Origin of the sequence: Streptacidiphilus sp. ASG 303, from assembly GCF_020991365.1 — a bacterium.
Classification (GTDB): Bacteria; Actinomycetota; Actinomycetes; order Streptomycetales; family Streptomycetaceae; genus Peterkaempfera.
Map to the genome: position 1 here is coordinate 1 of NZ_JAJLRA010000002.1, position 57,671 is coordinate 57,671.

Sequence of the window (57,671 nt, forward strand, 5' to 3'; positions counted from 1 at the left end):
CCCACTTCGATCGTTAAACACCCGATTCGCACGAAAACAGAGGTTTATCCGGGCCGTGGACGGGGCGCGGGGGTCTCCTACCGGGCGTCGTAATCCCCCACGGGCGTGTGAGCCTCTTCACGCGAAAGCCCCCTCCCGTGGATCGCAAAGAAACGTTTGCAAAGAACTCTTGGCGGTTGTACGGTCGTCGCATGGACGACCGCCGCGGGCCGGACCCCGCCACCGACGTCGTACTGGACGCCCGCGGACTGCGGGCCCTGGCGCACCCCGTCCGGGTGCAGCTCCTGGGCCTGCTGCGCCGGCACGGGCCCTCGACCGCCACCCGGCTGGCCGACCGGACCGGGCTCACCTCGGGAGCCACCAGCTACCACCTGCGCCAGCTCGCCGCCGCGGGCTTCGTCGAGGAGGACACCGGCCGCGGCAACGCCCGGGACCGCTGGTGGCGCTCCGTGCACCGGGTCACCCGGTTCGACGACCTCGACCTGGCCGCGCAGGAGCCCGAGGCCACCCTGGCGTACCTCCAGTCGGTCGCCGCCGCGCACACCCTGAGCCTGCAGCGGACGCTGAACGAACTCCCGACCGCGCCGCGCGCCTGGCAGGAGGCCTTCGACATGAGCGACTGGGCCCTGCGGCTGACGCCGGAGGAGGCCTGCGCCCTGCAGGAGGAGCTGGCGTCGGTGGTGGCCCGCTACCGCCAGGACACGCCCGGGGCGGCGGCGTCCGCACCGCCCGGGGCGCAGCGGGTCTCGGTGGTCTCCCACCTGCTGCCCGAGCTGGACGCGGACGGGGCGGACGCGGACGGGGCGGACACGGACGAGGCGGACACGGACGAGGCGGGCGCGGACGCGGAGGAGGAGTCGTGAGCGCACCGGCCACGGAGGCGCCCGCTGCGGAGGACCCCGCCGGGCGGCGCGAGCTGCGGCCGCTGGCGGCGGTCCTCACGGCGACGGCGGTGTCGCTGACCGGCACCCGGATCTCCGCCGTCGCGCTCCCCTGGTTCGTCCTCGCCACCAGCGGCAGCGCCACCCGGACCGGCCTGGTCGCCTTCTGCGAGATGGCGCCCTACGTGCTGGTCAAGGCGCTCACCGGACCGCTGCTGGACCGGGTCGGCCCGCGGCGGGCCTCCTGGACGGCCGACGCCGCCAGCGCCGTCGCGGCGGCGCTCGTCCCCCTGCTGCACGCCCTGGGGCTGCTGCACTTCGGGACGCTGCTGGCCCTGGTCGCCGCCGTCGGCGCGGTGCGCGGCCCCGGCGACCTGGCCAAGCACGTCATGGTGCCCGAGGCGGCCGAGCGCAGCCGGGTCCCGCTGGAGCGGGCGGCCGGCCTGGCCGGGGTGACCGAGCGGCTGGCCTCCACGGTCGGTCCGGCGGCGGGCGGCGCGCTGGTCGCGCTCGTCGGCCCGCTCGCCGGCGTGGCCGTGAACGCGGCCTGCTTCGCGCTCGGCGCCGTGGTGGTCGGCCTCGGCCTGCCGCGCGGCGCCGGCCGGTCCGCCGCCTCCCCGCAGGACGCGGAGGGCGGTGCCGGGCAGGGCTACTGGCAGCGGTTCGGGGAGGGGCTGCGCTTCCTGCGCGGCGACCGGCTGCTGCTCACCGTCAGTGTGATGGTCGCCGTCACCAACCTGCTGGACGCGGGGTTCACGACGGTGCTGGTCCCGGTGTGGGCGAAGGAGTCCGGGGGCGGGCCCGCCGCCATCGGGCTCACCGGGAGCGCCTGGGGCGTCGCGGCGGTCTGCGGGAGCCTGGTGGCGGCGGCGGTCGCGCACCGGATGCGGCGGCGGACCGTCTTCTTCGCGGGCTTCCTGGTGGCCGGTGCCCCCAAGTTCCTGGTCCTGGCCCTGGGCGCGCCGACGGGGGCGGTCCTGGCGGTCTTCGCCGCGGGCGGCTTCGGCGCGGGGTTCCTCAACCCGATCCTGGGGGCGGTCGCCTTCGAACGGGTGCCGCGCCGTCTGCTCGGACGCGTCGGCGCCATCGGGGACTCGCTGGCCTGGGCCGGCATCCCCCTGGGCGGCCTCCTCGGCGGCGCGGCCGTGGCCGCCGCCGGCCTGGCGCCGGTCCTGCTGGCGGCCGGCGGCGCGTACCTCCTCACCACGACCCTCACCGGGCTGCGGCCGGAGTGGCGCGGGATGGACCGGCGGCGCGGGCGGGGCGCGGGGGCGGCAGCCGTCCCCTCCCCCGCAGGCCCGCGGGAGCCCGCAGTTCCGCAGGAGCCCGCAGGGCTGCCGGACCCCGCCGGGGCCGCCGACGGCGGGCGGTCCGTGGCCGACGCCGTCGGCACGCCGGGCTGAGGGGCGGCCGGGCTGAGGGGCGGGGGTGCCGGAGCCTCCTCCGGCCAGCGGGCGGGCGGCCCCGCAGGCCGGGAGGGGGCCTCCGGCCGGCTGGCGCACCGGTAGGGTCGTCCGCCATGGGCGGAGCGGCGGACGGGCTGAGGGCAGGCGGACTGACGGCGGGTCGGATCGGGGAGTGGTTCGGCGCCGACGGGGTGGGACGGGCCCGGACGGCGCCGCCGGCGGCCCTGGCGCACGGGCCGAGCCGCCGCTTCCTGGCGGAGGTGGGCCTGCCCCTGCGGGCCGCGGACCTGGAGCTGGCCCCGGACCTCGGCGCCGGCCGGGCCGCCCCCTCCCCCGGTGCTCCGCCCCGGCAGGGCCCGCCCGGGGAGGAGGGGCTGCTCGGGCTGGGCAGGCCCGCCTACGGCCTGGACCGGGTGGTGCTGGACGGCGCCACCGGGCGCGTCCACCTCGCCCGGCGACCCGGGACCGCGGCAGGGCCGGGACGGGACCTGCTCGCGTCGGACCTCTCGACGCTGGTGGCACTGGCGCGGGAGGTCGAGCTGGTGTGGCGGACCGCGTCCGACCCGGCGGCCCTCGGCGGCAGGCGCGGACCGGCCGTGGCCGACGAGGTCGCCGCGGCGGCCCTGGGGAGGATGCGGGAGATCGACCCGGAGGTGTTCGCGGGGGACGCCCCGCCCGCGCACTGGGCGCACGCCGTCCTGGCGCGGAGCCTGCGGTGGGGCGCGCGGCCCGGAGGTCCGGGCGGTCCGGCGTACGAGATCACGCCGGACCTGGTCGCCGAGCTCGGCGAACCGTACCGCTATGCGGAGGCGGACCTGCCGGAGCGGCTCGTGCACGGGCCGACGCGCCGCCTGCTGGCCGAGGTGGGCGTGCCGCTGGGGGACGGCCTGTTCCAGGAGCCGGAGGAGCGGCTCGTCCCGTTCGGCGAGGCCTGGCCGGAGTGCTTCGAGGACGTGGAGCCCGGCGACCCGGACGCCCGGTGGCACCAGCGGGACTTCCTGCTGCTCGCGGGCTGGGTCGACGACCTGCCCGTGGTGCTGGACGGCGCCACGGGCCGGCTGGAGGTGCCCGTCGGCGGGGACGAGGGCCGGCCGGACGCCTACCTCAACCGGGACCTCTCGGCCCTGCTCCACGTCTGCTGGGCCGTGCGGAGGGTCCGGACCGAGAACAGCCGCTGGAGGCGCGGACCAGCACCCCTGCCCTGGCGGGCCTACGCCCCGGACGCCCTGCTGGGGATGTGGGCGGAGCGCCTGGTCGAGCACCTCGACCCGGAGGCCTTCGCGGAGCCGTCGCGGCCGTGGCGGTCCCTGGCCGAGGACGGCCCCATGGGAGGTCTGGCCGGATGACGGACGGCCGCGCGGCGGACGGACGGGCTGCGGACGGACGGGCTGCGGACGGAGGGAAGGAGACCCCGGGAGCGGCGGGGCGGGACGGCCGGGTGCGGTGGGCGGCGGCGGCCGCGGCGGCGGCGGTGCTCGCCGCCGGGCTCGTGCTCCGGGCGGCGGGCGGCGCGGCCGCCGCGTACAGCGGGGCCGCCCTGTACACGGCGCTGGTGTACGCGCTGGCGGTGCTGGCCGCCCCCCGGACGGCTCCGCGGGCGGCCGCGGCCGCCGCGCTGGGGTGGAGCTGGGCGGTGGAGTGCCTCCAGCTCACCGGGCTGCCCGCGCGGCTGTCGCAGCACAGCACCGCGGCCCGGCTGGTCCTCGGCTCCACCTTCGACGCCCGCGACCTGGCCCTGTACGCGGTGGGCGCGCTCTGCTGCGGGCTCCTGCACACGGCGGCCCGGGCGGGCCGGCCGGCCGCACGGTGACCCGCCCGGGCCGGCCGGCCGCACGGACGCGGCAGGCCGCGGGCGGCGCTCAGCCGGCGACGCGGCGGGCGTCGCGCGGCCCGGGGCAGTCGCCGACGGGCGGCTCGGGGTCGGAGGAGCGCACCTCCGGCGCGATGCCCTCGGTGGGCGCGGTGCGGCGGCGGCCGACGTCCGTACGCCAGGCCTCGAAGGCGGCGGTGGTGGCGGCGACCACGGCGAGGCCCAGCAGCCAGCCGCCGACCACGTCGCTCAGCCAGTGCACGCCGAGCGCCACCCGGGTGTAGCCGACGCCGACCACGGAGACGACCGCCAGGGCCCACGGCAGCGGGCGCCACCGGCGGGGCACCATCGGCAGCAGGACCAGCAGCAGCACCGGGCAGCAGGTGGCCGCGGTCATGGCGTGGCCGGAGGGGAACGAGAAGCCGGGCGCGTGGGCGACCGGGTCGGGCAGCGAGGGGCGGGTGCGGGCGACGACCGTCTTGACCAGCAGGCCGACCAGGCCGCTCGCGGCGACGGTGACCGCCGCCCAGGCGGCGAGCCGCCAGGCGCGGCGGAACAGCAGCCAGACGACGAGGAGGACGGTGAGCAGCCGCATGGTCACCGGGTCCCAGACCATGTCGGTGAGGACCCGCAGGACGGAGACCAGGGCGGGGTGGGCCAGCGCCTGCTGGTGCAGGTCCTCGGCGGTGTCGCGGTCGAGGCGGAGCGCGGGCGGCCAGTGGGCCTCGACCAGCAGCAGCACCAGGCCGAACGGCACGGCCGCCACCGCGAAGGCGGCGACCGCGAGCAGCATCCGCATGCCCAGCCGCCGGTCGGGGCCGTAGCGGCCCGGGTCCAGGAATCCCACCATGTCACGTACACCCATGGATGCCGCCCTACCCTCTCTCGAACGTTTCAGTGCCCGGCGCGCTCAGGCGCCCGGGTCCTCGGTGATCGGCTCGCGGACGCCCGCCCGCCTCGCCTCCAACTGGGCGGCGAAGGCCAGGCCCAGGAAGAGGGCGAGCGAGGTCAGGTAGCACCAGAGCAGCAGCGAGACGAACGCGCTGAGGGGCCCGTAGACGGACTTGAAGGAGCCCTCGGCGCCGACGTACAGGGCGAGCCCCCAGGTCGCCAGCGTCCACAGCAGGAGGTGGACGGCGGCTCCGAAGGCCAGCCAGGTGTAGCCGGGCTGGACGCGGCGCGGCGAGCGGCGGAAGACGACGCTGCCGGCGATGAGCGCGAGCAGGACGCCGACCGGCCAGCGCAGCACGTTCCAGGCGTCCACCGTGGCCGGGTCCAGGTGGTAGACCTGCGTGAGGGAGGCCGCGATGTCGGCCCCGGCCACCATCAGGACGAAGCCCACGCCCATGGGCAGGCCGGTGGCGACGGCCATGATCAGGCCCCGGGTGTACTTCAGGTGGAAGGGCCGGTCGCGCTCCACGCCGTAGATCCGGTTGGCGCCGCGCTCGATCTGGCACATGGCGGTGGCGACGTTGACGACCGAGAAGAGCAGGCCGAACCAGAGGGCGGCCTGGCTGCCGTCGCCCGCCTGCCGCCGGCTGCGGGACAGGGCGTCCTCCACGACCTGCTGGCTGGGTCCCGCGGTGATGCGGCGGATGGTCAGCTCGACGACCCGGCCGATGCCCTCGGTGTGCACGACGCTGGAGAGCCCGATCACCGCGATCGCGAACGGGACGAGCGAGAGCGCGGTCTGCAGGGCCAGGGCCCGGGAGTGGCTGAAGCCGTCGGCGTAGCGGAAGCGCAGGAAGGAGTCGCGCAGCAGCTTCCAGCCGCCGTAGCGCCGCAGGGCGGTCCAGGCGTCGTCGGCGGAGAGCTCCTCCCCCTGCATGTCGCGGGTCTGCGGGACGCGCGTGGCGGTACCCATCGGTCTTCCTCTGTCTCCTTCGGTGGGGCGGTGCGGACGGTGGCGGCGGGGTGCGGGCGGGCGGCGGTGCGGACGGTGCGGGGACAGCGGCCGCCGGCCGCCCCGAGGGCGGCCGGCGGGCGGGGTGCCGGGGCCGGCCGGACGCCGGCGGCCGGGCACCTGCGGCCGGGCACCTGCGGTCAGGTGCCCGCGGTCAGCGGACCGGCCTCGCGGGCCGCGGGGGCGCGGTCCGCCGTCCCGCTCCCCGCCGCCCGGTCCCGGCCGGCGGCGCGGTCGGCGGGCAGCCGGACCAGAAGCGCCCCGGGCCGGACCTCGACCACGAGGGTACGGCCGTCGGCGACGGCGTCGCCGTCGAGCTCACGGGGCTGGGGGCCGCCGAGGTCGAGTTCGACCCTGGCGGCGGTGAAGTACTCCAGGGCGCCGCGGGCGGCCCGCCGGGTGGGGGCGGCCTGCTCGGGGGTCCGGTCCCGGCCGGGCAGCATGCGGGCGCCCAGGTGCCCGGCGGCGGCGATCCAGCCGGCGGGTCCGCGGGGGTCGAGGAGCAGCACGTCCATGCGTCCGCTGTCGTGGCGGGCGTCCGGGAGCAGCGGGAGGCCGCCCTGGAGGGAGCCGACGTTGCCGACGACGGCCATCCGGGCGCGGCGGTGCAGCACGGGGCCGCCGTCGAGCCGGAGGGTGATCCGCATCCGGGGATCGCGCAGGTGGCGGGCGGCGGAGAGGAGGTACGCGACCCAGCCGAGGCGGGCCTTGAGCCGGTCGGAGGCGTCCCGGACCATGGCGGCGTCGAAGCCGGCGCCCGCCATGACCGTGAAGCAGGTGGGCTCGAGGCCGTCGCCGCTCGCCACGCCGAGGTCGACCGGGGCGGGCTCGCCGCCGAGGGCGTCGTCGAGGGCGGCCACCGGGTCGAGGGGCAGGCCGAGGTTGCGGGCGAGGAGGTTGCCGGTGCCGCAGGGCACGACGGCCATGGGCGTGCCGGTGCCGCACAGGCCGCCGGCGCAGGCCATCACGGTGCCGTCGCCGCCGCAGACGACGACGAGGTCGGCGCCGGAGGCGGCGGCGGCTGCGGCGGGGCCGCCGCCGGGGTCGTCGACGGTCGTCTCCGTCCACGCCTGGTCGGTGTAGCCGTGGCGGTCGAGGACGGCGCGGAGGCGGGCGCGCAGGTCGTCGGAGGTGACCGTGGGGTTGTGGACCACGGCGGCGCGCAGGCCCGCGGCGCGGGGGCGCGGGGCGGCCACGGGCGCGGTGGACGCGGACGCGGTGGACGCGGCGGCGGACGCGGACGCGGCGGCCGGGGCGGGGCGGCCGGGCACCCAGGGGGACCGGCGGGCGAGGAGGGTGCGGCCCATGACGAGGAGCGCGCAGGTGCCGTTGACAAGGCCGCCGAGGACGTCGGTGGGGTGGTGCATGCCGCGGTAGAGGCGGGAGACGGCGACGGCGGGCGGGACGAGGAACAGGACCGCGGCCGCGACGTACCGCCAGGGGCCGCGCAGGCGGGAGAGCGCGAGGACGGCCAGTCCGCCGTAGAGGGCGGTGGAGGCACCGGTGTGCCCCGAGGGGAAGCTGGAGGTGGGCGGCGCCCCGTCGAGGTGGTGCACCTCGGGCCGCGGCCGCTCCACGCACAGGGTGACCAGCAGGAAGACGGCGGACTGGACGGCGACCGCGCCGCCGAGGAAAACGGCCTCGCGCCAGCGGGGCAGCCGCGGCAGCAGGAGCAGCGCCGCGATGCAGACCGCGGTGCCCGTCACGACGGCGGGCGTGTTGGCGATCGTGGAGAACCACGAGGTCACCGTGTTCCCGGTCGGGGTGCGGTGGGCGGCGAGGAAGCGGTTGACATTGTCCTCGGCGCTCACCGGGAGGTGGTGGGCCATCACCAGGGTGAGCAGGAGCCCCAGGCCCACCATGAGTGCCGCCTGCCCCAGCAGCAGCACACCGATCCGTCTCGCGGCAGGGCCGCTCTCCTTCAGCATGGTCGGCTTCTTGCCCGCGCCGGGCAGGAGATTCCTGCCGGGTTCCGGAAAGGGCGTCAGACCCGCTCCTTCGTCGGCCGCCGACCCCGCCCGGCCGTGCGGGCGGCGGCCGGACGGGGCGGCCCGCGGACGGGGCCGGGCGGCAGGGGTCGGGGCCGGGTCCTCGGGGCCGGCCGGGTGCCGGGTGCCGGGTGCCGGGTGCCGGGGGTCAGACGCCGGGGGTCAGACGCCGGGGGTCAGACGCCGGGGGTCAGACGCCGGGGGTCAGGTGCCGGGGGTCAGGTGCCGGGGGCGAACTCGGCGCGCAGCGCGTCGGTGTGCTCGCCCAGCGCGGGGACGGGGCGCATCGGCGCCTCGCGGCCGTGGACGCTCACGGGCGGCAGCAGTCCGCGCAGCGGCCCCGCCGGGGAGTCGAAGGTGCGCCAGCGGTCGCGGGCCGCCAGCTGCGGGTGGTCGGCGAGCTCGGCGACGGTGCGCAGCCGGGCGTTGGCGATGCCCGCGGCGTCCAGTTCGGCGGCCAGGCCGTCGGCGGTGCGGTCCGCGAGGCACTCCTCGATGACGGCGGTGAGCTCGTCGTCGTGGGCGCGGCGCAGCGGGTTGTCGGCGAAGCGCGGGTCGCGGACGAGGCCGGGCCGGCCGAGGACGCGCTCGCAGAGCAGCACCCACTCGCGGTCGTTCTGGACGCTGAGGAAGACCTGCGCGCCGTCGCCGGTGCGGTAGTGGCCGTAGGGGGAGATCGACGGGTGGCGGGCGCCGCTGGGGACGACGGGGGTCCCGCCGTACGCCTGGGCGTAGTAGGGGTGGCCCATCCACTCGGCGAGGGCGTCGAGGAGGGAGACCTCGAGCGCGGTGCCCTCGCCGGTGCGTTCGCGCTCGTAGAGGGCGGTGAGGATGCCGGTGTGGACGTACATGCCGCCGGCGATGTCGGCGACGGAGATGCCGGGGCGGGCGGGGTGCCCGGGGGTGCCGGTGACGGAGAGCAGGCCGGCCTCGCACTGGACGAGCAGGTCGTAGGCCTTCTTGTCGCGGTAGGGGCCGTCGGTGCCGTAGCCGGTGAGGGAGCAGGTGATCAGGCGGGGGTGGCGGGCGCGCAGGCCGGCGGCGGCGAGGCCGAGGCGGTCGGCGGCGCCGGGGGCGAGGTTCTGGACGAAGACGTCGGCGCGGGCCAGCATCCGGTCGAGCAGGGCGCGGTCGGCGTCGTCGCGGAGGTCGAGGACGGCGCTCTCCTTGCCGCGGTTGATCCAGACGAAGTAGGCGGACAGCCCGCGGACCTCGCGGTCGTAGGCGCGGGCGAAGTCGCCGCCGCCGGGGCGTTCGACCTTGATGACGCGGGCGCCGAGGTCGGCGAGCTGCCGGGTGGCGAAGGGGACGGCGACGGCCTGTTCGAGGGCGACGACGGTGATGCCGCGGAGGGGCTGCACGGGCGGCTCGCTTCCGGGGAGGCCGGCCGGTGTCGGGCACGGCGGGGACGGCGGGGACGGGGAGGTGGAGCGGCGGACGCGGGAGGGCGGACGGGGGGCGGGACGGCGGGTGGGACGGCGGGTGGGGGGCTGAAGGACGGGCGGGGTGGAGGACGGGGGCGCGCGGGTGCGGCAGGGGGCGCGGTCACGCTACCGGGGGCGCGTACGGAGCGGGATGACGCCGAGCGCGGCTTGCGGCAGACTCCGGGAGGCCCGCGGCCGTCCGGGCCGCCCTCCCGTGGAGGAGATCCATGCCCCACTCCCTGTCAGGTGCGCTGCGGCGCACGGTTCCTGCGGCGCTCGCCCTCGCGCTGTTGCCGATGGCGGCGCCCTCGGCGGCCGAGGCGGCGACCTCACCGGTGGCGTGCGGCTCGACCGGCCGCCCCGCACTGGCGACCCAGCTCTCCCGGGACATCGGCGCGGCGGTGGCGGGCCGGGCCGGGACGGTCTCGGTGGGCCTGTGGGACCGCGCCACGGGCACGTGGTGCGGGATGCACTACACCTGGCACTACGACTCGGCGAGCGTGGTGAAGGCGATCGTGATGCAGGCCGTGCTGCGCCGGGCCATGGAGTCGCACCGGAAGCTGTCCTCGCAGGAGGACGCGCTCATCACCGCGATGATCACGAGGTCCGACAACGACGCCACCACGACGCTCTGGCGCAGCCTGGGCCGCGCCCGGGTGCAGCGGTACCTGCAGCTGGCGGGCCTGACCCACACCACGCTGGACGCCGGGGGCGCCTGGGGCCTGACCCGGATCACGGCGCAGGACGAGCTGCGCGTCCTGGCCCTGCTGGACAGTGCGAACACGGTGCTGTCCGACGCCTCGCGGGCCTACGGCCTGCGGCAGATGGCGAACGTGGTGAGCTCCCAGCGGTGGGGCACGCCCGCGGGCGCCCCGGCCGGGATCGGCGTGCACGTGAAGAACGGCTGGCTCCCGCGGGCCACCCACGGCTGGCGGGTGCACAGCATAGGCGCCTTCACCCGGACCACGGGCCCGGGCTACCGGCTGGTGGTGCTGACGCAGGACAACGGGACGATGGGCTACGGGGTCACCACGATCGAGCGGATAGCCCGGGTGGTCCACCACGACCTGAACCCGGGCGCGGCGGCCGCCACGACGAGCGGCAGGACCAGCGGGTACCCGGGCGCGGGGACGCCGGCCCGGGTGTCGGAGCAGTCGGACGGTTCGGACCACGGCTCGTTCAAGTAGTGAACACATCGGGTTTGTTTCTGAGGGGTTAACTACGTAAGTTGAAGCCGCGGCGGGGTCCACCCCCCGCCGCGGTGTTCAGTGTGGAACCCCGGCAGGAGCAAGAACGTGAGCGTCACCAAGCCCCCGGCCCCCGGCCGGACAGCCGCGTCGGCGGCAGGAACCGAGCACCTCGCCCATGTGGTGTTCATCACCGCTGCGGCCGCGCTGGGAGGATTCCTCTTCGGCTACGACAGCTCCGTGATCAACGGCGCCGTCTCCGGGATCAAGGACCGGTTCGGCGTCGGCGACAACGTCAGCTGGATCGTCGCGTCCGCCCTGCTGGGCTCCGCGGTCGGCGCGGCCCTCGCCGGCCGCTTCGCGGACCGGTGGGGCCGCATTCGGGTCATGAAGATAGCCGCCGCCCTCTTCGCGGTGAGCTCGGTGGGCTCGGCGCTCCCCTTCTCGGCCTGGGACCTCACCTTCTGGCGGGTCCTCGGCGGCGCGGCGATCGGCATCGCGTCCGTGATCGCCCCCGCGTACATCGCCGAGGTCGCCCCGTCCGCCTACCGCGGCCGGCTGGCCTCCTTCCAGCAGCTGGCGATCGTGCTCGGCATCGCCGTCTCGCAGCTGGTGAACTGGGCGATCGACAAGGCCGCGGGCAGCGACGTCCGCGGCGAGCTGGCCGGGCTGGAGGCCTGGCAGTGGATGCTCGGCGCCTGCCTGGTGCCCGCGGTGGTGTACTTCGTGCTGGCCTCGGTGATCCCCGAGTCGCCGCGCTTCCTCGTCTCCGCCGGGCGCACCGAGGAGGCCCGCGCGGTGCTGCGGGAGGTCGAGGGCGGGTCCGCGGACACCGACGCCCGCATCGCCGAGATCCGCGAGCTGATCGCCACCGACCACAAGCCGCGCCTGAAGGACCTGCTCGGCGGCCGCTTCGGCCTGCTGCCGATCGTCTGGACCGGCGTGCTGCTCTCGGTCTTCCAGCAGCTGGTCGGCATCAACGTGATCTTCTACTACTCGTCGATCCTCTGGCAGTCGGTGGGCATCGACCAGAGCAGCTCGCTGCTGATCAGCTTCTCGAGCTCGATCATCAACATCGTCGGCACCCTGATCGCCATCGCCTGCGTCGACCGCATCGGCCGCAAGCCGCTCGCGCTCATCGGCTCCGTCGGCATGGCGCTCTCGCTGGGCACCGCCGCCTGGGCGTTCAGCTACGCCAGCGGCAGCGGCGACGCGGTCTCCATCCCCGACCTGCAGGGCACGGTCGCCCTGGTCGCGGCCAACGCCTTCGTGCTCTTCTTCGCCATGTCGTGGGGCGTCGTGGTGTGGGTGATGCTCGGCGAGATGTTCCCCAACCGGCTGCGCGCGGCCGCGCTGTCGCTGGCCGCCTCGGCGCAGTGGATCGCCAACTGGGTGATCACCGTGTCGTTCCCCCGCATGTCGACCTGGAACCTCTCGGCGACCTACGTGGTCTACGCGGTGTTCGCCGCGCTGTCGGTCCCCTTCGTGGCGCGCTTCGTCCGCGAGACCAAGGGACGCCGCCTGGAGGAGATGGGCTGAGCCGCGGCCGGGCCGCCGCACGGCCCCGGACGTGGTGCCGCGGGCACCGGGCGTGCGGCTCGCCCGGTGCCCGCGGTGTCGGTGCCGCCGGGCCCTCCCGCCCCGGGTGCGGGGCGGGAGGACGCCGCGGGGTCCTGCGGGGCGTTCCGTCAGTAGACGCTGACGCCGTAGTAGTTGAGCGCCTCGGTGACCGGCTGGAAGTAGGTCGTGCCGCCGGAGGAGCAGTTGCCGCTGCCGCCGGAGGTGAGGCCGTAGGCGGTGGTGCCCGCGTACAGGGAGCCGCCGCTGTCGCCGCCCTCGGCGCAGACCGTGGTCTTGATCAGGCCGGAGACGGTGCCCTCGGCGTAGTTGACGGTGGAGTTGAGGGCCGTCACCGTGCCGCTGTGGACGCCGGTGGTGGAGCCGCTGCGGTAGACGGTCTGGCCGACCGACGGGGTGCCCGCCGAGGTGATGTCCTGGTAGGACCCGTTGTAGAGGTAGACGTTGCCCGCCGGGGTGCCGGTGGTGGTGTAGCGGACGATGGCGAAGTCGTTGCCGGGGAAGCTGGAGCCGGCCGTGGTGCCGATCTGGCTCGTCTGCGAGGAGTTGGAGTACCACGTCGAGGTGAGGTTGCCGCAGTGGCCCGCCGTCAGGAAGTAGTACGTGGAGCCGCTCCGGACGTTGAAGCCGAGCGAGCAGCGGTAGCCGCCGCCGTAGATGGCCTGGCCGCCGCTGAGGCGCAGGCTGAACCTGCCGTTGACGCGCTCCAGGCGGGCGGCCGCGCCGAGGCCCTTGGCGGCCTTCTGGATGCGGGCGAGCCTCGCGCCGGTGACGGAGGAGTCGGCGGAGACGACGACCTGGTTGCTGACCGGGTCCACCGACCAGGCGGTGCCGGGGATGCGGGCGGTGCGGTCGAGGGTGGCGGTGGCGGCCTTGAGCTGGGCGCCGCTGCGGGCGACCATCCTCGCGACGGCCCCCTGGGCGCGGACCTTCGCGGCCGAGGCGGAGTCGGTGACGGTGACCACGAGGCGGCCGCCGTCGACGTACGATCCGGCGGTGTGCGCGTCGCCCAGCTGGTGCTGGACGGCGGCGGAGAGGGCGGACGCCTGCTGCGGGCTGAGGGCCTTCGCCTCGGCCGCCTGCGCCTGGGGCAGGGCGAGGGCGGTTCCGGTGAGCAGGGCGGCGGCGGTGGCGAGCAGGGCGGTCCGGCGGCCGGGGGTACGACTGATCCTCACGCGGGTCTCCTGGAGACTTGAGGACGGACACGGGGGCGTGCCCGGGCCCGCCGGTCCGGCGGGCGCGGTGTGGCCCGGTACGCGGCGTCCGCGGGTGAGCGGGTTCCGAGCCGCGTACATGTCAAGCCGTCAGTCAGTGTTCCCGCGTGCCGGCGGGGGCCGCAAGCCCCGCCCTCTGGCGACTTGTGGCCAGTGGCGGCCCCCGGCCACCGGCGGCCGCCCGGGGCGGGAGCCTTGCGGGGCAAGGGTGCTGCGGACACGAAACAGCGGCCCCGCCCGGTTCGGGCGGGGCCGCTGGGGCCGTGCGGAGGAGGTCAGGCGTGGCGCAGCAGCGCCGCGATGCCGTCGACCGGGCGGGGCCCCTCACCGCCCTCCAGCACCACCAGGTCGGCGGCGGTGGCCGCCAGGGCGCGCGCCATCGCGGCGTCCGCCCGGTCGTGCTCGGGCGTGTCCACGCCCATCAGCCGGGCGTCCTCGCTGAAGAGGGCCAGCTGGCCCGGCTCGGGGCCGATCCACAGCTGCGTGTCCGACTCCGGGTGGTCCTCCAGCAGCACCGTGAGCACCTTGCCCTCGGAGAGGGCGTTGACGACCGGGCCCACGCCCTGCACGGCCAGCGCGCGGCGGCCCAGCTCCTGGCTGAGGCGGTCGGCGGAGGCCCTGCGGCGGCGGGCCGCGTACTCGGCGAGGGCCGCCCGGCGGGCGGCGTCCAGGTGCTCGGGGCTGATCCCCACGGCCCGGCCGCCGGTCTCCAGGTCGACCAGCGGCTCCTGCCAGCGCTGGGGCAGGTGCTCCTGGAGCAGCCTGCGGGCGCGGACGTCGCCGGCGGTCATGATCAGCTCGACCCCGAACCGGTCCGCGACCTCGGCGACCTCGGCGGCGACCGCACGGGCGTTGCGGTCCCAGGTGTTCTCGGCGCGCCGCTGGAAGCGGGCTTGCGACCAGCCGCCGGGGCCGCCGGGGTGGACCTTGGTGATGGGGTCGGTGCTGCCCTCGACCTCGCGGCCGCCCGCCAGGACCTCGTGCCCCTCCGGGTCCGCGGTCCACACGGAGATGTCGGCGCCGGCGCGGTCGACGGCGACCACCATGTGCGGGATCCGCGCCCCGCGCTGCACCAGCAGCGGCATCACGTGCGGCAGCGGCGCCCAGTCGGCCGTGGTGTCCGTGGGGCCCTCGGGCAGCAGCTCGCTGTGGACGACCTCGCCGCCCGCGGCGAAGACCGCGAGGCCGCGGCGGCCGGGGGGGCTCGGGCGGTCGATGATGAAGTCGTGCACGGCCTGCGCGGTGCGGGCGTCGGCGCCCTGCTCCAGGAGCTGCTCGCGGGCGGACCGGGCGCGCAGCTGGATGGCGGCCCGCACGTCCTCCACGTCGCCCCCGATGTCGGCGTACACGCTGGCCCAGGGGCCGGGCCGCTCGTACAGGGGGCGAAGGTCGGTGAGTCTCACAGCAGGTTCCTCCTGACCTCGGGGTTTCTGCCGGACCGCCGGGCGTGGCCCGCGGCTGCCCTGCGGGTTCCCGGTCAGCAGGGGGCGAAACCGCCCTTACCGCCGTTTTCCGGGCGCCCGCCGGTGCCGTCCCGGTCCTCCCGGACGTCCGGATCCCCACCGGGCCCCCCGCTCCGCGCGTCCTCCGGCGCCCCGGGCCCCGCCGGGCGCGCCGGACCGGCGGCCGGGTGGCGCAGGGCGAGGCCGTCGAGGAGGGCCTCCAGCCCGGTCTCGAAGGCCCCCTCGTCGATCTCGCGGCGCCGCTCGGCCAGCAGGTGGGCCTGGTCCAGGTGCGGGTACCGGTCGGCGTAGACCGCGGCGTCGTCGGGGAAGCCGCGGGCGAAGGAGCCGAGGGCGGACCCGGTGACGAAGTAGCGCATCAGGGCGCCGATCCGGGTCGCCTGGGCGCGCGGCCAGCCGGCGCTGACCAGGGCGCCGAAGACGGCGTCGGCCAGGCGCAGGGCGTTCGGGCGGCGGCCGGGCCCCTGGGCGAGGACGGGCACGACGTGGGGGTGGGCGGCCAGCGCGGCGCGGTAGGAGCGGGCCCAGGCGCGCAGCGCGCCGGACCAGTCGGCGGCCGGTCCGCCCGCGCCGGGCGGGGCGGGGGCGGGCCCCGGGACGGCGGGCGGGGCGGGGGCGGGCCCCGGGACGGCGGGCGGGGCGGCGGCGAGCGGGCCCGGGTCGGGGAGGCCCGGGTCGGGCGGGCCGAACATGGAGAGGTCCACCTCGCCGACGACCGCGTCCGCCACCGCGTCCAGCAGGTCGTCCTTCGTGGCGAAGTGGTTGTACAGGGACGGCCCGCTGACGCCGAGTTCGGCGGCGAGCCGCCGGGTGGACAGCGCCTCCAGCCCCTCGGCGTCGACCAGGCGGAGGGCGGCGGCCACGATCCGGTCGTGGCTGAGGAGCGGCCGGCGCGGTCGGGCCACAGCACCTCCTGGGTCGTCGCCGGCGGCGGGCGGGGCGGGGGCTTCATTGTGGCAGCGGCCCCGGCGGGCGCAGCCCCTCTCCCCCGGCCCCCTCCCCCGACCCCCTTTCCAGGCGGCCGGTCCAGGGCTAGAGTCCGTAAAACTTGCACCGCTAGTTTACGGGACGAGGAGCACGATGGACCTGGCACTCTCCGACGAGCAGGCCGCCGTACAACGGCTGGCGGCGGAGTTCGCCGACCGCGAGATCGTCCCGTTCGCCCGGGAGTGGGACCGGGCCGAGCAGGTGGACCGGTCGATCGTCGGCAGGCTAGGCGAGCTCGGCTTCCTGGGCATGACCATCCCCGAGGAGTACGGGGGCTCCGGCGGCGACCACCTGGCCTACTGCCTGGCCACCGAGGAGCTGGGCCGCGGCGACTCCGCGGTGCGCGGCATCGTCTCCGTCTCGCTCGGCCTGGTCGCCAAGTCGGTCGCCGCCCACGGCACCGAGGAGCAGAAGCGGGAGTGGCTGCCCGAACTGACCTCCGGGCGGGCGCTCGGCTGCTTCGCGCTGACCGAGCCCGGCACCGGCTCGGACGCCGCCAACCTCACCACCCGGGCGGTGCGCGACGGCGGCGACTGGCTGCTCACCGGCTCCAAGATGTTCATCACCAACGGCACCTGGGCCGACGTGGCGCTGGTCTTCGCCCGCACCGGGGAGGCCGGGCACCGCGGGGTGACCGCGTTCCTGGTCCCCACCGGGCTGCCGGGCTTCGGCCGCCGCGAGGTGCACGGCAAGCTCGGCCTGCGCGGCCAGGCCACCGCCGAGCTCTCCCTCGACGACGTGCGGGTGCCCGACTCCGCCCGGCTGGGCGCCGAGGGCCGGGGCTTCTCCGTGGCCATGTCGGCGCTGGCAAAGGGCCGCATGTCGGTCGCGGCGGGCTGTGTGGGCATCATCCGGGCGTGCCTGGACGCGGCGGTGCGGTACGCGGGCGAGCGCGAGCAGTTCGGCCGGCCGATCGCCTCCCACCAGCTGGTGCAGGAGCTGATCGCCGACGTCTCGGTCGACCTGGACGCCTCCCGCATGCTGGTGTGGCGGGTCGCCGACCTGGTCGACCGGGGCCTCCCCTTCGCCGTGGAGTCCTCCACCGCCAAGCTCTTCGCGAGCGAGGCGGCCGTCCGGGCGGCCAACAGCGCCCTGCAGGTGTTCGGCGGGTACGGCTACATCGACGAGTACCCGGTCGGCAAGTACCTGCGCGACGCCCGCGTCATGACCCTGTACGAGGGCACCAGCCAGATCCACAAGCTGCTCATCGGGCGCGCCCTCACCGGCGTCAGCGCCTTCTGAACCACCCGCACAGCCCGCCCCCGCCCCCGCCTCCGCCACCCGCACAGCCCGCCCCCGCCACCCGCACAGCCCGCCCCCGCCACCCGCACAGCCCGTCCCCGCCACCCGCCCCGACTGTCCCCACCGCCCGCCCGGCCGCTTCCCTGCGACCGGCTCGACGAGGAGCCCGCGTTGCGTCCCGTCTACTTCGCCGCCGCCCGCCGCACCCCCGTCGGGCGGCTGCGCGGCGCCCTGTCCGCCGTCCGCCCCGACGACCTGGCCGCCGGCGTCCTCGCCGGCCTGCTGGCCGACGTCCCCGCCCTCGACCCGGCCCGCATCGACGACGTGTACTGGGGCGCCGCCAACCAGGCCGGCGAGGACAACCGCAACGTCGCCCGGATGGCCGTGCTCCTCGCCGGCCTGCCCGACAGCGTGCCCGGCGCGACCGTCAACCGGCTCTGCGCCTCCGGCATGGAGGCCGTCACCAGCGCCGCCCGCGCGATCGCCGCGGGTGAGGCGGAGGTCGCGGTGGCGGGCGGCTCGGAGTCGATGAGCCGGGCGCCGTTCGTGCTGGCCCGGCCCGACGAGGCGCTGCCGCACCGCATGGACACCTTCGACACCCGGCTCGGCTGGCGGCTGACCAACCCCCGGATGGCGGAGCTGCACGGCGTGCTCTCCATGGGTGAGACCGCCGAGGAGGTCGCGGAGCGGTACGGGATCGGGCGGGAGCGGCAGGACGCCTTCGCGCTGCGCAGCCACCGCAACGCGGCCGCCGCCCGCAAGGACGGGCACTTCGACGCCGAGATCCTGCCGGTGGTGCGGCCCGACGGCGTCGCGGTCACCGCCGACGAGTGCATCCGCGAGGACACCTCCGCCGAGCGGCTGGCGGCGCTGAAGCCGGTCTTCCGCAAGGGCGGCACCGTCACCGCGGGGAACTCCTCGCCGATGAACGACGGCGCGGCCGCCCTGCTGCTGGTGAGCGGGGAGGCGCTGCGCGACCTGGGCCTGGAACCGCTGGGCCGGTACGCCGCCGGGGCGTCGGCCGGCGTCCACCCGGACACCATGGGCATCGGCCCGGTGCCCGCCACCCGCAAGGCGCTCGCCCGGCTCGGCTGGGCGGTCGGCGACGTGGAGGAGGCCGAGTTCAACGAGGCCTTCGCCGCCCAGGCGCTGGCCTGCACCGACGCCCTGGGCATCGACCCGGGGCTGGTCAACCCCAGCGGCGGCGCCATCGCGCTCGGCCACCCGCTGGGCTGCTCCGGCGCCCGCATCCTCACCACGCTGCTGCACCGGATGCGCCGCACCGGCGCCCGGCGCGGCCTGGCCACCATGTGCGTCGGCGTCGGCCAGGGCAGCGCCGTCCTCGTCGAGCGCGACTGACGCACCGCCACCTCCCCCTCCCCCTCTGCAGAGGAGCACGTCCGTGAGCAGGTTCACCGGCAGGGTCGCCGTCGTCACCGGCGCCGCACAGGGCATCGGCGCGGCCACCGCGCTGCGGCTGGCCGAGGAGGGCGCGGCGGTCGCCGTCGTCGACCTCACCGCCGAGCGGGCGCAGGGGACCGCCGACGCGATCGCCGCCAAGGGCGGCACCGCGCGCGCCTACGGCTGCGACGTGGCCGACCACGAGGCCGTGGCGGCCGTCTTCGCCGAGGTCGTCCGGGACCTCGGCGGCCTCCACGTCCTGGTCAACAACGCGGGCATCACCCGGGACAACCTCTTCTTCCGGATGCCCCGGAGCGACTGGGACGCCGTCCTGACCGTCAACCTCACCAGCGCCTTCAACTGCGCGCAGGCCGCCCAGGCGTACATGGTGGAGCAGCGGTACGGGCGGATCGTCTCGCTCAGCAGCCGCTCGGCGCTGGGCAACCGGGGCCAGGCCAACTACGCCGCCGCCAAGGCCGGCATCCAGGGCCTGACCGCGACCCTCGCCATCGAGCTCGGCCCGTACGGGATCACCGCCAACGCCGTCGCCCCCGGCTACATCGCCACCGCCATGACCGCCGCCACCGCGGAGCGGGTCGGCTCCACCGCGGAGGAGCATCAGCGGCTGGCGGCCGAGCGCACCCCGCTGCGGCGGGTCGGGCAGCCGGAGGAGGTCGCCGCCGTGGTCGCCTTCCTCGCCAGCGACGACGCCTCCTACGTCTCCGGCCAGACCCTCTACGTCAACGGCGGCGCCCGCTGACGTGCCCGGGACTCCCGGCCCGGCGGCGGGCCCGGGGGTCCCCTCCGCCCGCGTTCCGGGTGCGGCGCCGCGGCGGGGGTGCCACGGTGGACACGGCACCGGCACGGGCGAGGAGAGGACACCCCAGTGGCACTGCACAAGGGCCGGGACGACGACCGGCGGCTGTCGGTCAACCCCTTCCTCGGCGAGGCGGACCCGCTCGGTCCCATGGAGGTCGCCCCGCCGGTGCACCGGCTGCCGGACGGCCCGATGCCGCCGTCCACCGCCTACCGGCTCATCCACGACGAGCTGCTGCTCGACGGCAACGCCAAGCTCAACCTGGCGACCTTCGTCACCACCTGGATGGAGCCGCAGGCGTCGGTGCTGATGGCCGAGTGCGTCGACAAGAACATGGTCGACAAGGACGAGTACCCGCAGACGGCCGAGCTGGAGCGGCGCTGCGTCGCCATGCTCGCCGACCTGTGGCACGCCCCCGACCCCGGCGCAGCCGTGGGATGCTCCACCACCGGCTCCAGCGAGGCGTGCATGCTCGCGGGCATGGCGCTCAAGCGCCGCTGGATGCACCGCAACGCCGACCGGTACGCCGCCGGGGCGCGGCCCAACCTGGTGATGGGCGTCAACGTGCAGGTCTGCTGGGAGAAGTTCTGCACCTACTGGGAGGTCGAGCCGCGGACCGCGCCCATGGAGGGCGAGCGGTTCCACCTGGACGCCGAGCGGGCCGCGGCCCTGTGCGACGAGGACACCATCGGCGTGGTCGCCGTGCTGGGCTCTACCTTCGACGGCAGCTACGAGCCGGTGTGGGACATCTGCGCCGCCCTCGACGGACTCCAGGAGCGCACCGGCCTCGACGTGCCCGTGCACGTCGACGGCGCCTCCGGGGCCATGGTGGCGCCCTTCCTCGACGAGGAGCTGGTGTGGGACTTCCGCCAGCCGCGGGTGGCCTCCATCAACACCTCGGGGCACAAGTACGGACTGGTGTACCCGGGCGTGGGCTGGGCGCTGTGGCGGGACAAGGAGGCGCTCCCCGAGGAGCTGGTCTTCCGGGTCAACTACCTCGGCGGCGACATGCCGACCTTCGCGCTCAACTTCTCCCGCCCCGGCTCCGAGGTCGTCGCCCAGTACTACACCTTCCTGCGGCTCGGCCGGGACGGCTACCGGGCCGTGCAGCAGGCGTCCCGGGACGTCGCCGGGCGGCTGGCGCGCGGGATCGAGCAGCTGGGCTGCTTCCGGCTGCTGACCCGCGGCGACCAGCTGCCGGTCTTCGCCTTCACCACCGCCGACGACGTCACCTCCTTCGACGTCTTCGACGTGTCGCGGCGGCTGCGCGAGCGCGGCTGGCTGGTCCCCGCCTACACCTTCCCGGAGAACCGCACCGACCTGTCGGTGCTGCGCGTGGTCTGCCGCAACGGCTTCTCGGAGGACCTCGCCGACCTGCTGCTCGCCGACCTCGGCCGGCTGGTCGGGGAGCTCCGCCGGCAGCCCGCCCCGCTGCGGGAGATGGGCGTCGAGGCCCGCTCGGCGTTCCACCACTGACGGCGCGTGGCGTACCGTCGTCCCCCGCCCGTACCGTCACGCCGCTCCCGGAGGACCCATGGCCGAGCAGGCCCCCGCCCCCGCACCCTTCACCCGCGAGGACCACGCCGCCCGGATGGACCGCGCCGCCCGCGACGCGGCCGCGGCGGGCCTGGCCGGACTGGTCGTCATGCCCGGGCCCGACCTGGCGTGGCTGACCGGCTACCTGCCGACCGCCACCACCGAGCGGCTCACCGCGCTGGTCCTGTCGGCCGGCGAGGAGCCGCGGATGCTGGTCCCCGCCCTGGAGCGCGGCGACGCCGAGGCGGCCCCGGGGGCGGGCGCGTTCGCCGTCTCCGACTGGCGCGACGGCCAGGACCCGTACGCCGCCGCGGCCGGCCTGCTGCGGCCCGACGGCCGGTACGGGATCTCCGACTCCTCCTGGGCGATGCACCTGCTGGGCCTGCAGCGGACCCTGCCGGGGACCTCGTACGCGGCGCTGAGCGAGGCGCTGCCGATGCTGCGGGCCGTCAAGGACGCGGCGGAGCTGGAGCGGCTGGCCGCCGCGGGCGCGGCCGCGGACGCCGCGTACCGGGACGTGCTGGGCGTGCGGTTCGCCGGGCGCCGGGAGTCGGAGGTGGCCGCCGACCTGGCCACGCTGCTGCTGGAGCACGGGCACAGCCAGGTGGACTTCACCGTCGTCGGCTCCGGCCCCAACGGGGCGAACCCGCACCACGAGGCGGGCGCACGGGTGATCGGGGACGGCGACACGGTGGTGCTCGACTTCGGCGGGCTCAGGCACGGGTACGGCTCGGACACCAGCCGCACGGTGCACGTCGGCGAGCCCACCGCCGAGGAGCGGCGGGTGCACGACGTGGTGCGGGAGGCGCAGCAGGCCGCCTTCGAGGCGGTGCGGCCCGGGATCGCGTGCCAGGAGGTCGACCGGGTCGCGCGGGCGGTGATCACCGGGGCCGGGTACGGCGAGTACTTCATCCACCGGACCGGGCACGGCATCGGGGTCACCACGCACGAGCCGCCCTACATGGTGGAGGGCGAGGAGCTGCCGCTGGTGCCGGGGATGTGCTTCTCGATCGAGCCGGGGATCTACCTGCCGGGGCGGTTCGGGGTGCGGATCGAGGACATCGTGGTCTGCACGGAGGACGGCGGGCGGCGGCTGAACACCACCTCGCGCGAGATGGCGGTGGTGGCGTAGCACGCAGCCCGGCCCGGGGCCGGACCGGCGGCGGGCGGGTGTGCTCCTGGCCGGCGCGCCGGCCTGGAGCACGTCCGGGCCGGCCCCCGCGCGAGGCTCGCGCCGGGGTCAGGCGTCGGGCCGCATCTCGCCGAGCTGGGCGAGGTAGCGCTCGGCGGCGCGCAGCTTGCGGCCGTCCGGGCCCGGCACCCGGCCGCGCAGGGCGATCATGGCGGGGGCGATCCGGCGGGCCTCGGCGACGTCGTGGACGGCGCGCCAGCAGGCGTCGGCGTTGGAGGCGGCCTGGAGGGTCTCGGGGTGCTCGGGGCCCCGCACGGCGAGCAGCTTGAGCGCGACGTCGCGGTAGAGGTCGGCGGCGAGCGCCTGCCTGCCCGCCAGGCGGGAGACGTGGGCCCGCACCTGGCGGACGTGGAGCGCGGCGGGGGCGGCGTCGCCGTGCATGGCGACGGCCTGGCGCTCCAGGGTGGCCGCCAGGTCGGCGGCCGTGGCGTGCTCCCCCGCGTCGGCGGCGCGGACGATGCGGCCGATGGGCTCCCGGTACTCGGCCAGCGCGGCGGCGGGGTCCTCGGCGGGGGCGGGGGCGGTCTGCGGGACGGCCGCGGGCGGCGGTCCCGCGGGGGCTGCGGGGGCGGCCGCCTTGCCGAGGCGGACCGCGGGCGGCCGGGCCGGGGGCGGGGGTCCGGGCTTGTCCAGCGTGACCGGGGCGGCCGTGGCCGGACGCGACGCCGGGGCTCCGGGTGCCACCGGGTGGGACGCGGCCACCGGGTGGGGCACGGCAGCCGGGTGGGGCACGGCAGCCGGGTGGGACGCCCCGGGCTTGTCGAGGAGGACGGCCGTCCGCGGCCCGGCCGGAGGGCCGGGGACGGCGGCCGGGACGGCGGCGGTGCCCGACACGGTGGTGGTCGCGGCCCGGGGGGCGGGGGCCGGTACGGGGGCGGCCGCGGCACCCGCCGGGACCGGCGCGGCCGCGGCGGCCCCGTCGTGCGGCGCCTGCGGGGCGGGCTCCGTGCGGCGCGCGGTGTTGCGGAAGACCGGCCGGCCGGGCCCGTGCGAGGCCACGACCAGCACGTCGGGCCGCAGCACCGACTGCACCTGGTGCTGGAGCTGCTCCGGGCTCAGCGCGGCCCCGGCGCCCGGCTGCCCGCTGTGCAGGGCCTCCACCAGGGCGCGGGTGAAGGTGCCGACCTGCTGAGGGTCCGGGTTGACCGCCGCCCACAGCGGCAGCCCCTCGGCCAGCGGCGAGGGGACGGTGTGGAGCATCGGCCAGACCGCCTCGTCGGCGCTCAGGTCCGCGATCACCAGGGCGCCCCACTCCGCGGGGCGCGTCCGCAGCTCGGCGGCGATCCACTGCCAGGGCAGGCCGTCGTGCCGCACGGTCGCGGGCCGGGTGTCGCGCAGGGCCAGGTGGAGGCGGCCGCCGCGGCGGTCGGCGAGGACGTGTCCGGCCAGGTGGACCAGGACCGGTCCGGGGTGGCGGGCGGCGGACCGCAGGTGGGCGAGGACGGTCTGCGGGTCGGTGGCCGACGGCAGGTGGACGGCGTCCACGGCGTCGGCCGCCAGCAGCACCTGGGGCGAGACCGCGGCGAGCACGGCGGACAGCGCCGGCGCCCCGGCGGACACCGCCTGGCGGGACCACGGCCACCTGCCTGACGCGGCGAAGCCGCCCTCGACCACCAGGATCCGGCCGCGCGGCGCCGAGCCCGGGGCGGGTGCGTGCAGGGGGGCGGCCGTGCGGACGGCGCCGGCGACCGGCTGCAGCACGGCCGTCTCCGCCGCCGCGTCCGGCCACGGCGCCCCGGCCGTCCGCGGGGGCGGCGGGGGGAGCGGCATGCGCATCGTGGTCCCCGGGGCCGCGGCCTCCGCACCGGGACCCGGACCCGTCGTACCGCCCGTCACCGTGCTCCCCGTCACCGCACGTCACCGTCCCGTCCCGCAGCCGCCCGCGCCGCTGCCGCGGCGTCCGTCCGCCGTGCGGCGCCGACCGCCGCCACCGGCGTGCGTCACCTTATGGGGTCGCCCCGGCGCTCGGCCATCCGGCGGCGCGGGGCGTCCGTCCGGACGGCCGGTGCGAGAGCCGCCTCCGGGAGGTGTGCCGCCGCGGCCGTCCCCGGGGGCCGCCCCGGGGCGGGGCCGGGGCGGGGCCGGACCCCGGCAAGCCGCCGGGAGCGGCACGGTGGTGACGGGGGGTCGGCCGACGGGGTGCGCGGTCAGGGCTGCTCCATCAGGTCGCGGAGCAGCGAGACGGTCTCGGGCTCGAGGTCGCGGGCGGCGTGGCGGCTGGTGGCGTCCAGCCGGTTGACGGCCTTGAGGAGCTGCTCCCGGGCGCCCGCGGAGGCGTAGACGTAGAGCAGGTCGCGGTGGAGGAGCTCGGCGTCGGGGCAGACCGCGAGGCCGCGGAAGGCCGCCGCCTCGGCGCTGCGGTAGTCGCCGTGCTGGAGGCGGCGGGCGGTGAGTTCGTGGGCGGTGTCGAGGACGGCGGCGACCATGTCCTCGCGGAAGGGCTCCGCCCACCCGTACGCACCGGCCGGGACCTCGGCGAACGGGGCGCCGCGCACCAGGGCGAGGGCGTGCGCGAGCGCGGCGTCGGCGGCGGGGCTGGTGCTGCGCATGCCGCGCCGGTACAGGCTGCGGAAGTCGTCCCAGTCGCAGGTGACGGCCGGTGAGAAGGTGTGGGCGCCGCTGCCGTCGGTGAGCAGCAGGCCGCCTCCCTCGGGGTCCTGGGCCAGCCAGTCGCGCAGCCGGTCCACCGAGGCGGCCAGGTCGCGGCCGGCCTGCTCGGCGGCCTCGGGGTCGCGGTGGACGGCCCCGGGGTGCAGGACGAGGTCCAGGGCCCGCTGGTCGCTGCCCGGGTTGAGGGCGAGGTAGGCCGCCACCTCCGTCAGCCGGCCGCGGGCGGCGGGGTCCAGCGGGCCGCGGGCGCCGAGCACGTCCACCGGGCCGAGCAGCCGCACCCGGGGGGCGGTGCGGACCGTGTGGGCGCGGGTGGACCGCAGGATGGCGAGCAGGTCCTCGGCGTCGGTGCGGCCCGGACGGGGCTGCTCCCCGGGCGTCCCGGCGGCCGGCGCGGGGGCCGGGGCCGGGGTCAGGGCCGGTGCGGGAGCGGGAGCGGGGGCCGGTGCGGGCGCGGGGGGCTCCGCGGTGCGGGGGGCGGTGCTGGACGGGGGTGCGGGCGGCATCCGGACGGGGGCGGCCGGGTCGGTGCCGGCGAAGGCGCTCGTACCGGTCCCGACGTGCGGGCGCAGGACGGTGAGGGCGGGGAGGGCCGTGCGCCGGGGCACGGCGGCGCCGTGCCCCCCGCCGTCGGGGCCGGAGGCCTCCCCGGCCTCCCAGGGGCCCTCGCCCTGCCAGGGGTCCGGGGGGCAGGCCCCGGCCTCGCGGTCGAGGAAGGGCCAGTGCGCGGGGTCCGGCTCCGGCCCCTCGACGGTCCAGTCCGGCGCGGGGAGCTGCTCGGTGCTGCCGGAGGCGCGCAGCAGGTCGCCCCAGAGGGCGTACTGCTCCGCCGTCAGCCGCTGCAGCTCCACGGTGAGGCCGAGGCCCGGCAGCGCGGTGGGGCCGGACGCGGCGAGGGTCCAGCGGGCGACCGGCCCGTCGCCCCGCGCCGGAGCCCGGGTCACCGCCGCCACGCAGGTGCGGGGGCGGGCGTCGAGCAGCCGGCCGAGGTCCTCGGGGGCGGTCCCGGCGGGGGCGTGGCCGCAGAGCACGACCTCGGGCGTCCAGGCGTCGTCGGCGAGGCCGCGGCTGCGCGCCTCCCGGGGGTGCGCCGCACCGGCGGCGGCCAGGGCGGAGCGGGCGGCGTCGTCGCGGTCGGCGAGCCGGCGGAGCGCCTCGTCGAGGGTGCCGTGCCGCAGCACCCGGGCGGCGGCCCGGTCGGTGGCGGGCAGGTCGGGGGCGGCGTCGACCAGGTGCAGGTGCAGGTCCTCGGCGAAGGGGCTGTGGGCGAGCTCCAGCGCGAGGGCCCGCTGCACGGACCGGACGTCCTCGGGGTCGCCGGAGAGGTGGACCAGCCGGACGGCCTCCAGGTCGACCAGGACGGCCCCGCCGTCGGGCGCGGAGCCGATCCCGACCAGGGCCGGGTAGGGGGCGGGCACGGCGGCGGCCTCGTCGGCGGGCAGCAGGTCCGGGGCGTCGGGCGGGCACCACCAGGTGGTGGAGGCGTGGGACGCGCGGAAGGGGGAGACGGGCACGGCGGGGACGGACAGGTGCAGTTCGACGGTGTGGCCGGGGGTGATCCGGACGGCGGTGAGGGCGGGCAGCCGCCGTCCGGCGGCGGCCGTGTTGCGGGCGAGGGTGCGCAGGGCCCGGTCCACCAGGTCGAGCCCGGCGGCGTCCTGACGTGCCCGCAGTTCCGCCTCGAAGGCGGCGGCGGGCGGCGGCGGCAGGGCGATGCGGTGGCGGGGGCGGCGGCGCTGCTGCTGGCGGCCCCGCCGGGCGGCGACCGCGCCGACGAGGAGGGCGGCCAGCAGGACCGTCACACCGGAGGCGGTGAGGGCGGCGGCGCTCGGGTCGCGGTCGGCGGAGGCGGTGGGGGTGCCGCCGTCGGACGGGTCCGCGGGGGTGGCGGGGGCGGTGGTGGGGGTGGGGGCCTCGGACTGCGGGTCCCCGGACTGCGGGTCACCGGACCGGGGCTCCCCGGACTGCGGCGCCTGCGGCCCGGGGGTACGGGTGGCGGGGGCCGTCGAGGCGCCCGGGGCGGGTGTCGCCGGGGCGGACTCCCCGGGGGCGCCCGGCCCGTCCGCACCGGGTCCGTCCGTACCGGGTCCGTCCGCACCGGGCGGGGTGGCGCCGGGCGGGGTGGCGCCGTCCCCCGTCGGGGGCGGGGTCGTCCCGGGCGCCGGGGTGCCGGGCCGGGCGCCGGGGACCGCCAGGACCATGCCGGGGGCGATGACGTCCGGGTCGGTGAGCCGCTCGCCGTCCGGGGCGCGGACCCCCCGGTTCGCCTCGTACAGGCGCGGCCACGCGTCCGCGTCGCCCAGCTCGCGCCCGGCGATCGCCGACAGCGTGTCGCCCGGCCGCACGGTGACGGCGGCGTGCTCCGGCGTGCTCCCCCCGAGGTCGGCGGGCGCGTCCTGTCCGGCGGCGTCGGGCCGGGCGTCGTCCGGCATCAGCAGCCGCCAGCCGGGCTGGATGGGCCGGTCCGCGTCGAAGCGGCGGCCCTGGTCGTCCATCACCCGGCCGTCGTTGAGCCGGGCGATCTCCTGCCACCGCTCCCCGGACCCCAGCTGCCGCTCGGCGATGGTCCACAGGCTGTCGGCGGGCCGGGTGTCCCGCACGGTGTAGACGGGCCGGTCGGCGGCGGGCGCCGCCGCCCCGGGCCGGGGGGCGGGGGCCGCGGGGAGCGCGGCGTGCCGCGGTGCGGCGGTGATCGCCGCCGGCGCGTGGACCGGCGCGGCGAAGGCGCCCCCGGCGGCGGGCAGCACCGCGAGGACGGCGCCGACCAGCCCGGCGGCGGCCCGCTGGCTCCAGCCGAGGACCGGCAGGCGCCGGGCGACGCGGCCGCGCAGCTGGGCGGGGACCTCCACCAGCACGGAGAGCGCGAAGCAGAGCCACGCGGCCCAGCCGACGGCGACCAGCGCCCACAGGAAGAGGCGCCCGTCGTCGGGGCGGGTGAGCAGGTCGAGGACGCCGCCGTGCGCGGGCGCGCCCATGCCGGCCACGGCGCGGGTGCCGAGGAGCAGCAGGGCGGGCACGCCCGCGAGCAGCGCCGCCAGCGCGACGGCCGCCGCCGCGGCGGCGGCCAGTGACCGCAGCCGCCCGCGGCCGGGCCCGCCGCCGCGCGGGGGGAGGGGTGCGGGCGCGCCGCGGCGCACCGGTCGGTGGACTTCCGCTCGTGGGGCGGTCATCAGCCGTTCTCCGCTTCTCCGACGCCGCGCACCAGGCTGGCACTGCCCTCGCCGTGCACGGTCATGCTGCCGATACCGATCACGCCCAGCAGGGCGGTGTCGTACTCGCCGTCCACGGTGACGCGGACGGTCCTGCCGTCGGCGCTCACGACGGCCTCGCCGCGCACGCCGCTGCCCGCCAGGTACCGCGCCGCCGCGGCGCGGGCGGCGGCCGGGTCGACCACCACCGGTCCGCCGGAGAGGGCGGCGGCCGGGTCGATCTGCTGCCCGGCGGCGCGGGCGGCCTCCTGGGCGAGGGCGTCGGCGCGCTCGACGGCGCGCAGCCGGCCGCCGCAGTCGATGACGACGCCGATGACGGCCAGCAGGCCGACGGCGCAGATCGCGACGAAGACCGACACCGATCCGGCGTCGGTGCGCCGCGCCCCGGCGCGCCCGCCCGCCGGGCTCCTGCCCGTCGCCGCACGCCCGCCCTCCGCGGTCCGGGCCATCTCAGCGCCCCCGGTAGCGGTCGACGACCGAGGTGAACCGGCCGGTCATGGTGCGGGAGCCGGGCAGCCCGGAGAGCAGCAGGTCGTCCAGCGGCACGGTGCAGCGGACCACCGCTGTCACCTCGCCCGTCTGCCCGAGGGGCGCGCCGAGCCCCGCGGTGTCCACGTCGACGCTCCGGGCGGTGCAGTGCACGCCCTGCTGACGCAGCGTCTCCTCGGCGGCGCCCGACGCGGCCTGCTGCGCCGCCTCGGCGGTGCGGGCCAGCGAGGCGCTGCGGGCCGCGGCGCGGGCGGCCGCGTCGACGGTGCCGCCGGCCGTCTGGAGCCGCCCGGCGGCGACGGCGAGCAGGACGAAGAGGAGCAGCGCGGGGGCGATGATCGCCGCCTCCAGCGCCACGCTCCCCTCCTCGCCCCGGCCGCCGGGGGCGGCGCCGCGGGTCCTCACGGCCGGGCCTCCTGTCCTCACGGTCGGGCCTCCTGGGGGACGAACCGCTCGACGGGGGCGGTCACGTGCTGGGTGATCAGCTGCCCGTCGAGGCCGGGCAGCAGGGACTGGGCGCGGACGGTCACGGTGATGCGGACCACGGCGGCCGTGCTCCCGTCCGACGAGACCCGGGGGTCGGAGACGGCCGTGCCCGCCCGGTCGAGGAACGCCCGGGCCCGGGCGGTGCCGTCCGCCGGTCCGGCCCGGTGGGCGCGGCCCGCCTCGGCGCCCTCGCGGGCGGCGGTGAGGGCGACCTGGCGGGCGTACCACCACAGGGACGCCTGGACGACGAGCAGCACCAGGACGAGGACGGCGGGGAAGACGAGGGCGAGGCTGACGCTCATGGAGCCGTCGTCCGCCCGCCACCGCGGCCGGAGGTGCCGCAGGGGGGCGGACCGGCTCACTTGTCCGCGGGGATCTTCGCGGTGACGTTGTCGGCGAGCCTGGTCAGGGCGACCACCACCCCGCCAGCCACCGCCACCAGGGCGATGATGGCGAGGGCGAGCTCGATGGAGATGGCGCCGCGGTCGCCGTCGCGGGCGGCCCGGCGGGCGCGGTCCACCCGGTACCGGACCAGGTGGACGCCCATCAGCAGCGGCAGCAGGGCGGTGGCGGCGGTCAGGGCCGCCAGGGCCGCCAGGGGGGCGTGGGCCGCGGGTCGGCGGCCGGTCAGGTGCTTCATGTCTCGGTGCTCCCGGTTCTGCGGGCGGGGGTTCGGGGGTGCGGTGCGGGGCGGCCGGGGGTCAGCCGCTGTGGAGCATCTGGTAGAGGGCGGGGAAGGCGATCAGGGCGGTCATCAGCATGGTCAGGGCGGATCCGGGGGCGACCATGCGCTCGCTGTCGGTGTTGGCGCGGGCGAGGTCCTCGGCGAGGAGTTCGGCGCGCAGGCTCCTGGACCGGGCCCGCAGCGTGTCGTACACGGCGGCGCCGTCGGTGCCGGAGATGCGCATGATGTCGGCGACGTCCTGCAGGGGGGTGAGGCCGAGCTCGTCGGCGAGCGCGTCCAGCCCGTCCCACGGCGGCAGCCGGTCGGTGGCGGCGCGGTCCAGGGCGTCGGAGAGCCGCCGGAAGACCGCGCCGCGGCCCACGGCGGCGGCGCGGACGAGGGAGTCGGCGGGGCCGCAGTCGGCGGCGCGCTCCAGGGCGACCAGTTCGAGGTAGGAGGCGACGCCGTGCAGGTACTCCACCCGCGCCTCCTTGGCCTCGCCGCGCACCACCGCGTCCGGCACCATCCAGAGCACGGCGGCGAGCACCGGCCCGGCGAGGGCGGGCAGCAGCACGGGCAGCGCCACGTCGAGGAGGGCCGCGAGCGCGCCCAGGTAGGCGGGGAGCAGCAGGCCGAGCAGGGCGAAGAGCAGCTTGTGGAGCATGAAGCGGGCCGGGGTGCGGCCGATCAGCGCCAGTTCGCGGCGCGGGATGCGGGCGCCGGGCAGGGTGGTGCACCGCTCCCCGAGCCGGTCGTACCAGCGGTCGGGCGCGGCGGGGGCTCCGGGCCGCTCCCGCGCGGGGGCGCGGTGCAGCCGGTCGAGGGCGGAGCCCAGGTCGGGCGGGGCGGGGCGCAGCTCGGACGCCAGCAGCGCGACGCCGCCCGCGGCGGCGGCGCCCGCGAGGACGGCCCAGGGGGAGATCATCGCAGCTCCTTGGCGGGGGTCGCGGCGGACAGCGGGCCGGTGCGGACCGGCCCGGAGCCGTCCGCGCCGGCGGCGGGCGCGCGGTCGCCGTCCTCCTCGTCGGCGGCCTCCGGCCGGGGGGCGCCGACGCGGCTGCGCCGGTCGGGCTCCAGCAGGCGGGGCAGCGGCGGGTGGGAGGCCAGGCTGCGCATCCACAGCACGACGGCGACGAAGGCCGCGGCGAGCAGCGCCAGCACCAGCTGGCCGAGGACGGTGCCGTAGGGGGCGGTGTAGCGGCGGTTGAAGGACCCGGCCACGACCACGCCGAGGATGATGGTGACCAGCCACCGCACGGTGGTGCGGTGCTTGGCCCGGTCGGCCTCGATCGCGCGGCGCTGGCGGACCTCCTCGCGGACCGACTCGGCCATGTCGGCGAGGGCGCGGGCCAGGCCCGGCCCGCGGTCGGAGGCCCGCAGCACCAGGGCGGCGAGGACCTTGTCGGCGGTGGCGTCGCACAGCTGGTCGGCGAAGGCCCGCAGCGCCTCCTCGGGCCGCCAGCGGGCCTGGAGGCGGGAGGCCAGGTCGGCGACCTCGCCCTCCAGCAGGGCGGGGGCGGTCCGGCGGCTGGTGACGATGGCCTGCTCCAGGCCGACGCCGAGGAGCAGCACGTCGGCGAGGCGCTGGGTCCACTCGGAGAGCGCCTCCAGTTTCTCCACCCGGTGGGTGTGGGAGCGGGTGGTGTCGAAGAGCCAGGGGATGCCGAAGACGGCGGCGGGCACCAGCAGCACGGTCAGCGGGACCCCGCTGAAGAGCCACATCAGCGGCCCGCCGGCGGCGGACGCGCCGAGCTGGACGCGGCGCAGGCGCAGCACGCGCGGGTCGGCGGTCCCGGGCGCGCCGTACCAGAGGGTGCGCAGCCGGAGCGCGAGCGGGCCGGGCCCGTCGGACGCGGCGGCCCCAGCGCCGAGCAGCCAGGCGGCCAGGCCGACCAGCCCGGCGGCGACGGCGGCGCCGCACACGGCGTAGAGGAGCATCAGGCACGGCCTCCGATCCGCAGGTCGAGGGGGGCGCCCCAGGCGCCGTGGGGGGACTGCAGCATGCGGTCGTCGAACCCGGCGCGCCGCAGGTCGTCGAGGCAGGCGGGCGGCGTGTGGGGCACCGCGCGCGGCTCGCCGTCGCGGGGGCCGAAGACGGTGTTCATGGCGGGCCTCCCGCTCTCGCCGAGGCCGGTGACCTCCAGGACGTGCGAGACGAAGCGGTGGCGGCGGCCGCCGACGGCGGTCTCGTCGACCATGGCGACGTGCACGACGAAGTCCACGGCGTTGGCGGTGAGCCGGTAGGCGAGGGTGTCGGTCATGTGGGCGCCGTACTCCAGGCAGAGCTCGGCGATCCGGTCGACGACCATGTGGGGGCCGCGGGCGTGCAGGGTGCACATGGAGCCGCCCTCGCCGTTGGTCATCACCCGCAGCATGGGCACGACCTCGGAGGAGCGGACCTCGCCGACGATGATGCGCGAGAGCGTCATGCGCAGCGCGGCGGGGATCAGCTCACCGATCGTCAGCTCGCCCGCGGTGCGGCCGTCGACCCGCTCACCGTTGCCCTCGCGGGCCTCCATGGGCACGACCTGCCGCAGGTGGCCGAGGGTGTGCAGCCACAGCTCGTACTCGCTCTCCAGGGTGCCCACCCGCTCGTCCGGCGGGATCTCCCCGGCCATGGCGCGCAGCAGGCTGGTCTTGCCGACGCCCTGGGTGCCGGTGATCATCACGTTCTTGCGGGCCCGGATGGCGGCGGCGAGGAACGCCGCGAGGGTGGGGTCCACCGTGCCGAGCGCGACCAGGTCGCGCAGCGTCGCGGACGCCACCCGGTGGCGGCGGATCGCCACGTACGGGCGGGGGGTGACCTCGGTGAGCGCCTGGAGGCGCATGCCGCCCTCCAGGCGCAGGGCGAGGGTGGGGCTGGCGGTGGAGAGGCTGCGCTCGCCGCCGCCGTGCTGGCGGGCGAGGTCCTGGAGGAGCTCGACGAGCTCGGTGTCGCTGTCGGCGACCGGGGGGACGCGGCGCAGCGGCTGGTGGACCTTCGAGACCCAGACGTCGTCGCAGCCGTTGATGAGGATGTTCTCGATGTCGGGGTCGTCGAGGTACGGCTGGAGGCGCCCGGCCCGGAACAGCAGGTCGTAGACGGCCTCGGCCAGCGCCCGGTCCTGCTCCCGGGTGGGCGGCACGCCGTGCGCCTGGGCGTGGGCGTCGGACCAGCGGGCGACGGCCTCCTCGATCAGGGCCCGGCCGCGCTGGCGGCGGTGGGCGGCGTCGGCGCCCGCGCCGTGCGGCTGCCGGGCGAGCTGCTCGTGCAGTTCGGCGGCGACCTGGCGCTTGAGCTCGCGGGCGACCTGCGGGTCGACGGCGGCGGGGGCCGCGGCGACGGCGGCGGGGGCGGTCCAGCCCGCGGTCCAGCCGGCGGGCGGCGCGGCGGGGGTGCCGCCGGGCGCGGGCGCCGGCGCGGACAGGGCGGGCAGGCGGGCGGGGTCGGCGGGGACGCTCCCCTGCGGGACCGGCCGGGCGGCCGCGTAGGGGTGGCCGGCGGCTGCGGGGGCGGCGGACCGGGGGGCGGTGTCGGCGGGCCTGCCGTGCAGGGGGGCTCCGTACGGGGAGTCGGCGTGCGGCGGCTCGCCGTGCGGGGGCCCGGCGGCGGGGCCGCCGGGGGGGGGGCCGCCGGGGACGGGGCGGCCGCGCAGGGGCTCACCGTGCACGGAGCACCTCCTCGCCCTGGTCGGCGGTCCCGCGGGGGGCGGTCCCGCCCTGGGGCGGGAAGGGCGCGGGCGGGGCCGGCTGCGGCGCCACCGGGCCGGGAAGCGGCCCGTAGGGGACGCCCGGGGCCGGCACGCCGTCACCCGGGCGCGGCGGGACGGAGGTGGCGAAGGGGTCCGGGTGCGCGGGGGCGGACCGGTCCGCGGGGTGCGCCGGCCCGGCGGCGAAGGGGTTCGGCGCCGCGGCGGACGGGGCGTGGCCGGCGGCGGGGCCGTACGGTGCGGCGGCGGACGGGGCGCCGCCGTACGGCGCGGTCCCGTACGGGTCGGTCCCCTGGCCGGGGAACGGGGCCGGCGAGGAACCGGGCTGCGGGGCGGCGTGCGGCGGGAAGGGGGCCGGCGCCGGGGGCTGGGGGGCGAGGCCCGTCAGCGGACCGGTCGCGGCGCCCGTGCCGCCGCCCGGCGCGGATCCGTACGGCACGGCGCCCTGGACCGCGCCGCCGTACGGGGCACCGCCCCGGGCCGCGCCGCCCTCCCCCGCGGCCCCGTACGGGAGGGGGCCCGGCGGCGGGGGGTCCTGCCGCGGGGCCGCGGCGCCGGGGGCGAGCCGCACCCGCCGCCGGGCCGCCAGCAGCCGCACCTCGTCGGCGGCCGAGCGGGCCGCCCGCATCAGCTCCGAGCGCACGAAGCGCCGGTCGGTGGTCTCCCCGCCGTCCGAGAGCACCCGCGCGGTGCGCGGCGCGTACGGCAGCAGTCCCAGCACGGGCGCGCCCAGCTCGCGGGAGACGTCGGCGGCCGGGTAGGGGCCCTCCTCGACGAGGAGCAGGCCGAGGGCGTCCGCGCCGGTGCCCGCCGCGTCCAGGTCGTCGCGGAGTGCCGCGAGGCGGGGCCGGGCCGCGCTGAGCCCGCGCAGCGTCGAGCGCACGGTCAGCAGCACCGCGTCCGCCCGCCGGGCGAGGGGTGCCCCGGCCCCGTGCGCGCCCGAGCGGCCCAGGTCGACGACGACGTCGTAGCCGTGCTGCTCCAGGGCCTGGAACGCCTCGGCCAGCGGCTCCCAGGTGTAGGCGAGGCCGACGGCCTGGGCGGGGTCGGTCAGTCCGGGCAGCAGCAGCCGGTCGGCGGCGCCCCCGGGCGACAGGTCGACCAGCTGCTCCCACAGCTCCTCGGCGAGCCGGCCGCGGCGGTCGGCGACGGCCAGGTTGCGCAGCCCGTACACCGCCTCGACGCGGCCCTCCAGGGCGCCGGCGAGGACGGCGCCGCCGTCCGGGTCGCACTCGGCGAGCAGGACGCGGCGGCCCTCCGGGAGCGGCCAGGCGAGCAGCAGGGCGAGGGCGGAGGTGGTCGCCCCGGGGGCGCCCGGGGTGCCGGCGACCGCGATCACCGCCATCAGCCGCCGCTCCTCTCCGGGACGGGGGCCAGGACGACGAGGAACCTGCCGCTCGCCACGATCTCCGCGAGCCGCGGCCCGTCGGAGGCGTCGACGGCCATGTCGACGACGGTGGTGCCGTCGGTGTCGGTGCCGCCCACGGTGACGACGGTGGCGGACAGGGTCTGGGGGCGGGCGGCCGAGGAGGACGCGGAGCCGCTGCGGTCGGCGTCCGGCGTGGAGACCACGAGCACCCGGCGGCCCGGCTTGAGGGCGGTGGCGGGCAGCTGGGTGTGCTTGGCGGCGACGCCGACGATCTGCTGCCCGGCCTGCACGACCGCCTGGTCGGTGACGTCGGCCTTGGTGAGGAGGGAGCCGCGTTTGAGGTCGTTGGTGGCACGCATGCCGACGGCGCGGTCCAGGTCGGCGCCGTCCAGCGGGCGCAGCGCGGGGTCGCCCGCGATCCGGGCGACGGTGAGGTCGCCCGCGGTGAGCTGCTGGCCCGCCGGGACGTCGCGGGCCAGGGCCAGGACGGAGACCCGCTCACCGGTGGCGGTGTAGAGGGCGGCGCCGCCGAGCCCGCCCGCCGCGACCAGCGCGACCGACAGGGCCAGCACGGCGGGGCGCCGGCGCCGGGCGCGCAGCGCCCTGGGGGGCGCGACCGCGGCGGGGCGGTCCGGTGCGGCCCGGTCCGGCGCGGTCCGCTCGGGCGGCCTGCCGTCGCCGCCGGCGGCCGGCGCCGGCGGGGACGCCGACAGCGACGGGAATGCCCTGTTCTCCACCCGACTGTGCCTTCCGTGCGTGGCGCCCGTGCCCGCCGGGCCGGTGCGCGCGAGGTGCGGTGGTGCGTGCGGTGTGGTGCGGTGGTGCGGACTGCTGCGGTGCGGTGCGGTGGTGCGTGCGGTGCGGGGCCGTGCTGCCGGCCGTGCGTCAGTTGAGGACCTGGACCTCGGCGACCTTGAACCGGAGCGCCGCGCCCTCCGTGGGCAGGTCGGGCGGGGGGTCGATCGGCTGCACGCCGGTCCCCTCGATGGTCGCCGTGATGTGCCAGTACAGGGTGGTGCTCACGGTGAACTCCTCGTTCGGGTGCCCGGCCGAGGAGTGCGCGTAGGTGTGCCCGCAGTCGGGCGACTCGCGGCCGCCGTCCTCGGGGCGGTAGGGCGTGCCCGTGCCGGGGCACTCCAGGTCGGTGCCGTCGCCGAGGTGCCAGACGACCTTGGCCAGGGCGGCCTCGGCCCGGACGGTGACGCCCCGGACGGTGAGCGCCTTGGAGGGCCGGGCGGCCAGCGGGTCCGTCCACAGCCAGACCGGCATGCCGACCAGCGGGGTGCCCTTGCCCCCGGGAGCGGTGTGCAGGGCCGGCTTCGGGTAGCGGAGCTGCGCGATGGCCTGCAGCGCCACCTGGCGGGGGTCGGGCGGCGGTTCGGCCCCCGGGGGCGCCGCGAGCCAGACCGGGTCCTTGACCACGAGGCTGCCGTCGGCCTGGCGGCAGACGCGGTCGTAGACGGCCCCGTCCTTCGGGTCGTGGCCGCCCCAGGCGGGGTCGCCGGCGGCGGGCTGCGGGTCGGTGCGGGAGTAGTAGCAGCCGTCCGAGGTGTTGAACCAGCCGAGGTCGGGGTCGGTGCAGGGGTACTCCCTGCCTGCCCAGGTGCAGGTCTGCGGACCGCTCCCGCCGCCCCCGCCGCCGCTCCCCCCCGTGGGGGTGGAGCCGGGCGTGCCGGGGACGTGGACCTCGACGCAGGTGACCTCGTTGTGGCACTCCCAGACGCCGCCGCCCGGCGGCGGGTCGCCGGCGGCGGCCGGCTGGGCGATGGTCATGAGCGTGCCAACAGAGAGGGCGAGGAGCGTCCCGCCCCGCGTGGGGAGCTTCAGCATGTGCGGCCCTTCTGCGCGGTCAGACGGGTGACGAGCCAGGCGTCCCCGCTCTTGCGGGCGGTGCCGGTGACGACGTACCGGGTGAGCCGCTGCCGCGGGTCCCGGGGCTGCTTCGTGCGGGCGTCCACCTGGTGCCAGCCGGTGACGTCGAGGCAGTCCTCGACGGTGGCGGTGGGCGGGGAGGCCGCGAGGTCGAGCGCGGTGACCCGCGCGTCGTTGACGGGGCTCCCCCGCATCGCCATGCCGGCCTCCTGGAGGTTGCGGAGGTTGGCCAGGGTGCCGCTGAGCGCCTGGCCGGTGGAGTACAGCCGCAGCGCGGCGGCCGCCCGGCTGCCCCGCTCGTACGCGGCGGCCTGGGCCTGCCACCAGCCGTCCCACACCGCGAGGAGCTGGCGGGCCTCGACGCCGGTCCGGCCGTCGTCGGGGACCGCCGGCGCGGGGCCCGACCGCGCCGTGGCGGCGGCGGTGGGGCCGGCGGGGGGCCGGGGGCGGGCGCCGAGGCGGTCCACGGTGCCGGGGGACGGGGGCGCGCAGCCCGCGAGGAGCAGGGCGGACGCGAGCAGGGACAGGGAGGCGGCGGGCCCGGCGGTCCGGGCCCGCGCGGCCGGCGGCGGCGCGCCGGGGCATGCGCGGGCCACCGCTCCGCTCCCCCGCCCCCCGGGCCGCCCGTCGCGGACCGCCGGAGGACGCCACACGTGCGCACGTCGTCGCATCGGCCCCCCTCGCCGCATCCCGACCCATCTGTGGCAGTGGTCGGCAGAATATGCCTGTCGGCCCGTCATGTCCGCCGTCGGGGCGATTCTTCGCCGTCCCGTCGACTCCCGGCAACACCGGCGGTCACCGAGACTACGCAGAGGGTGGGCGGCTTGGGGAGTCCTTCCGGTCCAGAAGTGCCAGAAGTTCTCCGGAAAGCGACGACTGCGACAACATGCCCCGGAGGGCCGCCGGATTGCGCAGCAGGAGCCGCCCGCCCGGCGCGGGCGCGAGCAGGCGCGCCTCCGCGCGCTCCCGTGCGCCCAGGCGCGTGCGGACGGCGGGGTGCAGGTCCGCCGGGGAGACCGCCCCGGGGAGGCCGGGCACGCCCTGCCGCACCACCCGGGCCACGGCGTCGGCGAACGAGCCGTCGGCGCCCGGCGGCACCGGCCCGCGCCCGCGCCGGGGCGCCGCCCAGGGGGCGACGCTCCCCCACAGCGGCACCCGGGAGTGGTCCAGCAGTTCGGCGGGGCCGCCGTCGCCCCGGTCCAGCGCCTCCCAGGTGTCGCGGTCCGCCACCGCGTCCACCAGGAGCAGCGTCTCGCGGTGGCCGCCGTGGACCATGGCGCTCACCACCCAGTCCCAGGCCAGGCCGCGCCGGTACGCGTTGTCGCGGGTGCTGCCGGCCGTCACCAGGGCGAGCCGCCGCTGCCGGGGGTCGGCGACCAGGCGGCCGAGCAGGCAGACCACCAGGAACCGGCCCTCGCGCCCGGCCGCCTCCTGGACCGCCGTCAGCATCGCGTTGGCACCCGCGTCCGGGGACACCACCGCCGTCCGGCCGGGGCCGGGCACGCCGTCGTACCAGGCGCCGTGCAGGGCACCAGCCAGCAGACCGGCGCCGCGGCCGGCGTCGGCGGTGCCGGCGAGCGCCCGCTCGCCCCCGCACTCCGCTCCGATCACGACCAGGTCCGCCGCCAGGGTGCCGCCCACGGGCCCTCCTCTCGCCGGCCTCCACTCTGGCGCACGCGGGCGCCGCGCGGGGGCCGGACGGCGCGGTCCGCCGGACGGACGGCCCGTCGGGCGGCCGGGCCGCCGCCCCCGGGGAGGTGCGGGCGGGGGCGCGGGCGGGGAGGCACGGGCGGGGAGATACGAGTGAGGAGGTACGAGTGAGGAGGTACGGACAGGGGGGTACGGGCGGCTTCAGACCACCGTCACCGGGCGCGGCCCCATCGCGTTGCGCTTCGCGGGCAGCCGCAGGCTCACCATCCGCCGCCACCCGTAGGCGGCCTCGTAGAGGTAGAGCAGGTGGAGCCCCGCCGCGAGGGCGGCGCGCTGCGGGCGGGGCCAGCCGAGGATGCGGCCCATGCGGCGCATGACGGCCAGTCCGACGTCGCGGTGGGTGCGGATCTCGGCGCGGGCCGTCTCCCGGAGCACCGCCCGGATGGCCTTCTCGTGCCCCTGGTCGGCGAGGCGCAGCAGCTCCTCGTGGCAGTAGGCCAGGTGGTTGTCCTCGTCCGCGGAGATCATGCGGACCGCCCGGCCGACCTCCGGGTGGTCGCCGAGGACGCGCGCCAGCAGCCGCATCTCCTCCGCGGCGCGCTGCTCGGTGACCCGGCTGTGGGCCAGGTAGGTGATGACGTCCCGGTCGTCCATGGGCCGGTCGGACCGCAGCCGCTCGTGGAGCAGTCCGATGCCCTGCCGCTCCAGCAGCATGCAGTAGTCGGTGTCGGGCGGGACCGGCACCGGCTCCAGGCCGCGCCTGCGGAGCAGCTGGGCGAAGATGCGGCCGTGCTTGCGCTCGTCCGCGCCGTGACGGGCGATCTTGGGGGCCAGTTCGGGATCCCTCACCAGGGCGGCGATGCGCTCGTTCTCCCACCCGCCCTGGTTCTCGTCCTGGGCGGCGATGCTGCAGAACAGCCTGAAGGCCTCGTCGTTGTCGTGGATGGCCTGGAAGAGACTGCGGGCGGTGAGCATGGCAACCACCTCTCGGACGGCGCGCCACACGGCGGGCGGGCGGGGGTCCCGGGCCGCCCCGACCCGGTACGGGCAGGCGGCGGCAGAGCCGCCCCGGCAGCCGTCTGCATCGTAACCACGGGGTGTCCGGGCCGCCCGCCGTGGCGGTCGGGCGGGTGGCGCGGTCGCAGCCGGGCGGTGGCGCGGGAGCGGACGGCGGCGTCCGGCGCGCCCCGCGTGGGTAGTCTGCGGTGGAGATCGGCGCACGGCCGCGGTCGGGCTGCGGGACCGCACGCCGCCGCGGATCGTGTCCGAACCACCGACCATGGAGGCGCTGTGCCCGGCTCCACCCCGCGGTCCACCCGGCCCGACGACCCGTCCCGCCCGTCCGGCGCCGGCCGGGCCCTCTCCCTTCCCGGCGCGGCGCTGCGGCGGCTGCGGCCCGCGGCGTTCGGCGCCGAGCCGACCGGCGCCCGCCTGGAGCGCATCCTGCGTTCGCCGCACTTCGCGGACGGGTCCTTCCAGAACCCGGTGCCCACCCGGCGGCTGGCCGGCGGGTCGCCGTTGCAGGGGCTGACGGCGGTGCTGGGCGCCGACCGGTCGCGCCGCAGGCCCGCGACGGCCGTGCCGCTGCACCCGCTGGCGGCGGCCGACCTCGCCGAGCCGCCGGCCTCGGGGCTGCGGACGACATGGCTCGGGCACGCCACCGTGCTCGTGGAGATCGACGGGCGGCGGGTGCTGATCGACCCGGTGTGGAGCGAACGCTGCTCGCCCTTCGCCCGGACGGGCCCCCGCCGGCTGCACCCGGTGCCGCTGGCGATGCGGGACCTGGGGCGGCTGGACGCGGTGGTGGTCTCGCACGACCACTACGACCACCTGGACATGGCGACCGTGCGGGCGCTGGCCCGGCACACGGAGGCGGTCTTCGCGGTGCCGCTGGGCGTCGGCGCCCACCTGGAGCACTGGGGCGTGCCGGAGGGGCGGATCACCGAGCTCGACTGGTGGGAGTCGGCGCAGGTCGCCGGGCTCACCCTGACCGCGGCACCGGCCCGCCACTACTGCAGCCGCGGCCCGCGCACCAGCCCGCACCTGCTGTGGGCGTCGTGGGTGGTGGCCGGTCCGGACCACCGGGTCTACCACAGCGGGGACACCGGGTACTTCCCCGGCTTCGCGGGGATCGGGGAGCGGCTCGGCCCGTTCGACGCGGCCATGGTGCAGGTCGGCGCGTACGGCGACCTGTGGCCGGAGGTGCACATGACGCCCGAGGAGGGCGTGCGGGCCCACCTCGACCTGCGGGGCGGCCTCCTGCTGCCGATCCACTGGGGCACCTTCGACCTGGCGCCGCACCCGTGGGAGGAGCCCGCGGAGCGCACGGTCGCGGCGGCGCTGGCCGCCGGGGCGCCGGTGGCGGTGCCGCGGCCGGGCGAGCCGGTGGAGCCGGCGGACCCGCCGGGGCTGCAGCTGTGGTGGCGGACGGCGGCCGTGGTGCCGCCGGGCGGCACCGGGTGGCCCGCGCTCGGCACCCGGGCCGTCCGCGGGGCGGCGGGGGAGGCGGCCGAGGCGAGGGCGGCCGCGGAGGCGGCCGAGGCGCCGGGACGGGCAGGGCCGGGGGCGCCGCCCGACGAGGACACCGTCCGGCCGGGCGGCGTGCACGCCTGACGGACGGCCGGGCCCCGCGGACCCGCTCAGCGCTCGGGCACGGGCACGGGTTCGGGTACGGGTGAGGGTGCGGGGACGGCTGCCGGTGCGGGGGCGGCGGTCGCGGTCCCCGAGGCCACCCGCACCGAGCCCGTGGCCGTGCCCGCGCCCGCCCGGCCGGGTCGGCGCGACAGGACGGTGAGCAGGGCGAGGCCGCCGCCGACGACCGGGACCGCGTAGGCGGCCACAGGGCCGCGGTGGTCCACCGTCCAGCCCCCGACGGCCTGGCCCGCGGCGATGCCGCCGACGATGGCGGTGACCAGCAGGCTCATCCCCTCGTGGAGGCGCGCGGCGGGGACACGGGCCTGCAGCAGGCCGGTGCCGCTCGTCATGGCCGGGGCGGTGGCCATCCCCGCCACCAGCAGGCAGGCCGCGAGGACGGCGGTGTGCCCGCCGCCCCACAGTGCGCCGGCCAGGGGCAGCAGCGTCGCCAGGGCCATCCGGGTGACGGCGCGGGTGAAGCGGCCCTCCGCGGTGCCGCGCGGCGCCGCCGTGCCGTACAGGATCCCGGCGGCGCAGGAGCCGGTGGCCTGGAGGGCGAGCATCCAGCCCGCCGAGGCGCGGTGGCCGAGGTGGTCGGCGAGGGCGATGGTCGCCACCTCCATGCCGCCGAAGACGACGCCGGCGGCGAGGAAGACGGCCAGCAGCGGCGCGGTGCCGGGCGGCGGTGCGAGCGGGTGGCCGTGGGCGTCGGGCCGGTGCGGCGCCACGGGGGGCTCGGTGGCCCGCTGGGCGGTGAAGAGCAGCACGCCGGCGAGGAGGAGGACCGCGCCCGCGACCGTGCCGGCCTGCGGGGAGAGCGAGGTGCAGAGCCAGACGGCGAGGACCGGGCCGAGCATGAAGCAGAGTTCGTCGACGGCCTGTTCGAGGGCGTTGGCGGTGTGGCGGGCCGACGGGTCGTCACGGTGCAGGTGGGCCCAGCGGGCGCGGGACATGCCGCCGGTGTTGGGGGCGGCCGCGGTGGCGGCGTGCGCGGCGAAGAGCGTCCAGACGGGGGCGTGCCAGCGGGCGCAGAGGGCGAACGCGACGGCCCCGGCGGCGGCGAGGACGGCGGCCGGGAGGGCGACGCGCGCCTGGCCGCGCCGGTCGACCAGCCGGGCGGTGAGCGGTCCCGCCACGGCGGTGGCGGCGAGCCCGGTGGCGACGACCGCGCCGGCCAGGGCGTAGGAGCCGTGGGCGGAGGCCACCATGGTGAGGGCGCTGACGCCGAACATGCCCGCGGGCAGCCGGGCGACGAGGCCGCCCGCGGTGAAGGCGAGGGCTCCGGGGGTGGTGAGGAGGCGGCGGTAGGCGTTCACGCGACCACCCTGTCCGGGGGCGCCAGGGAGGGTCAAACACCTGTTCAGACGGTATTCACACGGAGACGTTGTCAATCCGGTGTTCAATGGCGGGGTGCACCCGCGTACCGACCCCCGCCTGCTGCGCGCCTTCACGGCCGCCGCCGAGACCCTGCACTTCACCCAGGCCGCGGCGCGGCTCCACGTCGCCCAGCAGGCGCTGAGCCGGGACATCCGCACCCTGGAGCGCGACCTGGGCTGCGACCTGTTCGTGCGCACCACCCGGCGGGTGCAGCTGACCGCCGACGGCGAGCGGCTGCTGCCGTACGCCCGCCGGGTGCTGGCCGCCTGCGACGAACTGGCCGCCGCCTTCGCCCCGGCCGCCCGCCCGCTGCTCGTCGACGTCGGCGCGGAGCGGACCACCCCGGCGCGGGTGCTCGCGGCGGCCCGCGAGGCCGCCCCGGAGACGGAGCTGGTCGCCCGGTACAGCAGCGGCCTGACCGGGGCCGCGGACGCGATCCTCGCCGGACGGCTGGACGTCGCCTTCGGCCGGGCGGCCGGACTCGCCCCCGCCGTCCGGTCCCGGCTCGCCCACTGCCCGGTGCGCTACGAGCCGATGGCCGTGCTCCTGCCCGCCGACCACCCGCTCGCCGCCCGCCGCGAGGTCCCGCTGTCCGCGCTCACCGGCGAGGCCCTGTACGCGGCGGCGGGCAACCCGGCCACCGCCGAGTGGACGGACCTGGCCCGGCGGCTGCTGGACGGCCGGGGCGTGGACCTGGTCGCGCCCTTCCCCGGGATCGACGGCGCCCGGGAGTTCACCCGGCTGGTCGGCAAGCACCGCTGGTCGGTGCTGGCCAGTACGGACTTCGGCGAGGTGCCCGGCTTCGTGCTGCGCCCGCTCACCGACCCGGTGCCGCTCTCCCCGGTGGCGATGGTCTGGCGGCGCGGCCTGCGCCACCCGGGCCTGGACGCCCTGCTGTCCGCCGTCCGGGAGCTGGCCGGGGCCGCCGGGTGGCTGGAGCGCCCGCCCGGGAGCTGGCTGCCCGCGGCGGACGCCCGGCTGATGGCCGCCCCCTCGTCCGGCTGAGCGCGCGGACGCCGGACGGACCCGGCGCGCAGTGCGGGCGGGCGGAGCCGGGGCGAGGACGGGAGTGCGGCACGTCGGGCGGCGCGCGCCGGGCGGCCGCGCCGGGACGGGACAGTGCGGCGGCCGGAGTGGACGGCCGATTGCCGCTGGCGCGCGGGCGGCGGCGTGCGGTGTGATGGTGTCCGCAGCCGTACAGCACCGTAACGAGGAGACGCCCATGACAGCCCCGGTGTCCGGGACCCCGGAGGGAGCAGCCCCCGCGGAGGCCTGCGCGCCCTCCGCCGTGCGGGCGGCGGCCCCGCCCGAGGCGCAGGCGGGCGCGGCGGTCGCTGCGGCCGCGGTGCCCGCCTCCCCGACCGGTCCGCCCGGTCCGACCGCTCCGGCCGCTCCGGCCGATCCGGCCGCCGGGGCGGCGCCCGCCGCCGCACGGCAGCGGACCGGCGGGGCCGTGTGGGCCGCCCTGGCCGTCGTCTACGTCGTCTGGGGCTCGACCTACCTCGGCATCCGGATCGTCGTGGAGACCATGCCGCCGTTCCTCTCCGCCGCCGCCCGGTTCGTGACGGCGGGTCTGCTGCTGGCCGGCCTGGTCGCGTGGCGCCAGGGCCCGGCGGCGCTGCGCGCCACACCCCGGCAGCTGGCCTCGGCCGCCCTGGTGGGGCTGCTGCTCCTGGTCGGCGGCAACGGCCTGGTGGTGCTCGCCGAGACCTCCGTGCCGTCAGGTCTCACCGCGCTGCTGATCGCGGTGGTGCCGGTGTGGGTGGTCCTGCTGCGCACCGCCACCGGCGACCGCCCCCGCCGGGCGACCTTCGGCGGGGTGCTGCTGGGCCTGGCCGGACTGCTGGTGCTCACCGCCCCGGGCCTGAGCGGCACGATGAAGCTCGGCGGACTGGCCACCGTGGTCGCGGCCACCCTGATGTGGTCGGCCGGCTCCTTCTGGTCCGCCCGCATCCCGATGCCCGCCAACCCCTTCGCCGCGAGCGCCTACGAGATGGCCGCCGGCGGGCTGGGCTGCCTGGTGATGGGGCTAGTGCGCGGCGAGCAGCACGGGCTCGACCCCGCCGCGGTGTCGGGCCGCTCCTGGGCGGCGCTGGCCTACCTGGTGGTCTTCGGCTCCCTGGTGGCCTTCACGGCGTACGCCTGGCTGCTGCACACCGCGCCGCTCTCGCTCGTCGCCACCTATGCCTACGTGAACCCCGTGGTCGCGGTCCTGCTGGGGTGGCTGGTGCTGGACGAGCCGGTGAGCGCGTCGATCCTGCTGGGCGGCGCGGTCGTGGTGGCGGGCGTCTGCGTGGTGGTCAGCACCGAACGGCGGCGCTGAGGACGCGCCCGGGGCCGCCTCCCGGGCGCGCGGGTTTCGCCGAGGGCTGAGCGGTGGTTCGCAGGCGCACCCTGGCGTCGGCCGGGGGGCGGGGAGCAGGATGGCGGCCATGCCCGAAACCACTTCCTTCCACGACCTCGCGGCGTTCACCGCGCTCCCCCGGGTCTCCTCCCTGGCGCTGTCACCGGACGGGACCCGTCTGGTGACGGCCGTCCAGGAACTCTCCGCCGACGGCACCCGCTACACCGGGTCGCTGTGGGAGGTCGACCCCGCCGGGGAGCGCCCCGCCCGGCGGCTGACGCGCTCCGGGCGCGGCGAGTCGGCCCCCCGCTTCCTCCCCGACGGCACCCTGCTCTTCCTCTCCTCCCGTCCCGCACCGGACCCCGCCGAGGGCGAGGAGGACCGCAAGGAGGCCGCCCTGTGGGCGCTGCCCCCCGGCGGCGGCGAGGCCGCCCCGCTGCTGCGGCGGTCCGGCGGGATCGGCGAGTACGCGGTGGCGTCCGCGGCCGGCGCGGACCGGGTGGCGTTCGCCGCGTCGCTGCTGCCCGGCGCCGAGGACGCCGCGCAGGACGCCGACCTGCGCAAGGCCCGCGAGAAGGCCAAGGTGACGGCGGTCCTGCACGAGGCGCCGATCGTCCGGTACTGGGACCGCGACCTGGGCCCCGACGTGCCGCACGTGTTCACGGCGGCCGCCGGACCCGCCGTCGCCGCCGCGGGCACGGTCGCCGACGCCGACGCCGTCGACTGCGGCACGCGCGGCGTGGACGCCGCGGAGGGCCTCGCCCTCTCCCCCGACGGGACGCTGGTGGCGTACACCGTCTACCTCGGCACCCGGCCCGACGAGATCCGCGCCGCCGTCGTGGTGGCGGACGCCGCCACCGGCAAGGTGCTGCGCACCCTCCAGGAGCCGGAGGCCGAGTACTCCTCGCCCGCCTTCGCCCCGGACGGCCGCACGCTGGTCTGCGTCCGGGAGCGGCGCCTGACCTGGGAGGAGAGCTCCGACACCACCCTGTGGCTGGTCGACGCCGCCGACGAGCAGGACGCCGGGCGGGACCTGCTGCCCGGCTTCGACCAGTGGCCGGGCGCGCCGGTGGTCTCGCCCGTGCCCGGCCCGGACGGCGCGCCGGTGGTCTTCTTCACCGCCGACGAGGCCGGCCACGCCCCGGTGTTCCGGGTCTCCGCCGGGAGCGGCGAGGTCGTCCGGCTGACGGCCTCCGGCGCGTACACGAACGTGGTGGCCGCGCCGGACGGCGGCGCGGTCTACGCGCTGCGGTCCGCGATCGACGCCGCCCCGGCGCCCGTCCGGCTGGACGCGGCGGCGGCGGACCAGCGTCCCGAGGCGCTGCCCTGCCCGGGCGCCGTGGGCGACCTGCCCGGCACGCTCGCCGAGGTGGCGGCCGAGGCCGAGGACGGCACCGCCCTGCGCGCGTGGCTGGTCCTGCCGCACGGCGCGTCGGCCGACGCCCCCGCGCCGCTGCTGCTGTGGGTGCACGGCGGCCCGCAGAGCAGCTGGAACGCCTGGACCTGGCGGTGGAACCCGTGGGTGGCCGCCGCCGCCGGGTACGCGGTGCTGCTGCCCGACCCGGCGCTGTCCACCGGCTACGGGCAGCGGATGCACGACCGCGGCTGGGGGGACTGGGGCGGCGCCCCGTACCGGGACGTGCTGGCGCTCACCGACGCCGCGCTGGAGCGCGACGACCTGGACGCCGCGCGGACCGCGATGATGGGCGGCTCCTTCGGCGGCTACATGGCCAACTGGATCGCCGCCAACACCGACCGGTTCAAGGCGATCGTCACCCACGCGAGCCTGTGGAACCTGGTCGCCTTCGGCGGCACCACGGACTTCCCGCCGTACTGGATGCGCCACCAGGGCGACCCGCTGGAGCGCACCGAGCGCTACGAGCGGTACTCGCCCCACCTGCGGGCCGCGTCCATCACCACGCCGATGCTCGTGGTCCACGGCGACAAGGACTACCGGGTGCCGATCGGCGAGGGGCTGGCGCTCTGGAACGACCTGTGCCGCTTCGGCGTGCCGGCGAAGTTCCTGTACTTCCCCGACGAGGGCCACTGGGTGCTCAAGCCCAACAACAGCCGGCTCTGGTACTCCACCGTCCTCAACTTCCTCGCGCACCACGTGCTGGGCGAGGAGTGGCGGCGGCCCGAGCTGGTCTGACGCCGGGTCGGGACGCCCGGCGGTCCGGTCCTCCGGGCCGCCGGGCGTCCCGGTCTCCGGGAGGGCCGGCCTCCGGGAGGGCCGGACCCGTCCGCGGGCGGCCCGGCACGCGCTACCGCGTGCGGGACCGCCCGCGGCGGCGGGCCAGGCCCCAGCCGCCGCGCTGGACCAGCAGGGTCAGGACGCCCGCGGCCACGATGCCCAGCAGGTTGAGGGCGAGCTGCTGGGACGACCCGACGGCCTGGGCGACGTCGCCGTAGCCGAGCGCCACCGCGGCGTTGGCCGCGGCCGGCACGGTGGTAACGGAGATCGCCACGCCCACCAGGGTCCCGGACCGGGCGGAGGTGAGCGAGAGCAGTCCGGCGATCCCGGCGAGGAAGGCGACCACGAAGGACATCGGGTCGGGCTGCCAGATGAACGAGGTGTTGGGGCGGTCCCCGTCGAAGCGGGCCCGGCTGAACAGCCCCAGGGCGTCCATCAGCAGGGAGAAGCCGACCGTCAGCAGCATCGCGACGGCGAAGCCGACCACCAGCGCCAGGAGCGAGCGCCAGGCCAGCCGGGGCCGCCGCTCGACCAGGGCCACGCACACCCCGGCCAGCGGGCCGAACTCCGGTCCCACCGCCATGGCGCCGACCACCAGGATCGCGCTGTCCAGCACCGCCCCGCAGGCCGCCAGCATCGTCGCCAGGGCGAGGAACGCCAGGAACGTCGCCGAGAGGGTGGACTCCTCGTGGGTGGCGTCCGCCACCGCCTCCCACACCACCGCGTCGGCGCCCTCGCCCGGAGCCTCCTTCTCCGCCCGGTCCGCGTGGCGGGAGAGGGAGAGGCCCACCTCCTCCGCGGTGATGGCGCCCTCCTCCTGGAGGCCGCACTTCTGCAGCGCGGCGATCAGGCCGTCCGCGGCCTCCCGCGCCACGTCGCACAGCACCAGGTCACCGGCGGGGCGGCGGGCCGCGCCGGGGAGGACCACGACGTGGGTGACGCCGACGGTGCCGTCCAGGCAGGCCCGCACCTCGTCGGCGAGGTCGGCGGGCACGATCAGGCGCAGGTGCAGCACGTCAGCTCCAACGGCTCCGGCGGGACGGGGCGGGCCGGACCGGGCTGCGCCCGGCCGGGGTCGGCGCCCCAGGGTACGGGGGCGGTCCAGGGTACGGGGCACGGGCCCGGCGGACGGGCTCAGCCCGCGCCCAGGGCGTCCCGCAGCAGCCGGGCCTCCTTCACCAGCCGGGAGGAGCCGCCGCGGGCGGCGAGCGCGGTCACCTCCGGCACGGCGCCGCGCGCCCGGCTGCGGCGGGCGCGGGGGCGGCCGCGCCCGGCGGCTGAACCCCGCCCCCGCGGGTACGCGCACCGGGAGGACGCCGCTGCCGAGGGCGGGCCGCCGACCGGCCGCCGGCGGGTGAATATCTCACATGTGAGATACGGTTCGGGTGTGACAGATGACTACCTCGCTCGCATCGGCAGGCTCATCCGCGACGCCCGCAAGCACCGGGGCTGGACCCAACTGCAACTGGCCGAGGCACTGGCCACCAGTCAGAGCGCCGTCAACCGCATCGAACGGGGCGGACAGAACATCAGTCTTGATATGATCGCCCGCATCGGCGAGGCGCTCGACAGCGAGATCGTCTCCCTCGGCTACGCCGGCCCCATGCACCTGCGGGTGGTCGGCGGCCGCCGCCTCTCGGGCAGCATCGACGTCAAGACCAGCAAGAACGCCTGCGTCGCCCTGCTGTGCGCCTCGCTGCTCAACTCCGGCCGCACCACCCTGCGCCGGGTCGCCCGGATCGAGGAGGTCTACCGGATCCTGGAGGTGCTGGCCAGCATCGGCGTGCGCACCCGGTGGACCAACGACGGCCGCGACCTGGAGATCGACCCGCCGGAGCAGCTCAACCTGGCCGGGATGGACGCCGACGCGGCCCGCCGGACCCGCAGCGTCATCATGTTCCTGGGCCCGCTGATGCACCTCGCCGACCGCTTCCGCCTGCCGTACGCGGGCGGCTGCGACCTGGGCACCCGCACGGTGCAGCCGCACGTCAGCGCCCTGCGCCACTTCGGCCTGGAGATCACCGCCACCGGCGGCATCTACCACGCCGAGGTCGAGCGCGGCGCCTCGCCGGGCCGCCCCATCGTGCTGACCGAGCGCGGCGACACCGTGACCGAGAACGCGCTGCTCGCGGCCGCCCGCCACGACGGCGTGACCGTCATCCGCAACGCCAGCTCCAACTACATGGTGCAGGACCTCTGCTTCTTCCTGGAGCAGCTGGGCGTCAAGGTCGAGGGCGTCGGCTCCACCACGCTCACCGTGCACGGCGTCCCGCACATCCACCGCGACGTGGACTACAGCCCGTCGGAGGACCCGGTGGAGGCGATGAGCCTGCTGGCCGCCGCCGTGGTCACCTCGTCCGAGCTGACGATCCGCCGGGTGCCGATCGAGTTCCTGGAGATCGAGCTCGCGGTGCTGGAGGAGATGGGCCTGGACCACGAGCGCGGCGGCGAGTACGCCGCGGACAACGGCCGGACCCGGCTGGTGGACCTGCTCGTGCGGCCCTCGAAGCTGCGGTCCCCCATCGACAAGATCCACCCGATGCCGTTCCCCGGCCTCAACATCGACAACGTGCCGTTCTTCGCAGCGATCGCCGCGACCGCGCAGGGCTCCACGCTGATCCACGACTGGGTCTACGACAACCGGGCCATCTACCTCACCGAGCTGACCCGCCTCGGCGCCGGCGTCAAACTGCTGGACCCGCACCGGGTCCTGGTGGAGGGTCCGACACGGTGGCGGGCGGCGGAGATGATGTGCCCGCCGGCGCTGCGGCCGGCGGTGGTGGTCCTGCTGGCGATGATGGCGGCGGAGGGCACGTCGGTGCTGCGCAACGTGTACGTCATCAACCGCGGCTACGAGGAACTGGCGGAGCGCCTCAACTCGGTCGGCGCGCAGATCGAGATCTTCCGCGACATCTGAGCGGCGGACGGCGCCCTGCGGCCGCCGGCGCGGCACCCCGGCCACCCGGACCGCCGTGGTCCGGGTGGCCGGGCGCCGTCCCCGCCCGCGACGTCACGAAGGAGCTCCGCCTATGGCCGGGGCACGCCCCGGTACCGGGGAGCCGGACGTGGCCGCCCGCACCTGGCTGGGCGGCCCCCGGGAGCGCTGACGCCCGCCCGGGCCGCCTCCCCCCTCTTCGGCCCCCTCCGGGCGCGCCCCGTCGCCGCAGCTGTCCGCGGCACCCGGCGCGGGCCCCTTCCCCCTCCGCGTCGGCGGCGGGGGAAGGGGCCCGCGCGTGTCCCACGCGCCCCCGCGGGTCAGGTCCGGCAGTCGTCGCCGGCGAGGCTGAACCGGGCCGGAGGACGGTTGCCCTCCTCCCAGGAGGCGAGGAAGCCCAGGGTGAAGGACTGCCCGGCGGCCACGTCGGTGTTCCAGTCGATCGCGGAGAGCCGGGCGGCGGGTCCCGCGTCGCGGAGCACGGCGTTCCACAGCTGCACGACGCGCTGCCCGTCGGGGAAGTCCCAGCTGAGGGTCCAGCCGTGCAGCGGCCGGGCCGAGGTGACGGTGAGCTCAGCCTGGAACTGCCCGCTCCACTGGTTGACCACCCGGTACGCCACCGAGCAGGACGCCGGCGCGGCGGTCCGGGCGGCCGGCGGCGGGGCGGACCGCCGGGACGGGCGCCCCGCCGGGGACGCCGGGGCTGCCGGGCGGGCCGGGCCGGAGCGGGCGGCGGCGGGCGTCGCCGTCGGTGCCGCCTCCGGCGGCGCGGTGCCGGGCAGGCCCAGCCACCGCTGCTGCGGGGAGCCGCCGCGGGGCTTGAGGGCGACGTCCGAGCCCTCCCCGCCCGACAGCGCCGTCAGGGCGAGGTCGGGCGCCGTACGCGGCACCAGCAGCCCCTGCACCGTGAGTTCGAACCGCATCCGCGCGGCGCCGCCGCCCCCGGTGGGGCAGGGGCCCAGGCCGGAGCCGAGCGACGCGTCGCCCCGCGAGTCGAGGCAGAGCCGGGGGTCGCCGAGGTTGCGGAGCAGCGCGTCGGCGGCGTACGCCCACTGCTGGGTGGGGGCGCCGTCGCACCGGGCGACGACCACGTCGGCGCCCGCCCGGGGGGTGCCTCCCCTGACGTCGAGGCAGCCGCCGGAGGCGGCGTTGCGCAGTTCGGTGCGGAAGGCCCCGGCCGGGGGTGCGGGGAGCTCCCCGGACGACGCGCTGCCGACGGGCGCCGTGGACGCGCCGGAGGGGCCCGCGGCGGCGGAGGTCCCACCGCCCGGGGCGGTCCGGCCGGCGTGCGGGTCCCCGCCGCCCTCGGCGGTGCGGAGGGTGGCCGCGACCACCACGGCGGCGCCCAGGCCGATGAGGACGGCCGCGAGGCCGACGCGGCCGGCCGGTCCGGGCCGGCGCCGCCGTGCGGCACGGGCGTCCCCGGCGGGCCGCGGGGCGGCGCCCGGGGCCGGGGCCGTCGGCGGGGCGTCCGGGCCGCCGGGCCGTGCGTCCGTCCGCACGCCCGGCCGTGCGTCCGTCCGCACGCCCGGCTGTACGTCCGGCCGTACGTCCGGCAGCGCGCCTGGCGGACCGGCCGCGCGGGGCCCGGGGACGAAGCAGCGCACGCCGGGTTCTCCCAGGAGGTCCGCGGTGAACGCCGCGGGCCACCGCTCACCGGAGCCGGCCAGCCGGTCGGCGGCGGAGCGGCAGACCGGGCAGTCGGCGAGGTGGCGGCGCAGGTCCGCGGAGCGCAGGGTGCCGCCGCTGCGGGTGGAGACGTCCAGCAGGCCGGCGTAGCGGCGGCACCGCTCGTCGCCGAGGGTCCCCAGGTGGGCGCGGAGGCAGCGCTCGCGGAACAGTTCGCGCGCCCAGACCAGCTGCTGCTCGGCCTCGGCGGGGTCGACGCCGAGCAGGCGGGCCGCCGCGGCGGGCGGCTCGCCCTCGACGGCGCAGTGCCACAGCAGGCCGCGCGCCGCCTCGGGGACGGCCCGGTAGGCGTGGAGCGCGGGGGTTCCGGGCCGGCCGGCGGCCGGGGGGTGCCCGGCGGCGGGGTCGAGGTCGGCGGCGCGGCCACCGGCCCGCCAGGCCTCGGCGGCCGCGCGGACCTGCAGGAGGAGTTCGGGTCTCCAGGCGGTGGAGGGGCCGTTTCCGGCGCGCACCCGGTGGAGGGTGCGGGAGAAGGCCTGGGCGGCCAGCCGTCCGGCGGCCGCGGGGGACGCGGTGCACGCCGTGGCGTAGGCGAAGGCGGCGTCCCAGTGGCGGGTGAGCAGCTGCTCGGCCGCCGCTGCGGGGTCGCCGTCGGGGCCGCCGCGCCGTACCGCCCTGATGAGGGCGCTGTCGGGGGGAGCGGCCGGATCCGCGGACGATGCCGTTAAGTCGGTCACGGAGGGGAGGTCCTTGCGGGGAGCGGGAGCGGGGTCGGGGTGGGGAGGCCGCCGCCTCCCCCGCGGGGCGCCGGGCCGTGCGGCACCGGACCCGCGCCGGGCGCCGGAACCGGGGGTCCGTGCCCCGGAGCGCACACATTACAAGCGGTCACTCCCCCAAGCGATCACATGTCGCTAACTTGTCATGACCTGTACGGAAATCACCTCTCCGTGGTCCGCCGGGGCCCGCTCCCGCCCGTCGGCGCCCCGACCGGCGGCCCACCCGGGGGCGCGTCCCGGTCCCGCCCGGGACCGCCGCCCGCGGCCCGGCGCCGGAGCGCCGCCCCGGGCGAGAACAGGTTCCATCCGCCCGCACGCCTCCCCGGGCCGCCCCGGCGTAACCGGGGTCACACCGGCCGGGCGGGCCCGTCTGCCACCATGGGCAGGTGACCGACGTGACGGAGCAGCAGACGGGGGCGGGGACGGCGGGCAGCACCTTCGCGGAGCTGCTGCGGCTGGACGAACTGGATGAGAACCTGTTCCGGGGCACCTGTCACGCCGGCGCCCCGCTGCGGGCCTTCGGCGGCCAGGTCGCGGCGCAGGCCCTCACCGCGGCGGGGCGCACCACGGACGCCGGCCGGGCGGTGCACTCGCTGCACGGCTACTTCGTCCGCCCCGGCGACCCACGGCGCCCCATCGTGTACCAGGTGGAGCGGGTCCGCGACGGACGCTCGTACACCACCCGCCGGGTCGGCGCCGTCCAGCGCGGGGAGGTCATCTTCACCCTCTCCGCCTCCTTCAAGGAGCCGGAGGAGGGCGCCGAGCGCCAGCGCAGCGCACCGGGGGTTCCCGGGCCCGAGGAGCTGCCCGACCCCTACGCCGCCTGGGCCGAGGCGGACCCGGAGGGGTACGCGGCGTCGGCGCTCTCCCGCACCCTGCGGATGCGCTTCGTGCCGCCCGGCTCCCCGGGGCTGCCGCCGGAGGTGCCCGGCATGCCGCAGCAGTTCGTCTGGCTGCGGGCCGCGGCGCCGCTGCCCGCGGACGAGCCGCTGCTGCACGTCTGCGCCCTGACCTACCTCTCCGACCTCACGCTGGCGTCCACCACCGCCCTGCACCTGCAGGAGCCCCGCTTCCGCCGCTCGGGCCCGCCGCGGCTCACCCTGGCCTCGCTGGACCACGCGATGTGGTTCCACCGCCCGTTCCGCGCGGACGAGTGGCTGCTCTTCGCCCAACGCAGCCCCTCGTCGTCGGACGGACGGGGCCTGGCCCTCGGCGAGTTCTACGACCGCGGCGGGGCGCTGGTCGCCTCCGCCGTCCAGGAGGCGCTGGTGCGGGAGCGTCGCGCCCCCGCGGCGGACCGGCCCTCCGCACCCGGGCCCCGGACGCCCTGAACCGGCGCCCCGGGCGTTGAACGCCCGGGACCGCGGATCCGTATCCACCGGCGAGGGCCGGACGACCGGGACCGCGGCCGCACCCCGCAGGAGGGAGCAGGAGACGAGGGGCCGTCAGGCCGCCGCACCCCGGACCCGGGCCCCCACGTGTTCCGACGTCCGGGCCGGGCGGGGCATCCGGCCGGCGCCCTCCTGCCCCCCGGGGAGTTCCCGATGACCCTCACCCACGGCACGGCCGGCACCGTGGCGGACGCAGCCGACGCGGCCTGCGGGATCTCCGCAGCCGCAGGGACCGGCCTGCCGGACCCCTGCGGCTGCCCCTGCGGCGCGGCTGCCGCCGAGGCGGTGCCCCGCCGCACCGCACTGCTCGCGGGCGTCGGCCTGGTGGCGGCGCTCGCGGCGGGCTGCGCCGCCGGCGGCGGCGGGACCCTCGTGCCCGCCGCCCCGCCGGCGGGCGGCGGGCAGGACGGGACGGGGAGCCCCGGCGCCGGGTCGGGGTCCGGCGCCGGGTCGGGGTCCGGGGCCGGCGCCGGGTCCGTGGGGCAGGTGCTGGTGAGGACGGCGGACGTGCCGGTCGGCGGCGGCGTGGTGGTCGGGCGGACGTACGTGGTGACGCAGCCGCAACAGGGGCGGTTCACGGCGTTCTCGGCGCGCTGCACGCACGCCGGCTGCCCGGTGGACGCGGTGGCCGGAGGGACCGTCAACTGCCCCTGCCACGGCAGCAGGTTCGACATCGCCGACGGCTCGGTCGTGCACGGCCCCGCGTCGCGGCCCCTGGCGCCGCAGGCCGTCACGGTGAGCGACGGCTCCGTCCGCCTGGCCTGAGGGCCGGCCCGGCAGGCGGCCGCCCGGCCCGGGGAGCCACGGGTGCGCCGGGCCGGGCGGCCGCCGTGCGCACCCGGACGTGCGTTCACCGCCGTCACCGGTTCGGGATACGCTCCTCCGCGTGACGACGGCAACCACTCCCCCCGGCTGGTACCCCGACCCCCACGGCGCTGCCGCGCTGCGCTGGTGGGACGGCTCCCAGTGGACCGGCCACACCCACGCCGGCCAGGGCGCCGGCGGCGTGCCGCCGCAGAGGCCCACGCAGGACGGCTCCCCGTGGGAGCTGGCGGTCGACGGGCCCCCCGACGCGGAGCGCATCCGCCGCCAGGTCCAGCAGAAGGCGGGCGTCGGCCCGGTGGCCGCCGGCGGCGGCACGCTCCTCTCCGAGCCGGTCCTGGTGGTGAACCAGAAGACCAAGCTCATCGAGCTCGCCGCCGAGTACGCGGTCTTCGACCAGAACGGCACGCAGATCGGGTCGGTGGCCGAGGTCGGCCAGGGCGTCCTGCGCAAGATCCTGCGCTTCATGACCAGCTGGGACCAGTTCCTGACCCACCGCCTGGAGGTGCGCGACACCGCCGGGCAGCCGGTGATGCTGCTGACCCGCCCGGCGAAGATCTTCAAGTCGCGGGTGCTCGTCGCGCGTGCGGACGGGACGCAGGTCGGCGAGATCGTCCAGCAGAACATGATCGGGAAGATCAGCTTCGCGCTGATGTCCGGCGGCACGCAGGTCGGCGCCATCAAGGCCGAGAACTGGCGCGCCTGGAACTTCGCGATCACCGACCACACCGGCACCGAGGTCGCCCGCATCACCAAGACCTTCGAGGGCCTGGCACGCACCCTCTTCACCACCGCCGACAACTACGTGGTGCAGATCCACCGGCCGCTGGCCGACCCGCTGCTGAGCATGGTCGTGGCCTCGGCGCTGACCGTGGACACCGCGCTCAAGCAGGACAGCCGCGGCCTGGGCTGACCGGGCCCCTGCGCCCCGAGGGCCGGCCCCCGGCCCTCGGGGCGCACGGCCCCGCCGCAGGCGCGGCGGGGCCCCTCCCGGGCGCCCCGTCCGGCCGCCCTTCCCGGCCGCCGGACAAAAGGCCAGATCAGGCGGCATACTGCCGCACCATCGATCCCCGTATCATGAGTCCCGTGTCCAAGGTTGACCTGTCGCCGCGGCCGGTCGAGGCGATGTCCCCCCGCCAGCTGGAACGACGCCGGAACCTGATCGCGGCAGCCCTCTCCCTGGTGACCGAGATCGGCGTCGAGAGACTGCAGATGAAGCAGGTCAGCGAGCGCTCCGGGGTGGCCCTGGGAACGGCGTACCGCTACTTCTCCTCCAAGGACCACCTGCTGGCGGCCGCCATCGCGGACTGGCACCGGCTGCTGCTCGCCGACATCGTGGCCGAACTGCGCGGCCCCAAGGCCCCGGCTGCGGCGGCCGACCGGGTGGTCCGCTTCGTGAACCACGGCATGCGCGCCTACCAGCGCCAGCCGCAGCTCGCCCACCTGCTGGTCTCGGTGGCGGCCTCCACCGACCCGTTCGCCAGCGAGGCCCTGCACAGCATGGCCCGCGCCGACCGGGAGGCCCTCCTCGCGGTGATGCCGGACGTGCCGGCGTCGGTGCGGGACGTGGTCCCGCACATCGTGGGGAACGTCTGGCAGGGCGAGCTGACCGCCTGGGTGACCGGCCGCACGACGCTGCGCGACGCCCGGCGCCGCCTGGAGGACGTGGTCCGCCTGGTCCTCACGCCCCACCAGGCGGCCTGAGCACCGCTGGGCGGCCCAGTCGCCGGAGCCCGCCGCCGTGCCCGCGCCCGCACGGGTTCGGATGCGGGCGCGGGCACGGCGCGCGGGTCAGCCGAGCACCCCGCCGGAGGCGGCGGCCATCCGCCGGGCGTGGTCGGCCAGCAGGCGGGCGGTGCTGCGGCCCGGGTTGGCCGGGTCGTTGTTCCAGGTGACGCGGTACCCGTCGTAGTCGGGGTAGAACGAGCCGTCGTCGACGCGCGAGGTGAGGATCCAGAACTGGGAGCCGGCGCCGCCGTGCTCCTCCACCGCGCGGGTCCAGGCGGCGTAGCCCGCGTCGCGGGCGGCGACGTCGGGTACGCCCCGGCCGGCGTCGATCGCGAGGCCGAACTCCTCCAGCACGACCGGCTTGCCGAGGGCGCGGGCGTCGGCGACGTGGTCGGTGATCCACCGGGTGCCCCAGGCGACGGGGTCGGTGCCGGGCTTGCCGCCCGGGTGCTCGCCCCAGCCCTGCGGGTACAGGTGGCAGGTCGCGTAGTCGACGTGGGGGAGCGCCACCAGCTTCCTCCAGGGCGTGCCCTCGTAGTCGGAGTAGGGGTAGTCGTCGCGGCCCGCCTCGCCGTAGAAGCCCTCGTCGCCGACGGCGACGAGCTGGCGGGGCGCCAGCCGCTTGACGTGGGCGCTCATCTCGGCCGCCCAGGCGAGCAGGGTGGCGCCGGACCTGTCGCTGCGGCAGCGGGGCTCGTTGGCGAGCTCCCAGGCCATGACGGTGGGGTCGTCGCGGTAGCGCAGCCCGGTGTAGCGGTTGCGGCGGCGCAGGACGTGCGCGGCGTACGCCTTGTAGCAGTCCCGGATCGCCCGCTCCGTGTAGAACCGGTCGTGGTGGACGCCGTCGCCGTAGGAGTCGTCCTCCAGACCGAGGAACCACGTGACGTACTGCCGCATGCCGCCGTAGTCGGGCCAGTTGTTGACCAGCGGGAGGACGAGGCGGATCCCCAGCTGCCCGGCCTTGTGGACGGCGTAGTCCAGGGAGTCGAAGGCGTCCTCGTCGTAGCGGTGCGGCTCGGGCTGGAGCGCCCCCTTGCCGGTGCCGTCGGCGAACGCCCACGCCCGGAGCACCGGCAGGCCCATGGCCGCGGCGTCGTCGAGCACGCTGTCGATCATGTAATGGGACTGCTGGTGGAGGTAGTAGCAGTTGGTGCCGCCGAAGCGGAGGGGCGCGCCGTCGAGGCGGAAGGCGCCGTCCCGCACCGTCACGAAGCCGCGGTGGCCGGACCACCGGGCGGACGTGCCGTCCGGCCCGGCCGCCCGCGCGGCGGGGGCGGCGGCGCCGACCGCGAGGGCGGCTGCGGCGGAGGCGGCGCCGCCCAGCAGGAGGCGGCGCGGGAGGGCGGGGGTGACAACGTTGTCAGACTGCGGAGCGGAAGCCATGGGGCGGATACCTCCTGGAGTCGACGGCACGTCACATCGGGGCGGCGGTGGGCGCCCCGGGGGCCGACTGCCGATCGAAGCACCGTTCGGGCCCGCCGGTCAATGGCCCGGACACGGCGGGGTCGGCGGGACCGGCCACTGGGGGTGCGGCCGGTCCGTCAGCCGGCCGCCAGGTCGCGGGCGAGCGCTTCGCCGACCAGTTCCAGCAGGGGGCCTGCGTCCTCCATGGAGCGGGCCGGGTCGGGCTGCAGCGCGGTGAGGGCGTAGACCCGCAGGAAGCCCGCCGCCTCCAGCTGCGCGCCCGTGAGGGTGCAGCGGCCGCACACGGCCACCACCGGCACACCCCGGCGGTCGGCGGCCGCGGCGACGCCGAGCGGCGCCTTGCCGTGCA

At 77.8% G+C, this 57,671-nt stretch carries 47 protein-coding genes (1 of these 47 running past the window's edge); 20 read left to right on the plus strand and 27 right to left on the minus strand.

Going from position 1 to position 57,671, the window contains the following annotated elements:
- Window positions 1-191 precede the first annotated feature (191 nt).
- The 4 genes from LO771_RS02775 (at window position 192) to LO771_RS02790 (ending at window position 4,097) form a co-directional block, all read left to right on the plus strand.
- Window positions 192-863 carry a transcriptional regulator gene (locus LO771_RS02775; protein WP_230647962.1) on the plus strand — a complete coding sequence of 224 codons (672 nt, stop codon included), beginning with the start codon at window positions 192-194 and terminating at the stop codon, window positions 861-863.
- On the plus strand, window positions 860-2,284 hold the full coding sequence (locus tag LO771_RS02780; protein WP_230647963.1) for an MFS transporter: 1,425 nt from the start codon (window positions 860-862) through the stop codon (window positions 2,282-2,284). The genes LO771_RS02775 and LO771_RS02780 overlap by 4 nt, the downstream gene beginning before the upstream one ends.
- A gap of 116 nt (window positions 2,285-2,400) precedes the next feature.
- On the plus strand, window positions 2,401-3,633 hold the full coding sequence (locus tag LO771_RS02785; protein WP_230647964.1) for an SUKH-4 family immunity protein: 1,233 nt from the start codon (window positions 2,401-2,403) through the stop codon (window positions 3,631-3,633).
- Entirely contained in the window at window positions 3,630-4,097 is a 468-nt protein-coding gene (locus LO771_RS02790; RefSeq protein ID WP_230647965.1) for a DUF2809 domain-containing protein, read from the plus strand. The genes LO771_RS02785 and LO771_RS02790 overlap by 4 nt, the downstream gene beginning before the upstream one ends.
- Window positions 4,098-4,146: 49 nt before the next feature.
- On the opposite strand, the gene LO771_RS02795 is transcribed toward LO771_RS02790, so the two are convergent.
- The 4 genes from LO771_RS02795 to LO771_RS02810 form a co-directional block, all read right to left on the minus strand.
- A complete protein-coding gene (locus LO771_RS02795; RefSeq protein WP_230647966.1) occupies window positions 4,147-4,962 on the minus strand; it encodes a phosphatase PAP2 family protein in 816 nt (271 codons plus the stop codon).
- Between the two features lie 45 nt (window positions 4,963-5,007).
- Entirely contained in the window at window positions 5,008-5,961 is a 954-nt protein-coding gene (locus LO771_RS02800; protein WP_230647967.1) for a YihY/virulence factor BrkB family protein, read from the minus strand.
- Between the two features lie 179 nt (window positions 5,962-6,140).
- Window positions 6,141-7,928, minus strand: a complete 1,788-nt coding sequence (locus LO771_RS02805) for a diacylglycerol kinase family protein (RefSeq protein WP_230647968.1) — start codon at window positions 7,926-7,928, stop codon at window positions 6,141-6,143.
- Between the two features lie 278 nt (window positions 7,929-8,206).
- Entirely contained in the window at window positions 8,207-9,349 is a 1,143-nt protein-coding gene (locus LO771_RS02810) for a CaiB/BaiF CoA-transferase family protein (RefSeq protein ID WP_230647969.1), read from the minus strand.
- A 290-nt stretch (window positions 9,350-9,639) separates the two neighbouring features.
- On the opposite strand from LO771_RS02810, the gene LO771_RS02815 reads away from it, so the two are divergent.
- Both LO771_RS02815 and LO771_RS02820 read left to right on the plus strand, forming a co-directional pair.
- Window positions 9,640-10,599 (plus strand): serine hydrolase, encoded by a 960-nt coding sequence (locus tag LO771_RS02815; RefSeq protein ID WP_230647970.1) that lies wholly within the window; start codon window positions 9,640-9,642, stop codon window positions 10,597-10,599.
- A 108-nt stretch (window positions 10,600-10,707) separates the two neighbouring features.
- The gene (locus LO771_RS02820; RefSeq protein WP_230647971.1) at window positions 10,708-12,138 is read left to right on the plus strand and encodes a sugar porter family MFS transporter; all 1,431 of its coding nucleotides are present in this window, start codon (window positions 10,708-10,710) and stop codon (window positions 12,136-12,138) included.
- A 149-nt stretch (window positions 12,139-12,287) separates the two neighbouring features.
- Here the strand turns inward: LO771_RS02820 and LO771_RS02825 are convergent, their stop codons facing one another.
- The 3 genes from LO771_RS02825 to LO771_RS02835 all read right to left on the minus strand — a co-directional run bounded on the left by LO771_RS02825 (window position 12,288) and on the right by LO771_RS02835 (window position 15,759).
- A complete protein-coding gene (locus LO771_RS02825) occupies window positions 12,288-13,352 on the minus strand; it encodes a S1 family peptidase (protein WP_230647972.1) in 1,065 nt (354 codons plus the stop codon).
- Window positions 13,353-13,666: 314 nt separating this feature from the next.
- Complete coding sequence (locus LO771_RS02830) at window positions 13,667-14,794, minus strand: Vms1/Ankzf1 family peptidyl-tRNA hydrolase (protein ID WP_230647973.1); 1,128 nt, start codon at window positions 14,792-14,794, stop codon at window positions 13,667-13,669.
- A gap of 74 nt (window positions 14,795-14,868) precedes the next feature.
- The gene (locus LO771_RS02835; RefSeq protein WP_230647974.1) at window positions 14,869-15,759 is read right to left on the minus strand and encodes a TetR/AcrR family transcriptional regulator; all 891 of its coding nucleotides are present in this window, start codon (window positions 15,757-15,759) and stop codon (window positions 14,869-14,871) included.
- A 175-nt stretch (window positions 15,760-15,934) separates the two neighbouring features.
- Between LO771_RS02835 and LO771_RS02840 the strand changes: the two genes are divergently transcribed.
- The 5 genes from LO771_RS02840 to LO771_RS02860 all read left to right on the plus strand — a co-directional run bounded on the left by LO771_RS02840 (window position 15,935) and on the right by LO771_RS02860 (window position 21,969).
- Entirely contained in the window at window positions 15,935-17,083 is a 1,149-nt protein-coding gene (locus tag LO771_RS02840) for an acyl-CoA dehydrogenase family protein (RefSeq protein ID WP_230647975.1), read from the plus strand.
- A gap of 171 nt (window positions 17,084-17,254) precedes the next feature.
- Entirely contained in the window at window positions 17,255-18,442 is a 1,188-nt protein-coding gene (locus LO771_RS02845; RefSeq protein WP_230647976.1) for an acetyl-CoA C-acyltransferase, read from the plus strand.
- Between the two features lie 43 nt (window positions 18,443-18,485).
- The gene (gene fabG, locus LO771_RS02850) at window positions 18,486-19,244 is read left to right on the plus strand and encodes a 3-oxoacyl-ACP reductase FabG (RefSeq protein ID WP_230647977.1); all 759 of its coding nucleotides are present in this window, start codon (window positions 18,486-18,488) and stop codon (window positions 19,242-19,244) included.
- A gap of 126 nt (window positions 19,245-19,370) precedes the next feature.
- Window positions 19,371-20,777, plus strand: a complete 1,407-nt coding sequence (locus tag LO771_RS02855; RefSeq protein ID WP_230647978.1) for a glutamate decarboxylase — start codon at window positions 19,371-19,373, stop codon at window positions 20,775-20,777.
- 58 nt (window positions 20,778-20,835) lie between these two features.
- Window positions 20,836-21,969: an aminopeptidase P family protein gene (locus tag LO771_RS02860; RefSeq protein WP_230647979.1), complete on the plus strand. Its 1,134-nt coding sequence runs from the start codon at window positions 20,836-20,838 to the stop codon at window positions 21,967-21,969.
- Between the two features lie 108 nt (window positions 21,970-22,077).
- Here LO771_RS02860 and LO771_RS02865 read toward each other — a convergent pair whose 3' ends face one another.
- From LO771_RS02865 to LO771_RS02935, 15 genes are all read right to left on the minus strand, one after another.
- On the minus strand, window positions 22,078-23,799 hold the full coding sequence (locus LO771_RS02865; RefSeq protein ID WP_230647980.1) for a hypothetical protein: 1,722 nt from the start codon (window positions 23,797-23,799) through the stop codon (window positions 22,078-22,080).
- A 377-nt stretch (window positions 23,800-24,176) separates the two neighbouring features.
- Window positions 24,177-27,809, minus strand: a complete 3,633-nt coding sequence (locus LO771_RS30965) for a LysM peptidoglycan-binding domain-containing protein (RefSeq protein ID WP_304944752.1) — start codon at window positions 27,807-27,809, stop codon at window positions 24,177-24,179.
- On the minus strand, window positions 27,809-28,207 hold the full coding sequence (locus tag LO771_RS02875; RefSeq protein WP_230647981.1) for a hypothetical protein: 399 nt from the start codon (window positions 28,205-28,207) through the stop codon (window positions 27,809-27,811). Before LO771_RS02875 ends, LO771_RS30965 begins: the two co-directional genes overlap by 1 nt.
- 91 nt (window positions 28,208-28,298) lie before the next feature.
- The gene (locus tag LO771_RS02880; RefSeq protein ID WP_230647982.1) at window positions 28,299-28,742 is read right to left on the minus strand and encodes a TadE/TadG family type IV pilus assembly protein; all 444 of its coding nucleotides are present in this window, start codon (window positions 28,740-28,742) and stop codon (window positions 28,299-28,301) included.
- A 17-nt stretch (window positions 28,743-28,759) separates the two neighbouring features.
- A complete protein-coding gene (locus tag LO771_RS02885) occupies window positions 28,760-29,125 on the minus strand; it encodes a TadE/TadG family type IV pilus assembly protein (protein ID WP_230647983.1) in 366 nt (121 codons plus the stop codon).
- 56 nt (window positions 29,126-29,181) lie between these two features.
- On the minus strand, window positions 29,182-29,463 hold the full coding sequence (locus LO771_RS02890) for a hypothetical protein (protein WP_230647984.1): 282 nt from the start codon (window positions 29,461-29,463) through the stop codon (window positions 29,182-29,184).
- Window positions 29,464-29,524: 61 nt separating this feature from the next.
- Entirely contained in the window at window positions 29,525-30,412 is an 888-nt protein-coding gene (locus tag LO771_RS02895; protein WP_230647985.1) for a hypothetical protein, read from the minus strand.
- On the minus strand, window positions 30,409-31,425 hold the full coding sequence (locus LO771_RS02900; RefSeq protein WP_230647986.1) for a type II secretion system F family protein: 1,017 nt from the start codon (window positions 31,423-31,425) through the stop codon (window positions 30,409-30,411). The genes LO771_RS02895 and LO771_RS02900 overlap by 4 nt, the downstream gene beginning before the upstream one ends.
- The gene (locus tag LO771_RS02905) at window positions 31,425-33,137 is read right to left on the minus strand and encodes a CpaF family protein (RefSeq protein WP_230647987.1); all 1,713 of its coding nucleotides are present in this window, start codon (window positions 33,135-33,137) and stop codon (window positions 31,425-31,427) included. Before LO771_RS02905 ends, LO771_RS02900 begins: the two co-directional genes overlap by 1 nt.
- On the minus strand, window positions 33,127-34,521 hold the full coding sequence (locus tag LO771_RS31220) for a hypothetical protein (protein WP_230647988.1): 1,395 nt from the start codon (window positions 34,519-34,521) through the stop codon (window positions 33,127-33,129). The genes LO771_RS02905 and LO771_RS31220 overlap by 11 nt, the downstream gene beginning before the upstream one ends.
- Entirely contained in the window at window positions 34,521-35,282 is a 762-nt protein-coding gene (locus tag LO771_RS02915; protein WP_230647989.1) for an SAF domain-containing protein, read from the minus strand. Before LO771_RS02915 ends, LO771_RS31220 begins: the two co-directional genes overlap by 1 nt.
- Window positions 35,283-35,430: 148 nt before the next feature.
- A complete protein-coding gene (locus LO771_RS02920; RefSeq protein WP_230647990.1) occupies window positions 35,431-36,375 on the minus strand; it encodes a hypothetical protein in 945 nt (314 codons plus the stop codon).
- Window positions 36,369-37,013: a hypothetical protein gene (locus LO771_RS02925; protein WP_230647991.1), complete on the minus strand. Its 645-nt coding sequence runs from the start codon at window positions 37,011-37,013 to the stop codon at window positions 36,369-36,371. Before LO771_RS02925 ends, LO771_RS02920 begins: the two co-directional genes overlap by 7 nt.
- A 208-nt stretch (window positions 37,014-37,221) precedes the next feature.
- The gene (locus LO771_RS02930; RefSeq protein WP_230647993.1) at window positions 37,222-38,058 is read right to left on the minus strand and encodes a hypothetical protein; all 837 of its coding nucleotides are present in this window, start codon (window positions 38,056-38,058) and stop codon (window positions 37,222-37,224) included.
- A 210-nt stretch (window positions 38,059-38,268) separates the two neighbouring features.
- Window positions 38,269-39,042, minus strand: a complete 774-nt coding sequence (locus LO771_RS02935; protein ID WP_230647994.1) for a ferritin-like domain-containing protein — start codon at window positions 39,040-39,042, stop codon at window positions 38,269-38,271.
- Between the two features lie 405 nt (window positions 39,043-39,447).
- Between LO771_RS02935 and LO771_RS02940 the strand changes: the two genes are divergently transcribed.
- Window positions 39,448-40,680 carry an MBL fold metallo-hydrolase gene (locus tag LO771_RS02940; RefSeq protein ID WP_230648319.1) on the plus strand — a complete coding sequence of 411 codons (1,233 nt, stop codon included), beginning with the start codon at window positions 39,448-39,450 and terminating at the stop codon, window positions 40,678-40,680.
- A gap of 26 nt (window positions 40,681-40,706) precedes the next feature.
- Here LO771_RS02940 and LO771_RS02945 read toward each other — a convergent pair whose 3' ends face one another.
- Window positions 40,707-42,017: an MFS transporter gene (locus LO771_RS02945; RefSeq protein WP_308188818.1), complete on the minus strand. Its 1,311-nt coding sequence runs from the start codon at window positions 42,015-42,017 to the stop codon at window positions 40,707-40,709.
- 94 nt (window positions 42,018-42,111) lie between these two features.
- Here LO771_RS02945 and LO771_RS02950 point away from each other — a divergent pair, with 94 nt between their 5' ends.
- The 3 genes from LO771_RS02950 (at window position 42,112) to LO771_RS02960 (ending at window position 46,574) form a co-directional block, all read left to right on the plus strand.
- Entirely contained in the window at window positions 42,112-43,083 is a 972-nt protein-coding gene (locus tag LO771_RS02950; RefSeq protein ID WP_230647995.1) for a LysR family transcriptional regulator, read from the plus strand.
- 448 nt (window positions 43,084-43,531) lie between these two features.
- Window positions 43,532-44,401, plus strand: coding sequence for an EamA family transporter (locus LO771_RS02955; protein ID WP_374228067.1), 870 nt, complete (start codon window positions 43,532-43,534; stop codon window positions 44,399-44,401).
- A gap of 109 nt (window positions 44,402-44,510) precedes the next feature.
- The gene (locus LO771_RS02960) at window positions 44,511-46,574 is read left to right on the plus strand and encodes a S9 family peptidase (protein WP_308188819.1); all 2,064 of its coding nucleotides are present in this window, start codon (window positions 44,511-44,513) and stop codon (window positions 46,572-46,574) included.
- Window positions 46,575-46,686: 112 nt separating this feature from the next.
- Here the strand turns inward: LO771_RS02960 and LO771_RS02965 are convergent, their stop codons facing one another.
- Complete coding sequence (locus LO771_RS02965) at window positions 46,687-47,631, minus strand: DUF389 domain-containing protein (protein WP_230647999.1); 945 nt, start codon at window positions 47,629-47,631, stop codon at window positions 46,687-46,689.
- Between the two features lie 372 nt (window positions 47,632-48,003).
- On the opposite strand from LO771_RS02965, the gene LO771_RS02970 reads away from it, so the two are divergent.
- Window positions 48,004-49,533: a UDP-N-acetylglucosamine 1-carboxyvinyltransferase gene (locus LO771_RS02970; protein WP_230648000.1), complete on the plus strand. Its 1,530-nt coding sequence runs from the start codon at window positions 48,004-48,006 to the stop codon at window positions 49,531-49,533.
- 338 nt (window positions 49,534-49,871) lie between these two features.
- On the opposite strand, the gene LO771_RS31225 is transcribed toward LO771_RS02970, so the two are convergent.
- Window positions 49,872-51,917: a cellulose binding domain-containing protein gene (locus tag LO771_RS31225; RefSeq protein WP_230648001.1), complete on the minus strand. Its 2,046-nt coding sequence runs from the start codon at window positions 51,915-51,917 to the stop codon at window positions 49,872-49,874.
- Window positions 51,918-52,342: 425 nt separating this feature from the next.
- Between LO771_RS31225 and LO771_RS02980 the strand changes: the two genes are divergently transcribed.
- From LO771_RS02980 to LO771_RS02995, 4 genes are all read left to right on the plus strand, one after another.
- Window positions 52,343-53,287 (plus strand): acyl-CoA thioesterase II, encoded by a 945-nt coding sequence (locus tag LO771_RS02980; protein WP_230648002.1) that lies wholly within the window; start codon window positions 52,343-52,345, stop codon window positions 53,285-53,287.
- 213 nt (window positions 53,288-53,500) lie between these two features.
- Window positions 53,501-54,112 (plus strand): Rieske (2Fe-2S) protein, encoded by a 612-nt coding sequence (locus tag LO771_RS02985; protein WP_230648003.1) that lies wholly within the window; start codon window positions 53,501-53,503, stop codon window positions 54,110-54,112.
- Window positions 54,113-54,233: 121 nt separating this feature from the next.
- Window positions 54,234-55,082 (plus strand): phospholipid scramblase-related protein, encoded by an 849-nt coding sequence (locus LO771_RS02990; protein WP_230648004.1) that lies wholly within the window; start codon window positions 54,234-54,236, stop codon window positions 55,080-55,082.
- 173 nt (window positions 55,083-55,255) lie between these two features.
- Complete coding sequence (locus LO771_RS02995) at window positions 55,256-55,873, plus strand: TetR/AcrR family transcriptional regulator (RefSeq protein ID WP_230648005.1); 618 nt, start codon at window positions 55,256-55,258, stop codon at window positions 55,871-55,873.
- A gap of 87 nt (window positions 55,874-55,960) precedes the next feature.
- Here LO771_RS02995 and LO771_RS03000 read toward each other — a convergent pair whose 3' ends face one another.
- Window positions 55,961-57,280 (minus strand): cellulase family glycosylhydrolase, encoded by a 1,320-nt coding sequence (locus tag LO771_RS03000; RefSeq protein ID WP_230648006.1) that lies wholly within the window; start codon window positions 57,278-57,280, stop codon window positions 55,961-55,963.
- 158 nt (window positions 57,281-57,438) lie between these two features.
- On the minus strand, window positions 57,439-57,671 hold the 3' end of the coding sequence (locus LO771_RS03005) for a glycerate kinase (RefSeq protein WP_230648007.1). It continues 916 nt past the right edge of the window; 233 of the gene's 1,149 nt are visible here — the last part of the coding sequence; its start codon lies off the right edge, out of view; its stop codon occupies window positions 57,439-57,441.

What these genes read in the sequence shown, in the direction of transcription:
- LO771_RS02775 (WP_230647962.1), top strand. Translation starts at nt 192, where the DNA reads ATGGACGACCGCCGCGGGCCGGACCCCGCCACCGACGTCGTACTGGAC.
- LO771_RS02900 (WP_230647986.1), bottom strand. Translation starts at nt 31,425, where the DNA reads ATGCTCCTCTACGCCGTGTGCGGCGCCGCCGTCGCCGCCGGGCTGGTC.
- LO771_RS31220 (WP_230647988.1), bottom strand. Translation starts at nt 34,521, where the DNA reads ATGGCGGTGATCGCGGTCGCCGGCACCCCGGGCGCCCCCGGGGCGACC.
- LO771_RS02840 (WP_230647975.1), top strand. Translation starts at nt 15,935, where the DNA reads ATGGACCTGGCACTCTCCGACGAGCAGGCCGCCGTACAACGGCTGGCG.
- LO771_RS02935 (WP_230647994.1), bottom strand. Translation starts at nt 39,042, where the DNA reads ATGCTCACCGCCCGCAGTCTCTTCCAGGCCATCCACGACAACGACGAG.
- LO771_RS02890 (WP_230647984.1), bottom strand. Translation starts at nt 29,463, where the DNA reads ATGAAGCACCTGACCGGCCGCCGACCCGCGGCCCACGCCCCCCTGGCG.
- LO771_RS02800 (WP_230647967.1), bottom strand. Translation starts at nt 5,961, where the DNA reads ATGGGTACCGCCACGCGCGTCCCGCAGACCCGCGACATGCAGGGGGAG.
- LO771_RS02885 (WP_230647983.1), bottom strand. Translation starts at nt 29,125, where the DNA reads ATGAGCGTCAGCCTCGCCCTCGTCTTCCCCGCCGTCCTCGTCCTGGTG.
- LO771_RS02865 (WP_230647980.1), bottom strand. Translation starts at nt 23,799, where the DNA reads ATGCCGCTCCCCCCGCCGCCCCCGCGGACGGCCGGGGCGCCGTGGCCG.
- LO771_RS02860 (WP_230647979.1), top strand. Translation starts at nt 20,836, where the DNA reads ATGGCCGAGCAGGCCCCCGCCCCCGCACCCTTCACCCGCGAGGACCAC.
- LO771_RS02805 (WP_230647968.1), bottom strand. Translation starts at nt 7,928, where the DNA reads ATGCTGAAGGAGAGCGGCCCTGCCGCGAGACGGATCGGTGTGCTGCTG.
- LO771_RS02785 (WP_230647964.1), top strand. Translation starts at nt 2,401, where the DNA reads ATGGGCGGAGCGGCGGACGGGCTGAGGGCAGGCGGACTGACGGCGGGT.
- LO771_RS02920 (WP_230647990.1), bottom strand. Translation starts at nt 36,375, where the DNA reads ATGCTGAAGCTCCCCACGCGGGGCGGGACGCTCCTCGCCCTCTCTGTT.
- LO771_RS02960 (WP_308188819.1), top strand. Translation starts at nt 44,511, where the DNA reads ATGCCCGAAACCACTTCCTTCCACGACCTCGCGGCGTTCACCGCGCTC.
- LO771_RS02895 (WP_230647985.1), bottom strand. Translation starts at nt 30,412, where the DNA reads ATGATCTCCCCCTGGGCCGTCCTCGCGGGCGCCGCCGCCGCGGGCGGC.
- LO771_RS03000 (WP_230648006.1), bottom strand. Translation starts at nt 57,280, where the DNA reads ATGGCTTCCGCTCCGCAGTCTGACAACGTTGTCACCCCCGCCCTCCCG.
- LO771_RS02985 (WP_230648003.1), top strand. Translation starts at nt 53,501, where the DNA reads ATGACCCTCACCCACGGCACGGCCGGCACCGTGGCGGACGCAGCCGAC.
- LO771_RS02815 (WP_230647970.1), top strand. Translation starts at nt 9,640, where the DNA reads ATGCCCCACTCCCTGTCAGGTGCGCTGCGGCGCACGGTTCCTGCGGCG.
- LO771_RS02795 (WP_230647966.1), bottom strand. Translation starts at nt 4,962, where the DNA reads ATGGGTGTACGTGACATGGTGGGATTCCTGGACCCGGGCCGCTACGGC.
- LO771_RS02790 (WP_230647965.1), top strand. Translation starts at nt 3,630, where the DNA reads ATGACGGACGGCCGCGCGGCGGACGGACGGGCTGCGGACGGACGGGCT.
- LO771_RS30965 (WP_304944752.1), bottom strand. Translation starts at nt 27,809, where the DNA reads ATGACCGCCCCACGAGCGGAAGTCCACCGACCGGTGCGCCGCGGCGCG.